Consider the following 57,671-nt stretch of genomic DNA (forward strand, 5'->3'; position numbering starts at 1 on the left):
TTTTCATTAGTTTAAGGCTGTTTTAGAGGAAAACAGTAGCCCCAATGCGGGCTACGGGGATTCGATAGCATTTCTTAATTAACTCTCAATTTACATCAATTCAATGGAAGTAACTTTATATCCCAGTTTCTCCACAGCCTCGCGCAGTTCGTCTTCGGGGATGTCTGCGCCGAGCTTTACGATTGCTTCGCCCTTCTTAAAGCTTACCTTGGCATTGACCTGGGCCATGCCGTTGAGGGCATTCTCAATGCGGTTCTGGCAGTTCACACAGGACATTCCTTCGATCTGAAGCTTTTTCGTTGCTACGATGGTGTCTAAGTGCTTCGGCTTGATCTTCACATCTCCGCCTCCACCACAGCATCCGCCTTCTCCCTTGAAGTGCTTTCTGGATCCCAGTAATGCTGCCACGATCACTATGATCAATATTCCGCATATCATATAAGTTCCCATATGTTTCGCTCTCCTTGTTGTTTTCTTTCAAAAAATAACTATTCAGAACCCCATTCGCAAAATCGCCTCTACGAGGCTTCCTTTTTGCTGCAATATCTGTCAAAATTTCATGCAGATTAGTATATCCTGCCACCCATATAAATAAAACCGGTGTAGAAAACAGCTCTGTCCATCCAGACCTCCTGCCCCCACACCGGTTTTTCTACTTATTTCTAATTTCTGACATATTTCTAATTTCTAGTATAACGATTTCTAAATAACTATACCATTCACGTAGAATATTTTTCTGAGAGTGTAGGATAAAAAATGTAGGCGTAGCGGGCTACGCTGAGGATTTTTATCCTGTGCTATCGGGAAAATAGGCAAATGATATGGGGTAGTTAATTTAAAACTGTTATACTAGCATACCTGCTCCGCACACTCGCAGGGTCTGATCGTCACGTTACTCACCCTCTGGTCTACGAGGTATCCGCAGGACTTGAGTCCCGCCCGGATCACAGAATTCCATTTTTTTGCTGAAAGATGATGTATCGAACCATCATCCAGCTCAATGGTACAGGCATTTTCCATCATACAATTTTCAGAGTAAGCTACCTTATACATGTTCTTACGGCTGATGGCACCGATCTCTTCTAACAGGTTGACCATGCGGTATACGGTTGCGACTCCCAGCTTGTCATCCTCTTCCAATGCCCGGTAGAAGATCTCCTTACAGCTGGAGCATTCATTCTGGAGGATAATATCAATCAGCCGAAGACGCTGTTTTGTAATGCGGCAGCCTTTTTCTTTCAGCTTGGTCAATATGATCTCTCTCTGCATTTTCGTGGTCTGATAGCTTACCTGTTCCTTAGTGTCCACAATGACCTCCACAGTGGCTGCAATCGCCACCGCACTGAATGGATTTCCCATTCTTTTTATCTTTTATCATTTTGCGGACAATCAATGCAACTACACCGGCCAGTATCGCCAATACAACTACGGTTCCCATAGACTGCCTCCTTACTCTTACTTTGAAATCCTGCGGATCCCCTTGTCGAAGACCCGCAAGTAATGTTACGTTCCTATCTGTTTACTCCCCTCACAGGTATCGGTCTTTGCCTGCAAGCAGTCACGCCGGACACCTGCGAGTGAGCTTAATTATTTATTTTACTTATGCAGCCTTCCTGCTGTCAACCTTCAGAGTAGTGCTCTCCTTATAAGGACGGAAGAGCAGATAAATGAAGCCGATTACCAGAAGGAATGCTACAACAGTTCCAATACCGAAAGAGCCGTTAAGGATCAGCTTGCCGATCTGGTTTACACACAAGGATACCACGTATGCCAGACCACACTGATAACCAACTGCGATCCAGAACCATCTGGTGTTATTCATCTCACGCTTGATCGCACCCATAGCTGCGAAGCAAGGTGCACACAGCAGGTTGAATGCCAGGAATGCATAACCACTTGCTGCGGTGAAGTGAGATGCCATGTTAGCATATACGGAGCCGTCGCCTGCGCTGTAGAGGATACCCATCGTACCTACGATATTCTCCTTAGCTACCAGACCGGTGATGGATGCAACAGTTGCCTGCCAGTTACCGAAGCCCTGAGGGATGAAGATCCATGCCAGGCACTGACCGATCTTGCCCAGGATACTCATATCGATCTCATCCTCAGCCAGCATACGGAAGCCGTCCTCGGTGAATCCGAAGTAAGTAGTAAACCATACAACGATGGTGGACAGAAGGATGATGGTACCTGCCTTCTTGATGAAGGACCAGCCACGCTCCCACATGCTGCGCAGTACCGTACCTACGGTAGGCCAGTGGTAAGCGGGAAGCTCCATAACGAAAGGAGCAGGATCGCCCTCGAAGATCTTGGTCTTCTTCAGGATAATACCGGAACAAATGATTGCTGCAATTCCCAGGAAGTATGCGGAAGGAGCAACCCATGCTGCACCGCCGAAGATAGCACCTGCTACCATGGCGATGAAAGGAAGCTTAGCACCACAAGGAATAAATGTGGTAGTCATAATCGTCATCTTACGGTCTCTGTCGTTCTCGATGGTACGGGAAGCCATGATACCGGGAACACCACATCCGGAACCGATCAGCATAGGAATGAAGGATTTACCGGACAGACCGAACTTACGGAAGATACGGTCCATGATGAATGCGATACGTGCCATGTAACCACAGGACTCCAGAAATGCCAGGAAGATGAACAGTACCAGCATCTGAGGTACGAAACCAAGCACTGCACCGACACCGGCTACAATACCGTCAAGGATCAGACCCTTCAGCCAGTCGGCACATCCGATCGCATCCAGACCGCTCTCTAACAGTGCGGGTACGCCGGGTACCCAGATACCGTAGTCTGCGGGATCGGGAGCTTCTCCGCCGTCTGCTGCGTATACATCAACTGCCTCTGCCAGATCAGCACCGGTGTAAGTAACATCCTCTGTTGCCAGAGTCTCTTCATCTTCCAGGGTGTAATCTGCGGTAGCGGATGCATCGATGCCTGCTGCGAACTCCTGAACAGCTGCTACTGCTGCTGAGGGATCATAGTCTTCAGACTCGCTGTCGATGACTGCTGCCAGAGCTTCATCACCGTCAGCTTCTACAAATGCGTTGATCACATTCATTGCATCATCATAAGGTTCGGCTGCTTCTTCATAAGCACCGGTTCCGATGGTGAACAGATGCCAGCCATCGCCGAATACGCCATCATTTGCCCAGTCGGTAGCCCAGGTACCTACGGTAGTTACGGATACATAATATACGATGAACATAACAACTGCGAAGATCGGCAGTGCCAGCCATCTGTTGGTCACGATTTTATCAATCTTATCGGAAGTCGTTAACTTCTGGCCTTCCTTCTTGGTGTAACATTCTTTGATGATAGAGGAGATGTATGTGTATCTCTCGTTGGTGATGATACTCTCTGTGTCATCATCCATAGCCGTTTCCAACTGCTTGATCTCTGCGGATACATCGGGAACACTCTTCATCTGTGCCTGGATCTTGTCATCCTTCTCTAACAGCTTGATAGCGAAGAATCTCTTCTGTTCCTCGGGAACATCAGTCAGCTTCTTCTCTACGGTCTCGATCACGCTCTCAACCTCAGGTGCGAATTTATGTACCGCAACTGCTGCACTCTTCTTCTGTGCCAGTTCGATTGCTTTTTTGGTAGCGTTCTCGATACCGGTCAGTTTCAGAGCGGAGATCTCAACAACGGGGCAGCCCAACTTCTCAGCAAGCTTTGCTACGTTGATCTTGTCGCCATTCTTGTTCACGATATCGATCATGTTGACAGCCATGACAACGGGGATACCCAGTTCCATCAGCTGTGTGCTCAGATATAAGTTTCTCTCAATGTTGGTACCGTCTACCAGGTTCAGGATCGCATCGGGTCTCTCGCCGATCAGGTAGTTACGTGCTACCACTTCCTCCAGAGTATACGGAGACAGGGAATAAATACCGGGTAAGTCCATGATGATCACGTCATCACCGTTACCACCGTACTGCTTCTTTAATTTACCTTCCTTTTTCTCAACGGTTACGCCGGGCCAGTTACCTACGAACTGGTTGGAACCGGTCAGAGCATTGAAAAGTGTCGTTTTACCGCAGTTAGGGTTACCTGCAAGTGCAATCTTAATTGCCATTTTTCTACCTCTTTCCTCTAAAATCATTTAATAACTATTCAGACCCCATTCGCAAAACGCTCTTTCAGAGCTTCCTTTTTGCTCATGTGATTAGCTTTCACTAATTAGTTCTGGCTAACCTTCCTGCTAAAAAAAAGATCATTTACTCAACGCAAATCATCTCAGCGTCTGCCTTACGAAGAGACAGCTCATAGCCTCTGACAGTTACTTCCACGGGATCTCCCAAAGGAGCAACCTTTCTCACATAGATCTCAACACCTTTGGTAATGCCCATATCCATGATACGTCTCTTGACAGGACCTTCACCATTCAGTTTGGTTACCTTTACGGTCTGTCCGCAGGGAACTTCCTTCAATGTCTTCATTTTCTCCTCCTATTAGCATCTTTTGGTACAGCTGCCTGCTACACCATGATTTTATTGGCCATATCCTTGCCGATGGCTACTCTTGATTCCTTGATATTCACAATCAGGTTGCCTTCGGTCTGGGACACAACTGTCACTTTACCACCTACTACAAATCCGAGGGTCTCCAAAAACTTCCTCGTCTCCTCTTTGCCGCCGATCCTCTGGATCGTGTTCTCTTCACCGGCACCTACCATACTCAGGGGCATCATACGCACTTCCTTCCCTTCAATAGTATTGAACTGCTTGTGGTTTCTCATTAGCTCTTAATGAGATTCATTCTCAATTCACGTGGTTAGTATATACTAACCTTTTTTTACTGTCAATATATTTTTTGATTTTTTTCATAGAAATCTCATAGGAATTGCTTATTGATATTTTTTCTCATTAAGTTGAAATCTTGCATTTCCTACCCTTTTCTGCTATTCTTATTGTAATGCCTGCGGATGGTTAAGTTTCCATATGTAGAGCAGGTATTTCGGTTCAAAATGCTATGTATGGGAAGGGTATGGTCATTACATGAAAATACAGGAATCTGCTGAGAATTATCTGGAAACGATCTTAGTGCTGAAGAAAAAGAACGGCGTTGTCCGTTCCATTGATATTGCCAACGATCTGGGTGTGTCCAAACCCAGCGTCAGCGTCGCTATGAAGAATCTCCGCAATGGGGAATATATTGAAATGGACAAGGAAGGCTACATCACCCTGTTGGATAAGGGGCGGGAAATCGCAGAGAAAATCTATGAACGTCACACATTTCTTACGGACTGGCTGACTTCCATCGGCGTGGATCCCACCGTTGCTGCTGAGGATGCCTGCCGGATCGAGCATGTGATCAGTGCAGAGACTTTCACTGCTATGAAAAAGACATTGAAGACGAAATAGAACTCACAGTAACTCATTGCATATTATTTGAACGCAAGAACTCCCGGTGCGATATTGCTCCGGGAGTTTTGTTATTATCATAAGCTCATTACCTGCGCTCATTAAATCTTAATTGTCACCCATTTTCCCTGTCGGAACCGAATCGACGCGAACAGGAATCTGGATACCTGATCTGCCAGAATACCCATCCAGATACCGGTCATTCCCAGTCCCAGAGTAAATCCGAAAATGTAGGATGCCGCAGATATTCACCAGATTGGAGATCAGATTCGTCCTAAGGGCGATCATCGTATTGCCCGCGCCGCGCTGTGCCGCATTGATTTCCATGGACAATACGTTGAAGATCATGCCACCCATGATGATCCGGTAGTATCTCGCCGCCATGGCATGCGTGTCCTCGTTAGAACCGCAGAATTCAATGATCTGATCCGCGAAACCGACCGTCAGCAAACTGATGACGACCGCCGGCCACGCCAGCCGGATCGCTTCTTTTGTCAGGGAACCCTGTGTGTGTTCTGTGCTCATAGCTATGTTACCTATTACCTTTTCTTGGATATTTCCTGTTTCTGATAGTCATAATGCTTTATTACACTCTTAATCATACACCAAAACCTACGTTTGCCGATAGTCCCAAATTTTTGTCCTCATTTTATAGCTAGACACATAATTTTTATCTCATTTTCATACAATACTAATCAGAAATACACGGATATTGACACATGCAAAATCGTATTTTCAAAGGAGGCTCCCATGCAATTCTCCGACAAATTTCACAATATTCACTGGAAAAATCTCATCACTGCCGTTGCCATCCCTCTAGCGGCAGGCGGACTCTCCGCCTGGATCACCATGGACGGCATGAAAGCCTTTGAAGCAGTGAATCAGCCTCCCCTGACGCCGCCCATGTGGCTCTTCCCGGTGGTGTGGAGCATCCTGTTCGTCCTCATGGGAATCGCCTCTTATCTCGTTGTCATGCAAAAAGGTGAGGACACAAAAGCCCTCACCCTGTATGCTGTACAGCTTATCTTTAATTTTTTCTGGTCCATCTGGTTCTTCAACCTGGGATGGTATCTTTTCGCCTTTTTGTGGCTGGTCGCTCTGTGGATCATGATCATCGCCACTACCGTTGCCTTTTACCGCATCTCGAAGCCTGCCGCATGGCTGATGCTGCCTTATCTGGTGTGGGTGGCGTTCGCGGGGTATCTGAATCTGGGGGTGTGGTGGCTGAACCGGTGAAAGAGTTTTCAAAAAAACGAAACACTGTTTCACTTATTTAATTGCAAAAAGGCTATCTTATATATCTGTGACATTTTTCTTCGCCTGTTCTGTTGATATCTCATAGTATGGCACTGCCTCTATTGGCAAATAAAAGTTTGCCTCCGAAATATTTATCCCCTCCTGGGTGCGCGCTTTCTTACAGGCAAATCAAGATCCTGTAATTTCCGTCCCAATTCATCATCTTTAGCAACAAGCAGTAAATCCTTATCCATATAATTCAATGCATGAAGCACAGCCGCATAGCACCCCATTGCCACAGAAGGTGAGCCTTTTTCTATGGATACTAAAGTAGCTCTGCTGATTCCTGCTCTTTCCGCAACCAATTCCGACGTCAATTTTCTGCGCAGCCTTGCATACTTTATCTGTAGTCCCATTTGCTCAAGTATTTTTTCTGTTTCAGGCAACAACACTATTGTTTTTTTCGGCATAATCCCATCTCCTTATGTAAATATTATTAGACATTTATATCTACTTTGTCAAATTTTATTTACACTATTGAAAAATATCTCTGTCACGGATCCGACAGAGATATTATATAGTATGCCTATTACTCCGTTATCCTATAACGAATAACATACTGTCAAATATTACGCACAGCAATCTGTTAGCTACTCCCCATTATTTTGTAGAAATTAATTAGATTCAACTTCCTGTGCTACATCCGCTGCCTGAGTCTCCGGCTCGGTATCGGCGATTTCAATCTGATCTGCCAAGTCCATGCAGTCTATATAATGATCTCCTATCCGGAACGCATAGAAACTTCTGTAATCCGAGGTCATAGGGTCTGTATCCTGATGCTTTCCGGCATTATTATCCTGAAAATATTTCGGAAGGTAGTCAGACTGCATATGTATGTCCTTTGCGTCCATGTTCTGCAGATAAACATAAATAATGGTATTACTGTCGTCTAACGTGATGGCATATTCATATCGGTCGATCCAATTTGCCATTGCCACATACGCAACGCTGCAATAATTTTCTTCATCCTGATAGAGCATATTCGTCTGATCCTGATAAGAAAATTCCAAATTACGCAGACGTTCTATTTCTGCCTCATACTGTTCCCTGGTATATTGATTTTCCAAATAGATCTGGCAGGTTGCTGCAAATATTTCATCACGGGTCTGATAATAAAAATCCTGTGAAACGGTGTCCATATCTGCGGAAGGAAACACCGCTAACGGGCTGTAGACTCCCTTTCCCTCTAATTTGTGGTATGCTTCTCCCTCCCGGGAAGTGATTCTTGTCCCATAAATAAAATGATAGCATACGTAAAACAAAATTATCCCCAGTACAATCACTGCTGCCACAACCGCAAATACTACTTTCTGCTTTTTGGTCATTTTTTGCTTCTCCCCCAATTATCTTCTATTTTCTTCTCTCACAATATTTTCTTCCGTAAATGAAAAATACGGAATCTCCAGCTCTTTAGCATTACCTTCGTTTGCATTCAGCTATTCCATATAGTCCGTCTCATCGCCTTACATATTTTCAAAAAATTTCTAATCCTCTACAATCTCTTCTCCATAATCATAGATAGGCATCTGACCGGAAACATAAACATCAACATTATAGATTTCACCGGTCGCTTCCCCCGGTATGCCGAATTCATGGAAACATTCTCCTAAAGCATAACGATAAATGGTATATCTCTCTTTGCCCATATAAGTATGTTTTTCATAAGAATCTCCATATTGGTCGACCATTTGAGAATAACTATTTCCGGAATATATGCCTCTCGAGGTATGTGCGAATGTTTCATTACTACTGATTCTTATTCTGACACATTCTTTTTCAAGAAAATAAACTTGTATAAATTGAGTTTCCCCATCACCTACGTTATAATAATAATAATTATATTTTTTGTTATCCGAATCCTCAACCTTTTCATACAACAGCCCCATCTCATCCAGCTTCCCCAATATTTCTTGCTCACCTTCATATAAGGAAACTGAAAAATCCCCTATATTGATAATGACATCCATATCTGGCTGTGCATTTTTTGCATTCGGCATTTCATCAATTTTATTCCTTATAGCCGCTGCTGTTTCTTCTATACTTTTTTCTCCGTTAAAATAATACAAAGCCTCTGCCTGCGTAATCCCTATTAAAGGAAGGTCACTGCGCTGCATTACCTTCGTATTATTTATCATCTCCCTTACATCCTGTATATCCTCATCTTGTGCCGCATAAACATTTTCATAGGTACTGCCAATTTCGTATGTCAGAATAGGAAGTTTCTCTCTTTTTCCATCCGATGTCTGATAATATTCCTGCTTTCTGCTATCACTAAGCTGTTGATCCAGCACATCTTGCAATATTGAAAAATTCCAATTGGGAGCAATCGTTTTCTGTCCTTCCTCAGTAAAATAGCTTTCCACAAACTTCCATGCTTCTTCTTTGTGCGTGCTTTGACTGTTAATGGCGAAACAGTTGTCAAAAATAAATATTCTTCCCTTTCCCTCTGCTCCCGGAAATCCTGTATAGACTGCATCCTCACCCCATACGGATTTTTTATATAAATATTGTTGCATGTCACCTATGCACTCAAGATTGAATGGAATTTTTCCTTCCCGCATCAAAAGGTCATTCGTTTGAAACATCGCCTGTTGCGGTAATTGTTCTGCAATTTTTATATATTGTTCCAATCTGTTATCTTCCGTTTCCCCGGAATATCCTCCGCAGATTGCCCCTTCCTGTAAAAATAAATCCCGTGAAATCATAGGATCCTCTTCACATTCCCGAACGGCCCGCAAGGCTTCCTCGAAGGTAAAATTTTCTTTGTTACTGCACCATTTTTCTTTTGTTATCAATGTATATAACACAAAATTCGTTGGCAACATATACAAGCCACCATCCGCTGTCAAAACCTGATACGCGGAATCAACGATGTCCTCTTCCCCAATCACATCACTTTTCTCCAGATAGGGAATAAGATTCTCTATTGCGCCCTTTTCTGTAAGCACTTCCACATCCATCTCATCTGTCGAAAAACTAATGATATCAGGTCCTTTTCCTGTCAAAATATCATCATACAAACGGCTAATTCCGTCGCTTATATTTTCTTCGTAATAATCATGTATTGTGATTGTTATTCCGTCATTTTTACCATTAAAATCAGCTACTGCTTCATGTAATGTCGACGCTCCCCCGATATCTCCAAGTATAATCTCCGTTTCAGGTTCTTCCGGCACAATTGTAGCAGTCTCTTTCTCCCACGCAGATGTTTCCGTCCCGGTGTCTATTTCTCCGCATCCCATTAACATCAAAGATGATACTGTACCTACAAGCAATAATGCTATTGTTTTAAAAGTATTCATTCGTAATCCCCTCGCACGTCATCCCAATATCATTCTTTTTCCAACAGGTAAAAAGCACAATCCATCGTAAGAATAACAAACTGCTTATCGCTGGAAAGCATTATGTCTACTGCCGGAGACTTCCCCTTTATTCCATCTCTTGTGCCCCTTATTTTTAAATCCTGTAATTCATCATAATTCAGAATCCAATCATATAGTTCCGGATCGTCTTTTATAGCTTCCTTTACATAATAGATTAAATTACGCTCTTTTATCGGAGATACCTCATAAGAAGGTTCTAAAATCTCGCATTGATAACGTTCATATTTTTCAAGCCCTTCACTGGAAAATACATCTTCATTTATCACAATATGATTGCCTATGATATCATGTCCTTCCGGATAATTCGTATAATCGTTTTGTACGTGTGTAAAGCCAAGCAATTTCGTAACTTTCCACTCACCAAAAAGCAATTCTTTGATCTCATCCATGGATAATTCGTCCACACTGCCATCTGCCGTTTCCGAATCTGGCTCTATCGTTTCTTCCGCATTCAGGTTTTCCGATTCTGTCTCGAGCATATTATTAATTCCGATAATTGATAGTTTCCAAGGTCCTGTTCCTTTATAAACATTGTCAAACCAGATTTGTCCATCCCCCATCATCACCCCTTGCCAATTACAAAACATTTTTCGGCATGTTTCAGCACGAATAGCCTCTACAAATTCTTGATTCAGCTTTCCATCAATATCTAGTTTTAAAAAATCTTCACGATTAGTAACCGTAGTTCCATTTATTACAATAGGATATGAAATCTTCTCAGATAGCGCATCCCAATCATGCTTTAAAATATCATTTTTAATCTCTTCAGCAAATTGCTCCTCTGCTGTTACTCCTGTAGATGTCATATAATAATCTTCTTCTGTTTCGCTGCTTTGAATGCTTTCATCACTTTCACGTACTTCATAGTCTTCTGTATCACTCATGGCAGGCATCTTTTTTTCTTCAGGTATACTGTCTATATGCTGATTTTTCATCAAAAATATGTAAGACATAATTATCCCCAGCACAATCACTGCTGCCACAACCGCAAATACTACTTTCTGCTTTTTTGTCATCTTTTCGTTCATTTTCCTTACCTGAATTCTCCTCCCACAAGCATTCACACAAACGATATTTTAAATTTGTAACTCTTTTTATGTTACAAATTTAAAATACCATATTATTATCACAATTTCATTAACTGATGCTAAGTCTTTTGATATTTTCAATTATTGTGTTGCAATCATCTCTTTCTCAATATATGAAAAAGCACCCTAACATGTTTTGGCTAAAGTTCTCATCTTTACATTCCCATTTCTTCTATCTCTTTAAGCATAAATTCTTCTAATTTCTTCTTATCTGGCAAATGCAGCATGTAAGTTGAAACAAATAATTGATTATCCATACCTGATAATGCATATTCTACCATTTGCGACCCTTTATCTGTGCAAAGAAGTATTCCTACAGGCGGATTATCACCTTCATTCATTTCATTTTTCTTATAATAACCTACATAAGCATTGAGCTGTCCTAAATCTTCATGCTTAAATTCATCATTTTTAAGTTCAATAATGACATTACAATGTAAAATACGATTATAAAAAACAAGATCAATAAAATAATACTTATCATCTATTACAATTCGCTTTTGCCTAGCTTCAAAACAAAATCCTTCACCAAGTTCAAGCATAAACTCCTGCAAATGATCCATAAGTGCTTGTTCCAAATCCGATTCAGACACTGCATCTTTCGCAGCCAGCCCTAAAAATTCAAATGTAAATGGATCTTTTATCGAAAGCATTGTTCCATTTCCATTGCCTTCAAACTTTTTTAATAATAGTTCCGGTTTTTTACTTATGCCAGCCCTTACATAAAGATTTGTCTTTATCTGTCTACGAAGTTCTCTCACATTCCAGTTGCACTTCATGCATTCTGTTTCGTAAAAAAATCTTTCAAAAGCATCTGTCAGTCCCATAATCTCACGTATATGTGAAAACGATAAATTATTGACCAAAACATCTGGATCTGTAACAAATTGGTTCGACGCTGTCGAACTTTTTCCAAAATCTAGTAATTCAAATTTGCTCGACACTGTCGAACCAATTTGAGGATATACTTTATAAAATTGTCTACAAGCCTTAAAAAGAGTTGCGTTCATTCCTTTTTGATTAATTTGATTTTCCAAATTTTTCAAAAGATGTGAACCATATTCGGCTCTGTCGCTACCATCTTGTTCATATTCGACTATATAATATCCAATTACCCAATTTCTCAACGTCATAAGCTGATTCACGGCGCTTTTCGCCGCCGAACTTGCTTTATCATTTATCTGTATAATGCTGTCTGCCAGCAGTTGAAATTCCATTGACTAACCTCCGATACCTTGTCTTACAGCTATTATAGATTTTCATAGACACAGTATAACATAGGTTCTGTGTCCACGCGATTCTTTTCACCTCACGATTACTAAACTATCTGCATATATCATCAGGCAGTTCACTATTTATGGATATTAATTTTGTTCGGCGCCATATTAATCATTATCCCATTATCTTTTCGTATCTTTGACTGTTCAAGATAGGAATCTTTCTTAATTTCCGCAGCGTCGCTCCTTATTTTTGTGCATTGCACGGTTTTTGGTAATGATATTTTACCCAATCATTACTTTAACTTAAAGTATGCCAATTAAGCTCAAATAAATCACTCTCAAATAGCTTTTCTTTCCAATCATTATACTCTCCTTCATCTAAACGAAGAGAGTCTTCATAAAATCGCACAAAGTATATTTTTTTATCACCATCTTTATCATCTTTAAACGGAAAATTATCCTTGTATTCCGGGCATGCGTTTAAATCTAACTCTTCAACACTGGCAATACATTCGTACATATTTTCCATTTCATTATACCGATATACTTCATACGGCCAAAAGTCATCATTATATGTATATCCCGAATGTGATGCCGGAGCATATATCAATCCATTTTCATAAAATCTACATCCATAATAGTAATCAAATAATAATTCTAACTCTTCTTTTTTCTCAGAAAATCGGTAAATATATTGTGCACTGTCCGAATTGCACGTTCCTTCAATTCCTATCAATAGTTCATCTATACCATCATCATTTATGTCATATATCACGAATTCATTGGGATATGCCAGCTCTTTTTGTTTTTCAAAACCAGTACCATTATCAACATAACAATAATCTCCGTTTGGCAAATATCCCGTATTTTCCAGTTCTTCGACCGCGTTTAAATAAATTTGATTTATTTCAGTATGATTCCCTATCTCAATCACATAATCATAACTATAGGTGTGCACATACAACCGGTCATCCTTCTCTGCCATGAGGTCCGGCATCTTTTTCAGAGGCAGGCGGTCGATCACCTCTCCGGTATTTTTATCCAGCTGATAGAGATAATCGTCCTCTGCGGTAAAGCCATAGCCGCAGAAGATCACGTCCCCTTTCACGAGAAAATTCATGCTGTTATAAGTCTGGTCTGCACTTCGCCACAGCAGTTTCTCATTTTCCAGATCATAGGCAAACATAAAGCAGCTGTCCGGCTGCGCATAACCGTTCATTACTGAAGCCCCGTAAAAAATTCCGTTCTCAAGGCAGGCATTATTACCGTTGACGTACCATTTGTCTGTCGGATATTCCAGTACATACAGGCAGTTCTCACCATCGAAAATGCTGAGTTTTCCATCCTCCCACTGATAGGTATACTCCCACTGATAGGTATAATTTTCATCATAGAAGCAGTCCCAGTTTTCTCCGATCATGGGAAGGGAAATGTCTTCCGATGCATTGTACCATTCGTCTGCAAAAGTAATATTGTTATACGTCTCGGAAAGGATTTCCAGGGAATAGGGCTGCGCCGCAGTTCCTTCCGGGTGAAATTCCGAGATTCCAGTGAAATCTATGAGGATCTCTTTCGGTGCAATGGGTGTTTCCCGGGATTCGGACTCTGTGAGAGCTCCGGAGGTCTCTGCCTCATCTATTTTAGTGTCTATATTGGAAATATTTTCGGTTTGTTTCTCCGCTTCGTTGTTCTCCGGTGCATTGGTCTCCCGGGCGCCACATGCCATTAACAGGCAGGCGGACAGTGCAAATGTTGCTAATCTGTATTGTTTTTTCATGATAATCTCCCTTACTGCTTAAAATTCTCGTAACTATTCAGAACCCCATTCGCGAAACCGCTACTTCGTAGCTTCTTCATTGATCATCTGTTCCTCTTCTATAACAGTAACAATACCTTCATATACGGTAAAGTAATATCGAATCTGCTCCTGCATGTCCTCATACTGCCAACGTTCCCAGGAATCTTCCTCAACAGACTTCACCTGCGTCAATGTGTCATCGGCATCCGCGATGTTTCGCTGTAATTCCTCCAGCGTTGTCTTATCGACAAGGAATCTCCCATCCCGGCTGCTGCCGGCCTGAATCTGTATCCTGTCTAATCCACCATTTTCATCAAAATAACAATAGTATTTGCTGTTCTCTATATAGAGACTTGCATTCTCACTGGCGACATCGCATTGCAATCCGGCATCGGTACACAATGCCCGTACTTCTTCCCTTTGCATTCCCCATTGCATCCTTGACAGGACCTCTCGATTATACTCCAGGGAATAGACCACTGCCTTCACCGGCACAAAGGAGAAGGAGCAGCGGTGCGATCCTGCCTCATCCAGATTCCCCTCCATCACTGTGGTCACAGAGTCCTTGCCAAGTTTGTCTCCCGCTCCCAACAACATACCATCTTCCAATAAGGCAAAATTATTATATCCATATCGAATAGCAGAGATATCTGCATCAAAGGTGCGGGCATCATCGCTGTGCCGGATTCCACCCAACCATACCATACTGACCTTATCCAGTACCTTTTGGGGTTCTCTGACAAAGTCATGAACATTCTCACTCTTAGAAACGCCGCACTGTCCAAAGATATTTAATCCCCAAAGATATAATTCTCCGTCTTCCGTGATTGCCGCTCCATTCCACGCATTGATGTCCACATAGATACAATGATCCAGAACTTTATGTGGTTCCAGATACATCATTTTTACCAGATTCAACGGATTCTCTGTTACTGACCAGTATTCATCATATCCCCCAACGGTCGTGCTGCTTGTCGTCCGAAGCTGTCCCCACCAATATACGGCTCCATCTTCCTTGAGTACGATAATGGCTTCCCTGCCGGCTCTGGCATATCTGACATTTTTCATTAACAGTGTGGGGGTACATACCCTGTCGTTATCCATGTCGCTATATACCTGCTTCACAGTGTCTTTTCCCAACAAAAGTCCTGCCATATTTAATCCCAGTCCGTAGAGGTTTCCATCCTCCGTCAGATAAATGCAGAAATTATTATTCCAATCGGCATCTACGGAAACCACATGATCTGCAATCCTCACATCATCAAACTGCCCCTTGTCAAAATCCGTCTCGTAACTGCCTGTTCCCAACTGACCATTCTCATTATAACCGTTCCCCCAGAGAATACCATCATTATCAATATAATAATGATTATAGACAGTGACCCGCTCAGTGATATAATAGTTTTCAATACGAAAAGGACTGGGAGCTTGCAGTTCCTCTTCCTGCTGTATGTAAATTGTTGGCAGATTCTGTTCCTGTACTTGTCCTGTTTCTTCCGTTGTCACCATTTCTGTGAAGTCTTCCTCTGTTTTCTGAGAAGAAACCGCACTTTTCTGTGTGAGCAGTACCAGTGCTGCAATGATACACAGTTCCACTGCCAGCGCCGCAAGCTTCCCTGCGGTCTTACGGCATTTTAAAATATGCCGGATCCTGCCCCGGATGTCACCTTCATCAAAACACACCGGTGCTGCAAATATCCTGCGTGCGGTCGTATCGGTTGCCATGGATAGCAGTACGGCGGCATATTCCTGTCGGTCCTCCGGCTCCAGATGTTCCGTCACTGCTTCATCACAGGCTTTTTCTATATCACAGCACAGCAGATAATATGCCAACCAGACCACCGGATTCATCCAATGCACAATACTGATCAGATAGGTCAGTATTTTCCACAGATAGTCCCGGCGGTGCAGATGGATCCGCTCATGCTGCAATACACAGTCATAAAATTCCGGCTTCATCTCCATCGGCAGATAGATCTGCGGCCGCAGAATCCCGAATACCATCGGTGTGCGGATGCCGTCCACGTAACGGACTCCCTCCTCCCCGGGAAGGCATTCTGCCAGACGGTGCTTCATTCTTACATAAGAAAAGATAAAATACGCGAGAAAACAAGGGATTCCTGCCAGCCACAGATATCTGACTGCAAATATCACCTGTGTAAAGGCGGTCGATAGGAAAGGCATGACTGCTGTGCCGTTGGACTGTGCAGCCGTCACAGGGAGCTCGTTCGATCCCGCTTCGAAATTCGTACCCTGCACGGTCGTCGCATCTGTTCCGTTCACCTGTTCAGGCAAGGTACTCTGTCCAGGTGTAACATTTTGCTCCGGCACAGCACTTTGCCCCAACACAATGCCCGTCCCAAGTCCCGTCACCACTGTCGGTCCATCCGCGCTCACCGCCACTACCATCGACTCCGACTGTGCCCGCCAGAATCCGTGCTCATTCTCGATCTTCCAGGGAAATATAAGATAGAAAAAAACGATTCCCCACAATAGCACACAGTAGCGGTAGGAAATCCGCAGTCCTCTAAATACCATTCTGAGGATCCATACGATTCCTACGATGATGCTTCCCTGAATGCTCATTCTCATCAGTATCTGCATCATTGCCATCCCTGTCATTCCTTTTCTCCCCCGTTATTTTCTATGATCTTCTTCAGTTCTTTGATCTCTTTCGTAGACAGCTTTTTCCGGGAGGTAAACGCCGCCACAAAAGCAGGCAGGGATCCCGCAAAGGACTCCTCGATGATCACCTCACTCTGTCTCGCCTGAAACATCTGCCTCGACATCAGTGAGGTGACAGTCCCGTTCTCACTGGTAAAAATCCCCTTCTGACAGAGGCGCCGCAGGACCGTATAGGTCGTAGATTTCTTCCAGTTCAATTCCTTTTCACATAATTTCACCAGTTCCCCCGAAGCGACCGGCTCATGCTCCCAGATGATTTCCGCAAAACGCATCTCCACAGCTCCCATGGTATATTCCGACATTACAATTCCTCACTTTCTGCCCTCTGTGGCATCCGTTAAGTCTTATTATACAAAATGGTTTACAAGTTGTAACATTTTAATGTTACATCCTGTAAACCATTTTTGTCAATGTCTATTTTTTCCCTACAAAAGTAAAAGTTTCTCTTATACCGGAAACTTTTTTCATTTTTTTCAAGTGTATCCAGTATAAATTGTTCTCATCCCCCATTCGGTATCAGATCATTGAAAGTGGCCCACGCTTCTTCCGCCGTGTAATCCGCCAGCTTAAGCCATCCGGTGACACCATTCTCGGTCTCCACGCAGAGCCACTGTCTGCCGGCATCCAGATAAAGGAAATAGACTCCGTGATCTGCGTTGATGGTAAAGCGTTCGCTGCCGGCATCTGGAGTCCGGCAGACTTCCAGATCCTTATTGAGTCCGTGCAGGACCGCCTGCTCCGGCAGATCATAGCGGTCTGTGGGAATCTCCGCCAGTCTTCCGTCACTTCCGATCCGGTACACAATCCGCAGTTTTTCCTTCTGTAACGTATAATCATAGGGCTGGTTGGTGATGATCTGGCCGTTTTCCACCCAGATCTCCCGGATATCCTGCGCGAAGCTTCCTACCTCCTGTAATTCCCCGTTCTCATAGCTGAACAGGAAACTCTCGCACTGTCCGAACTCGTCCCTGCGCATCAGTGTCAGCAATATCTGTCTGCCATCAGGAGTGAAGGCGTAAATGCTGTTTCCCAGATTCTGTGCCGTCCGCGTCTCGCCTCGCATGGTATTCACCGCAAATATATATTGATCCAGCGGCGAATGATCCACTTCGTTTACTGCCTGTGCCATTCTCGAACGCAGCAGAATTTTCTCTGCGGTTCCGTCTCCGTCCAGATCCAACAGGGCATAAGTCTCCTGCTCCGCTCGCTCAGACAGATCGAATACGACTCCCACATTCGTCAGAATGTCCCGTCTCTGTGCTGCTGCATAAGCATCCGCTTCCTCTGTCGTCAGATCTGCCGCCACCTTCCCGTTCCAGACCGGCTGGCTGGACAGAAGCGGAAGTTTCATCTGGGCGGTTCCGCTGCTCTGACTCAGGATCCAATAACCGTCTTCCACTGTAAGCATGTCTGCGGAGAAATCCTGCGCCTTCGACGGCAGCTTCCAGTCCGTGACCCCGTTTTCTCCGGTCTGTCCCGAAGTATCATATTCCCGGATTGTGTCGATCCAGATGTCCAGATCTCCCTCCTGATAATCAGAAGCTGCAAAATAGTACAATCGGACACTATCCTGTTGCTTCAGATAAGCCATCTCCTGTCTATAACTGTCAGACGTATAATAATTTCCCATATTTTGGTAAACCGTGGAACGTCCCTCTGCCGCACATCCCGGCACTATATATCCAGAAACCATACAATTCAGTCCGGTGTCATCCCCGGTGGCCGCATAAATACCGTAGCTGGAGACCTGATAAGTAGCAGCAACATCCGCAAAAGATCCGGGGGATACCTTTACATACACCCATTTTTTCGACAGTTCTGCCACGGTAGCCCAATCTTCATCCCTGGGTCCGTATTCCGCATAGACCACTCTGGCCTGATTTTCTCCGTCCAGAGGACCGGTAGAATGCCTGCCTTTACTGTCGATGTCTCCCAGTGACAGCAGCCAGATCTGACTGCTCTCCTCCGCAAATACCATCGGAATATCGATACCGGATCCATCAGCGAAAATATAATGTACGTTTGCCACAGAGCCTTCGCCGGGTCTTGTGGAATCCTTTTGGAAAAATAAATACTGCCTCCCGGCTTCATAGAGCAGTTCCGTCATTTCCCCGCTGCCACCCTGCAGATTCAGCAGAGCTTCCGCAGCCTTCACCGGATCCTTGTAGGTCTCATGGGCAGCGGCATCTCCGTCTAAAATCCGCTGATGCAGTTTCCGCGCCGCGACACCATCGTAGCCAAGATACTGGATGCCGTCCTGTCCGGCAAAAGACCGGGTATCCTCCAAGGCAGCCACATCAAACAGGGCACTGAACTCTTCCCTGCTGTGGATACCCTGCTCAAATACCGTCAGCCATTCCGTTTTGGCAGCCTCATAGTCCACTTCACCCGCCGTTAAATCCCCTTCCGCTGTTTCATCCGACGTTCCTGTCATGTCTGTCGCTTCTGTCGCATCCGCCCCAGTCTCCGTATCATTATCCGCACTTACTGCATCTGTTCCACCGCCAGGGTTGCTACACAGGCATACCACCAATATCACAAGCACCGCCACCGCACCAACCAGCATCCAGAACGGCGGCTTGCGGTAGTCCAGCACGTGCCGGATACGATTCTTCACATGATCTTCTCCAAAAGAAAGCAGTGCGCAGATGGAGCCGCCCCGATAGCGTTTCCATTCGCCGCCGGAAGCCTCTTCCAACAATGTATAGGAATAAATTTTCTTGCTCTCTTCACCAAGAAGCTTCACAACTTTTTCATCACAGGACATCTCGCAGTCCATATTCATCAGATAAAATGCCAGCCACACCAGCGGATTGAACCAGTGGACGCAGCAGATCACCAACGCCGCAGGCTTAAACAGATAGTCCCTGCGCTGTAAGTGCACCCGTTCATGACACAGAACAACTTTTCTGCTCTCAGGATCTAAGCCCGAAGACAGATAGATTACCGGATGGATCAGCCCCATGACGAAGGACAGATGTCCTCCATCGATCTCGCAGATCCCCGGTTCCACCTGTCTGACACCGCTGTCAGGTCTGCGGATACGGTGACGCATACGCAGGTAGGAAAAAGCATGATACCCCATAAATCCTGCCATTCCAAGTAACCATGCGATCGACAGGACACGGAAAGTTTGCAAAGATCCGTCCACATTATCCCGGTTATCCACCGGGTAACCATCATCCAAGGCATTCGTAACATTACCCGGTGCCTGAATTCCGCCGACACCGTCATCTCCAATTTCATTCATGCCTTCTACGTTTCCATCCTGTCCCAGTGCCGGTGCAGAACCGTCCCTATTTCCGGTGGCTTCTAAAGTCCCGGAATTCGGATTTTCCGTGTTATCCGCCCCGGACAGCACGGCATCCACAGTATTGTCTCCAAGAAGGCTGTCATTATAAACTCCCTCATTGTCAACTGATCCGGCACTGTTCCCGGCAGCCAACTGTGCAGAGGTTGTCGCCGTCCCTACGGTCAACAGGCGCTCCGGAATCAGACTGATCCTGGTCCCCGGCAGCACCGGACAACATAACCGCACAAATACGATTCCCCACAGCAGATAGGAACACCATTTCGGGGCTTTTTTCAGTAAAAATCTGGCCAGTATCACCAACAAAATACAATAGCTTCCCACCAGACTGAGACGCCATATACTGTCAAACAAACGATAGATGCCTTCCATCATAAAGTCCCTCCTGTGCTCTCTGCTTCCCTATCTGCGGAAGCTCCGCTCTCTGTCATCCCTGTTCTGTAACGCTCCGAAGCTTATTAATTTTCCACCCCGGTAGCAGAGGCGTCCGCTGTCACCTTCCTGCAATTCTCTGTAAATTCTGTTAGAGACTTCCAGCGTGATCCGTTCTCCCGGTTTCTCCAGATTTTCAAAAATAACACTCTTGACATTTTCTGTCTCCGTCATCCCGGAATTTACCATACCATCCGCCAGGTATACCGGCTGCCCCACCGCTGTGGACTGCTCTTTGCTGACGAATGTTGCCCTGCCCACGGTGTGTTTGCCTCTCTGTTTATTCTGAAGGCTCCGATCAAGCAGATACAATAAATATCCTAGGATTACTACTACGAATAACACGGCCAGTACATTTTCCACCAGACTGAATTTCAACTGCTGTATCACATGAACCCTCCCTTTTTAATCGGCGTGATTTAATCCGCCAAAATAATCATCATAGTTGATACCGGCTTCCAGATGGAACCACCCCTGCGTATTGTCTTCCGTCTGCAGGCAGATCCAGTTCTGCGTTGCATCCAGCTTCGTCATGCGTACCTTGCTTCCTGCCGGCAGTATGAAGGTCCCACCATTCGGTGTACGGTACAGAGTCATATCCTGCAGAAGTTCCACCTCTGCATAGCCACTCAACCAGTACTCCTCCTGCGGCACTTCCTGAAGATGTCCGTTTTTCGTCATATAATAGATTCTCTCGATAGAATCTATCGTCATTACATTATAGGGTTCGTGGACCTGCATCTGCCCGTGCGAGATTTGAATGCGTCGAATATCCTGTTTTATTTGTCCAGTCTCCACCAGTTTCCCATTTTCATAATGATAGAGCCTGGTCAATGGATCCGCACTGGGACCATCTTCATACAATGCGATCAGAATCTGTTCCCCATCCGGGCTGAATGCGAAGATAGAATTGCTCATATTCTCCGTATAAATCTCCGTCGTCTGACCGTTTACTTCCAGTACTGCATCTCTCAGGTCATAGCAATTCATTTCACTTAATCCCATATTCACATATTTCGTATATTCCTCCAGAGAATATCCCGTTACCTGCTCCGCAGGATGTATCGAGATTTTCTCCGATATCCCGTCGCCATCCAGGTCCAGCAGGGCAAAGGTCTCATCCTCCGTTCGATTCGACACATCAAATACTACTCCCGGATAAGCCAGAGTATCGGCTCCCCGTGCGGCTGCATAGCTTCCATACAAGCTGCCAACCCCTGTCAACGGCAGTCGGATTGTGATCGCCGGATTGCTGCTATTTTCTATATAGTAGTAGCCTTCACCTACCCACAATCCATTCCCAATCTGCAAATTCTCCGGAAGTGCCCTGTCGGTTATAGTACCTGTGTCCAAGTCGTATTCCCGTAACACCGTAGGCATCCAGGCATCCGATCCAAAATGCGACTCATCGGGATCTGTCAGGTAATAGACCTTAATATCGCTATTATCCGTCAGTCCCCGGTCCGCCCGATACCCATTATAGACTCCTGATTCTGAAGTCCGGTATGCTATCGGCACACAAGTCACATCCGCGGGAACCTTCGCCGGAATCCGCTCTGCATGAATACAGCCAAATGAATTATCTTGCTCATCCATCAGATAGATTCCATAGGAAGACACCTGAATATGCTGTCTTTCTCCGATGTTGTCTTCTCCGATATAACTGCCTTCCGGGAATGGATACTGCCCGGCGTCGCTAAGTTCATATTCCGCATACACATTCCGTGTACAGATATCTCCCTCTAACGGTCCGTAGGTTTTGTCCGGATCACCACTGCTGCTCAGATCCCCGAAGGATAAAAACCATAACCGCTGTGTCTCCTCTGCCATTACCATGGGAATATCTATGAAAGAAGCGTCTGCCGCAAACGTATACCGTACATTGACCACAGAACCTTCTCCCGGAGTATTACTGAAATTAAACTGCTGTTTTGCCTTATAAAGTGTCTCCGTCACACTCCCGCTTCCTTCCCCCAGATGCAGAAGCGCTACCGCAGAGGTCACCGGATCAGTGTATTTCTTGTATTCCTGTGAAGTATTTCCATCTAATAAAGCCTTGAATATCCCATACACATAATCTCCGTTATTCTCTGCCCACACCAAATCATATGCTGTGTTATCCCATTGAAAAGTCCTCTGTGTTTCTATGGTTTTCAGAGAAAAAATGTTGCCGAATTCTTCTCTGTTGTGAATCGTTATGCTGGAAAACTCTTCCGGGGTCACCACGCTGCCCACACCGTTTTCCTCCGGTTCTGTCTCTGCACCGGAGTCTGCCATCTCTGTCGTGGTGTCGGGATCTGAGCCATCTGTCATATCTGCCTTGCCCCCCGGATTGCTGCCGAGGCTTACGATCAGTACCACGATCACCACCACCGCACCAACCAGCATCCAGAACGGCGGCTTGCGGTAGTCCAGCACGTGCCGGATACGATTCTTCACATGATCTTCTCCAAAAGAAAGCAGTGCGCAGATGGAGCCGCCCCGATAGCGTTTCCATTCGCCGCCGGAAGCCTCTTCCAACAATGTATAGGAATAAATTTTCTTGCTCTCTTCACCAAGAAGCTTCACAACTTTTTCATCACAGGACATCTCGCAGTCCATATTCATCAGATAAAATGCCAGCCACACCAGCGGATTGAACCAGTGGACGCAGCAGATCACCAACGCCGCAGGCTTAAACAGATAGTCCCTGCGCTGTAAGTGCACCCGTTCATGACACAGAACAACTTTTCTGCTCTCAGGATCTAAGCCCGAAGAGAGATAGATCACCGGATGGACCAGCCCCATGACAAAGGACAGATGCCCACCATCGATCTCGCAGATCCCCGGTTCCACCTGTCTGACACCGCTGTCAGGTCTACGAATCCGTTTACGCATACGCAGATAAGAATAAGCATGATATCCTAGGAAGCCAAGCATTCCTGCCAACCATACCATGGATAATACACGGAACCACACCGGGTATGTCCATGCGCGGGCGTCAGTACCCGTTCCGGCAGATGTTTCCGAAATCACTGCATCTGTTCCACTGGCTGCTACCTCTGCAACCGTAGCTCCACTTTCTGTTCTCGCAGTTCCCAGGGAAAAATCCTGCGTGCCGTCAGCATTCATGACAGTATTGTCATTTCCCACAGCCATCGTTTTTTCTGCCGTCTGGCTGTCCGGTACTTCCTCTGCATCGTACTCCCGCCGCAGGACATCTCCGATGTCCTTCGTATCGTTGGCCTCTGCATAACCATGACTGCCCGGACCGACTGTCTGCTGCCCGGACGTCATCTCTGTCCCCACAGACAGCAATTTCTCCGGAATCAGGCTAATTCCTGTCTCCGGTAGTATCGGGCAGCACAACCGCACAAACACGATTCCCCATAACAGATAGGAACACCATTTTGGTGCTTTTTGCAACAAAAGTCTGGCGAGGATCACCAGCAGCACACAGTATCCTCCCACCAGACTTAAGTTCCAAACACCGTCAAATATTCTGTAGATATTCTCACCCATAAGCCCCTCCTGTCCTACCCCCCGCAAGGCATAGTCGATGTTTCATAGACTCTTTGTAATTATAGTCTACATTCTACCGACCCATCTGTCAAGTAAGAAATCTGATTCTGTTGTCCCTCTTCTTCCGGATTCCAGTCACTTACTGTCAGCTCCGGCTCTTCTTCCGAGCGCAATACCTCCGCATGCATTTCAAAATCCAGCACGCAGTCTCTATGGATTTCCTCTGTCTCCCCGGTAGTCATGGAAGTGCCGGTCCCCCGGAACAAGATCACTGTCTTTCCATCTCCTATGGTCACATCCGAAGTGACATATAACGGTTTCCGATACTGTTCACTGATCCACACAAAAACCTCATTGGTTGCTTCCCAATACTGCCGCAGTTCCTCACCATACTGCTTCGCATACCCCTGTCCGATGTGGGATCTGCTGCGAATGGAACAGATGGGATAGGACCGGTAGAGATCTTCACTACGATCATGGCTGAATCTGATCTGTATCTCCGGATGCTCATACAGCCATAACTCACGTCCGCCCAGAATCCCTGCCGCCAGCATCACCACTGCCAACACGATCAAAATAACATGCCTTTTCTTTTTACCGTTCATTTCCGCCCCTCTCTTTCCCATGCTTACTTCTGCACCGCTTCCATCAGACGCTCCTGCCAGTCATAGAAAGCCTGGCCGTCCACCAGGCAGCGTTCGTCCTCATCTATCCATAATCCCTGTTCTTCCGACGCGTAGCGAAAGATCCTTGTCTCACCGTCTGCATAGACAAACTGAAAATATCCCACACCTTCCACCATCTCTTCCGGCGGGATCGGATCTGACGTCACTCTTCCGGAAAGTTGTATAAATTCCTGCCACAGCTGCTCTACGGTATCGACATCTTCCACATAATCGTAATCCTCCGCACAGAAGCTGCAGCCAATCTTCTGAGGACATTCCTCCGGCAAAAAAGCCGCGCAGAATGCTGTCTTTGCTTCATTCTCCAGCATTCCCGGATACCATATATCCGCTATGGCATAGGCTTCTTCCGGTGTTGCCGCCGGATATAAAACATAGCTGGCGGGATCCTCTACGGAGATCATCCCTTTTCCCACGTTCTGCACCGCTTCATAAATCGCAACGGTAGTCTGGGCATCCGGGGTTCCGATCCAGCCAGCCCCTCTTCCCTCCTTCAGAAATCCTCTGCTTGCTCCATAGGTAAAGAAATAATTCTGCGGTTCCTCTCCCTCTCCGGCAAAAGATATCTGCCCATGGAAAGTGCTGCCGTGGATCCAGGGCAGTACCCGGTAATAATAGGTTCCGTTGACGCTCACTTGTACCTCTTCCTGCTTTCCGAAAGCGTTCTCCTTCGGCATCTGTATCCCCGGCACCGTGAAATCCACCGTTTTGCGGAATTCGATGAGATTCAGCAGAAGTACCACTACCACCAATACGATTGCACTGAGAAAAATGGTTGCTTTTACGTTAATCTTCTTCATAAGCCCCTCCTTTGTTTCCCTTCTATCTATATTGACGACTTTTATATTCCGTTTGTTACAAACAGCATAACAAAATTTCACCCCTGAATCTACTTTTTTCACCCAAGCGACCACTTTCTGTTATTTCTGGTCTTTTTATAACATAACCACTGTAAATGCACAATTGAGCAGATGGAAACTTAACAGTCTGGAACTATAAAACTGGCGGCATCGGCTTCCCGGTGTCGCCAGTTTATTGTCACTCTATTTTACGAGTGGCTCATAATAGAGCACTGTCTTCACAGGATCTTTTCCGCTGATCTCCACGCCGTCCGCCGTCGTTCCCTGGAAGCCGTCGGATACGCCGATATAGAGAATGCGACCGTCCGGTACGAGGACCTCGCTGTTTTGCAGAATCGAATACGCCAGTCGGTATATGGGAAGCGTGTCACTCTTCGCATGTAGCACAAACTCTTCTTTTGTCATGACTGCCAAGGTACCACCTCCTTCTTATCGCCGGCTTCATTATATATGAGTCGCGAGTGGGTGAAAAGGTTCCCTTAAAAATAAGGCACTGGACGGATCCAGTGCCTTTTGATGTCAAATTCGTAAAAAAACTATTCTGCCCGCAGTCCGTGCAGCATCACGGTATTCTGCCATCCGCCCGCTCCACAGGTTCCGGTATGCAGAACTCCGACACTGCCGCCCGCAGCAGCTGTTCTCGTGTCCACGGTGATTTCCGACGGATATTCCACAGACGCCGGAAGCTCCTTTTCCGTCCACAGATGCGCCCGCAGCCGTCCGTCACGAATTTCTGCCTCGATATGACACCCTGTCACGAACCCTGCCGTGTAGCAGCGTTCTCCGATTGGTGCCGCAATCCCATCCTCATAATACACTGGGAATACCGCTACGGCATTGGAGGCTTCCGGAGAGCGCAGGATCCGGAGTGCTGGTCCGGTCATCGTCCGCGCATCGAATCCGACGCACACATCCATATATTGTCCGGCACTGCCGAAGCCCTGTCCGGATGTCTTTGCCGGATCCAGATACACTTCCGCCCGCATTTCGCGCGCTTCCTCTGCAAAGGTGTAAAACAGTTTCACGCCTTGTATGGTGGGCATCAGTCCTGCACCCACACAGCCGTTTCCGGCAGTCCGGTAGCTCCAGGGGGTCTCGGGCAGCGTCTGCTCCCATTTTCTCCACTCGGCAAGTGCCTCCCAGGGCGTATAGAAATCCCTCGTCCACCACCCGGGGCGAATCACCGGCTGAAGTTCCGTAGGGAAATCCTTAAAATCGGTCTGTACCCGTCTGGCTTCCTCGATCTTTTCCGGTTCCAGTTTACTGCAGGCACACAGTTCTATCGTCTCTCCATAGGTGCTGCAGTTCGTCCGAGGGGTGACCCGCACGTACACCGCCGCTCCACTTGCTTCATTTCCCGGATGATACGCACGGTTCTCCCCTCCGGTGCGGCTGACGGATACGGTCCTGCGTTCGCCGTCCTGCTCCAGTTCCCAGCAGATCAGGGAAGCATCCTGTGCTCCTTCCAGCTCCAGTTCATAGTGCAGGATAAACATCCCCTTCTGCCATGTAACACAGGGATCCTGCTGCCATTTCGGTGCCGGGCGGGTCGTCGGAGGGACTATAATCTCTGCCATTGCCGCCAGTCCGGTCTCTGTATGTACGAGCAGTCGGTTCTTCCCGGTACGGGCACCGTTATTTTCTCCATACAACGTCAGTTCCTGCCCCTGCCTCTGCAGACGGATCCTGCTCCCATCTTCCGTGATTTCACAAGCCAGTTCCGGGTGCTCCTGCGTCTCGCCGCTGAAATATTTTACCTGGGCGGACAGGGTCTGGCTTCGATGTTCTTCGGTTAATTCTACGCTCCCCCGGCTCAACACCAGCTGTACCGGCAGATGCTCTGTCTCTGCTTCCGGCAGGTACTCCCGCTGTCCTAGCGGATCCCAGTCGTCCGTTCCCCGTAACAGATTCCGGACGTTGTATTGCGCCCCACTTTTCGCCTCTACCAGAAAAGCCCGCAGCCCCTTTTTTCCGGTGAGATCCACGGTATGTTCCGCAGGTCCTATAGGCGTATCGTTTCCATATGCATAGCACATGGTCTCCGGCTGGGGATAGCGCGTCCACTGCACCTGCAATGCCCGGGAGGTTCCCATACTTTCCTTACGCAGATCCTCGAACCGACAGCCGATCACGTACACACACCCCTGCCCTTTCATAAAATACTGGTCTGCGCCGCTTCTGTCCCTGTGTCCGCAGATCCGGAACAGACAGTCCAGAAACGCACTTCCCGTAGCATCCGTTGCAAAGATCGGGCATCCCCCATAGAAATCAAAATCACAATGCAGATATACCGCATTGCCGTTCAGAGCATCATCGGTGGATTCAAAATGGCAGTTCTCGTACAGGCTCCGTTTCGCACCGCAGATGGGATAGAGATTCAGTCTGCTGACGAAGCGACAGTTTTTCGCATGGAACCGGTCTCCCACCACATCACCCAGCTGTGCCTGTGTGACTGCCTTGCAGCGCTTCGGTCTGTTTTTCGACGGATCTAACGGATACTCCAGATCCACGTTGCAATAGTTCCCGATGGTCAGATTCTCCAGGTACAATCCGTCCCCCTCAAAGTGCAGCATGGTATAATTGCCGATACAGCCGTGGGACTGCCCCTTGTTCGCCGCGATCACCACATTCTCCGGGTGCTCCGACAGACCGATCAACGACAGATAGCTGCATTTTATTTTCTGCTGATAGGGCAGGAACTCTCCCTCTGTCCCCCGGAAGGTTTCCCCATCCTCCGGATCATGCAGCCAGTAAACATCCGGCGCCAGATATACCGTCATCGGGGCTTCCGGCGTTCCGTCCTGCAGTGCCCCGGAGGCAAATAGCTCCTGTAATGAGCGGAAGCACCATGCCGTTCCCGGGGCGGCACTGCTGTCCAACAGCAGATGACGCGCATCCAGTTTTTCCATCATCGCACTTTTATCTGTCATAATTTATCCTCCTCTGTTAAAATATCTCAGTGTCTCATTATACGGGCAATGCAGGTCAGAAGTAAAGTGACAGTTTCCTTCCGGGAAGTGACAAAAGGTTCCAAAAAAACAAGGCACCGGACGAATCCAGTGCCTTTTGATTTAAAATCTGCTTTAAAAATAAAAGTTAATTTCTGTTCTTCCTTTTTTAATTCGGAAACAGACATCTTTTTATATTTCTTCGGGATTATCAATACATCATTTTCATACGCAGTCATCCTCTGTTACCTCCCATAATGATCTTTGTTTTTCTCTTGTTAACTCGCTTTTTCTCACATTTTCATTTCTTCATAGAGATATTTTCTAAGTCTATGTCATTCCCCTTGGCCATGAATCATGGATATACAGATGTTTAGGGTACACAAAACAAGACGTCGTCTTATTCTGTTATGATCGGCCTTTCTTCCCCCAACTCCTTACGGCAGCCTAACCTCCCATGTCATACAGGATCTCCTTTTCTTCAGGGCCCTTAATTCCTTCGTTCTGCTTATCCATAAAGGGGCGTCATGATACTCCATTACTGAGTCTCTGCTCTGATGGTAAGAAATCTGACTTGGCTCTCTATGTTTATGAATTTCTTCTGTTCCTTTCAGCGCCTTGCGGCGGACGTCTCCTGAATCTCACAGTCGATCTTCTTATGCTGCCTGCGGCTGCCTGTGAATATCTGTTTTTAATCTGAGTCATCTCCCTGATGAGTCTCTTTCGATTGGTCACCATAATTCTTAAATCAGCATACACACCATCCGGTGTATACGGTGCAGAATACCGGCCCTCGGTAACCAGCTTTGCGATCACCTTCGGATCCTTCCTGTCATTCTTGCTTTGGCTGTTGTCATCCAGTTCCTTGGTCTGCTTTACCGCATAAGGGTTAACCATAACCAGGAGGATGCCCTCATCCTCAAGATAAGCACCAAGGTCAAACCAGTAATGACCTGTCGGCTCGATACCTACGATTACATCTGACTTTCTGTACTTGTCCTGCAAATGCTGCATCCATGCTTTAAAGGCTTCAAAACCTTCTCTGCTGTTGCTGAACGTAAAGACTTTTCCGAGTTCAATGCCTCTCCAGCTTTCATGCATTCACCTCGCGCACACACTTTCTTTTATTTTACCACTTCTGTCAAGAAAAGAATAGCAGGCGAATATTTGCTTTTCAAATAATCGCCTGCCATCGAAAGGGGGTGGTTGTTAGCACATTATAATTTAAACTGGTTCACAATACTGTTTAACTCTTTTACATACTCAACCATATCATTGGATAATGCATCCGTCTTTCCAACCATCTCAAAGATTTCGGAAGACTGGTTCTCAATATCTCCAATTCCGTCTACCGAAGTATTAATAATACCGGAAATGCTGTTGATATTATTCTTAATTTCAACCATTTCTTCATTCAGTTTGTTAACGGAACTACTGATTTCACCCATGATATTTTCAATGTCTGCAGAACTGTTATAATAATTCACTCCTGCTTCCATAAATCCATGATAATCTGCCATTACCGTAGTGTCCATATAATCCATTGCCTTGTTCAGACACTCTACCATGCCTTTGGCAGCATCTTCAATTACTTCTACGACCTGTTTAATATCTCCGGTTGTCTGCTCGGTCTGGGTTGCGAGTTGTCTGATTTCTTCTGCAACAACTGCAAATCCTCTTCCTGCATCTCCCGCTCTTGCTGCTTCAATTGAAGCATTCAGTGACAAAAGATTTGTTTGGGAGGCAATCGCCGAAATCTGTTGTGCCAGCTTGCTGATTTCGCTGATTTTCTGTGCCTTCTCAACTGCAGACTCTGTTTCTCTGCTCAGCTCTTCATACATGTACTTTGTCTTCTCGTTCGCTGCCTTGGAAGATTCCTGCATTTCTCCGGATTGCAGATGAACGGAAGTCGCTTTTTCTTTTCCGCTTTGCAGCCGCACATTCACTTCTGCCAAATCTGCAGTAATTTCCGTGATGTTATTCTCAATCATCGCTACCGAAGGCAATACATTCTGCTTCATCTCATTCGACAACTGGTCCGTGGTACTAAGATTTCGATTCGAATTCTTCTCCAAAACCCCAACCATGTTCTCCAATGCATCCGAGCCGTCATGTATCTTGTTGGAAACCTGCGAAATTCGCTTAACAACACTTTGAATGTTATCTTTGAAATTTGTTATGGCACGGGCCATCGCACCGGTTTCATCGTTATTGCTTTCATACTTGCCTGTAACGGTGTTGGAAGAAAAGTTCAATTCGCCGCTTTCCTTTAATACATCGGTCATCACCCGAACCGGTCTTGCAATTGTCTTTGCAAGGAGCCAGGAAACAATCAGCATGGCAACAATACATATTGCAGCACCAAGTATTCCAATAATTACAATGGGGCGAACCACGCTTAATGCCTCCGATTTATCTGCCATAATCAGCAGCATCGGGTTGGACCCATCGCATACATAATACGCAACGAGCATGGTTCTTCCACCAACCACAGTTTCCGTCACAGACGCTTCCGGAATATCCGACTTTGCAATTCTGCTCATCAATTCCGGGACAACCGTTTCCTCCGGAAACTGGTCCAGATAATTCGTAGAGTTATAACTTGTGTCCGGGTAATAGCAAATCAACCCCGAACTGTTTACAAACACCGGATAACAGCTTTCTACACTTTCAATCTGTACGTTTTCAAAAAGTGCGTCCAGTTCCTCCTGCAACAGCATGGAATAACCATTTTTTTCCAGACGATACTCCACCAGAGAACCATACGCTTTCACAAGGTTCTTCATATTATCGCAGATACTGTCCCGATACAGAGAAGTTACCTTTGGTAGAATACTCAATTCGCTTACAACGACTGTAATCATGGAACTGATAAATACCAGCAGCATAATCTTCTGCGCAATGGAAATCTTAATTTTACCAACATCTAATTTTTTTGCTCCGGTTTCCATTTTTCCGTCTCCATTCATCCCTAAAGTATTCTGTAATCAGCGTCTCTATCCGGTTTTTCATGTAGATAATTATTTTCCTGTCTTACGTGTACGAACATCAAATGCAACTGCAATGATGAAAATAATACCCTTTACAACGTACTGATAGGAAATATCTACGCCCATCAGGTTCATACCATTTGTCAGGGACACAATAACAAGTGCACCAATAATCGTATTTGTAACACGTCCGATACCACCACTTACAGCAACACCGCCAATGTAAGAAGATGCAATGGCATCCATTTCAAATGCATTACCTGCAGTAGGTGTTGCAGACTGCAATCTGGATGTATAAAGAATACCTGCCAGAGCTGCCAGAACACTCATGGAGCAGAATGCGAACATCGTTACCTGACGAACGTTTACACCGGAAAGTTCCGCTGCCTGGTCATTACCACCAATACCATAAATGTAACGACCAAGTCTTGTCTTGTTCAACATATAATTATACGCTAAAAGAATCACTCCGACAATAACTGCGGTCCATGGAATTCCCTGATATTTTGCAAGTACATAAATAATTACCATAATAATTGCAGAAACGAATACCAGTGTACCAATAAAGATTGGCATGGAAACTACTTCAAAGTTGTATTTCTGCTTATTCTTTCTTGCCTTAATCTGGGACATAATTACCAGTACAACTGCCACAATACCAATCAGCAGGGTAAGGAAATGAATTTTATTTCCAAACAATACAATATGTAATGGTAAATCCGGAATAAAGCCATTGGACAATGCGTTAAATCCTGCATTTGGTACAATGATGGTACCGGTTTTCTGCAAGGATAAGTTCAGCAATCCACGGAAAATGAACATACCAGCCAATGTTGTTACGAATGCGGGTACACCAACTCTTGTTACGAGAACACCCTGGTATACACCAATGGCAAGACCAATTACCAATACAATCGGTATTGCAACCCATTCACTCATGCCCTTCTGGGTCATCAGAATTGCTGCGATTGCGCCACTAAAACCTGCCACATAACCTACAGACAAATCAATATGCTTAATAATCAAAATCAAGGTCATACCAATTGCCAGAACAGCTACATATCCTGCCTGATTAAATAAGTTTGAAATATTTCTTGCTGTGACAAATCCACCATTGGTCTTTACTGCAAAGAATGCAATAATTGCAACCAACACGATGTACATCATGTAATCTCTGATATTCTTTTTTACTAAACTGCCAAGTTCCTTTCCAATAGAAACTTTTGCTTGACTATTTTCTCCCATCTTGCACCTCCTATGATTGAATAGCCATTGCCATGACTTTTTCTTCTGTTGCTTCTTCTGCTGAAAGTTCACCCGTAATGGTTCCTTCGGACATAACGTATAAACGGTCACTCATTCCTAATACTTCTGATAATTCGGAAGAAATCATGATTATACTCATTCCTTCTTCTACCAGCTTATTCATCAAGGAATAAATTTCGTATTTTGCACCTACGTCAATACCTCTTGTAGGTTCATCCAGTATCAGAATATTTGGTTTTGCAAACAACCATTTTGCAATCTGTACCTTCTGCTGGTTACCACCACTTAAGTTTCCTACCTTCTGTAATATGGAAGGTGCTTTGATATTGATGGATTCACGATATGAATTTGCCATGATAATTTCTTCATTTTCATTAATTGCCAAACCATTCTGTAATGCTTCCAGGTTTGTAATGGAGTTGTTATATTTAATATCCTGAATCAATACAAGACCATTTCCTTTTCGGTCTTCGGTTACATATGCAAGTCCGGACTGAATCGCTGCCTTCGGACTATGGAAATGTTTCTTCTCGCCATTGATGTATAATTCTCCGGATGTAATCTTATATCCTGGTGTATTACCGAAAATACTAAGGGCAAGCTCGGTTCTTCCGGCTCCCATAAGACCCTGGAGTCCTACGATTTCACCTTCATGTACTTTCATATTTATATGGTGCAGTATTTCTCTTCCCTTTACCGGGTCATCTACTGTCCAATCCTTTATTTCAAAGCATACATCTCCGATATTTACTTTTTCCCGCTTCGGATAAATGTTATCAATTTCTCTACCAACCATGTTTTTAATAATCATTGCTTCTGTAATATGTTCAGAAGCTGCATCCATGGAGCAGATTGTTGCACCATCTCGTAAAACTGTGATGGTATCTGCAATTGCCAAAATTTCTTTCAGCTTATGGGAAATCATGATACAGGTAACCCCCTGCTCCTTCAATTCCTTAATCAGCTTTAATAGGTTCTGGCTGTCATCTTCATTCAATGAAGCTGTCGGCTCATCCAAAATCAACAGCTTAACATTTTTGCTTAATGCTTTTGCAATTTCAACTAACTGCTGGTTACCAACACCAAGTTCTTTTACTTTCATGGAAGGGTCAATGTGCAACCGTACTTTTTCCAAAACTTCTTTGGATTTTACAATTGTTTCATTCCAGTCAATGGATTTTCCCTTCATAATTTCATGTCCGAAATAAATGTTTTCATATACACTTAATTCCGGAATCAATGCCAATTCCTGATAAATAATTGCAATTCCTTTTTCTTCACTGTCTGCAATAGACTTGAATTTCTGTACTTCGCCATTATATACGATATCACCCGTATAAGTCCCGAAGCTGTGCACTCCGGAGAGTACCTTCATCAACGTGGACTTTCCGGCTCCATTTTCTCCAACCAGGCAATGGATTTCACCACGTTTTACTTTAAAGTTTACATCACTTAACGCCTTAACTCCCGGGAAGGTTTTCGTGATGTCCTTCATTTCCAATATATAATCTTCCACCGCTGGACCTCCTTTAAAACAGAGCCGGCCTTATACCTCTCTAAGGTGAATAAAGCCGGCCCGTCTATCTCATTATCTCACATTAAGATTCTATGTTGTTGTTAATTATTCTAATCCTGTGAAGTCACCAGCTTCATAGTATCCAGAATCAATTAATGCTGACTTAACATTGTCTTTTGTTACAACTACTACGTCTGTCTGCTTAGCAGGAACATCCTTAGCTTCGTTGTTGTAAGTAGTATCTGTTGCAGGTGTTTCGCCGTTTAATACGGAAACTGCCATTGCTACAGAGTCAGCTGCCAATGTACGAGTATCTTTGAATACTGTCATGGACTGCTTGCCATCGATGATGTACTGGATAGAAGCCTTTTCAGCATCCTGACCAGAAATAACATAGCTTGTTACGTCCTTATCGGTAGAGAATACATCTGCGATTGCACGGGATGTACCATCGTTAGGAGCAAGTACACAAACATCGCCCTTAGCATCTGCGCCGTTTGCTGTTAAGTTAGCTTCTGCTTTAGACTTAGCAACGTTGAAATCCCAGTCTGTTGTAATCTGTCCAATGATTGTACTTAATTCTTCACGAGTAAGGTCTGCCTTATCCTGAAGTGCTACAGCTTCATCAGAGTTTACAATCTTGAATGTTCCGTCAGCAATCTTTGGCTGAAGAACGCTCCAAGCGCCCTGGAAGAAGATGAATGCGTTGTTATCAGTAGCTGCACCAGCGTAAAGGTAAAGCGGAATACCACTTCCTGCAGGAGCATTGTCAATTAAGAACTGTCCCTGAGCTGCACCTACTGCAAAGCTATCAAACGTTACATAATAGTCAACTGCATCTGTACCGGTAATCAATCTGTCGTATGCGATAACGGTAACGCCTTCTGCCTTAGCTGTTTCTGCTGCTGCAGCAGCTGCTGCTCCATCCTGTGCACAAATGATTAATACGTCGATACCCTGAGAAATCAATGTTTCAACATTTGTTTTCTCTGTTGCTGAGGAACCCTGGCTGAATAATACCTGATTTGTGAAACCAGCATCGCTGAGAATCTTTTCGAACTGTGCCTGGTCCTGTAACCATCTTGGTTCATCCTTTGTAGGAAGAACGATACCAACCTGAACGCTTCCGTCTGCAGAAGCTGCATCTTCAGCAGGAGCTGCATCCTCAGCAGGAGCTGCATCCTCTGTTTTGGTTTCTGCCGGAGCAGATGTTGTAGAAGAACATCCTGTGAGTAATCCAACTACCATTGTTGCTGCAAGTAACATGCTGAGTAATTTTTTTCTCATTTTTAAATAACCTCCCTTTGTTTGTTAACTGCTTGTTACAGTAGTTACTTTAACACAGGGAGGCATGACTTTAGTTGTTATGATTCTTCACATTTTTATGTTTTTTATAATAATGCAGAGCATGTATTAGTATTTTTTTGTCTGCACTTTTTTTCAAATGCAATTTTGTCCTATTGTACTTTGGGACGTTCAATATATACATCTTCCCGCAAATGAAATCCGCTGTCGATGATGGTGGCGTCTATATTTCCTTTCGTTACTGCCAGCGGCTGCAGCTTTATGTAGGGCACATCTGTAGTTCCATCGTTCAATGTTTCTTCTGTTACTACCGTCTCCCCCTTTGCCATTGCCACCGCACATTCTGCAGCAGATTTTGCAAGCTTTTCAATCGGTTTATACACCGTCATATATTGTGTTCCCGCAACAATTCTCTGGCACGCCTCCAAATCTGCATCCTGTCCGACCACACAGATTTCTCCTGCCAGCCGGTTTTCGGAAAGTACCCGGACCACCTCTCTTGCCAGGTCATCATTTCCGCACATAATCCCCTGTACTTCCCTGATTTCTTCCAGATGTTCCGCAACATACTGTCCTGCCAAATCCGCCTTCCAGTTGTCAATGTATGTCATATCTGCAACAACAATACCTTTTTCCGAAATAGCCTCCCGGAATCCCCGTTCTACATAGGAAACGTTATTATCCTCTGACGGACCGCAAATCATAATAATTTTGTCTCCCTTTTTCAGCACCTTTGCCATTTCCGTCCCCATGAGCTTTCCAACCATCTCATTATCAAACGATATATACAGGTCCGGGGCAGCCTCCAGTGCAAGGCGGTCGTAGGAAATCACCTTAATTCCTGCGTTTTTTGCTTTTTTAATCACTTCGGTAAGAGAATAGGAGTCAATCGGAACCACCACAAGCACATCAACCTTTTTGTCAATAAAATATTCAATCTGCTTTATCTGTTCCTGCGCATCTCCGTTTCCATTCTGCACATTCACTTCTGCCCCAAGCTCCTGCGCCGTAGAAACAAAGACATCACGGTCACGCTGCCAGCGCTCTACCACAAAATTGTCAAAGCAGCAGGCAATCTGTATTTTATCTTCCTCCCGTGGCTCTTCCACTGTTATTTTGCTTTCTTTCCTGCCGCAGCCTGCAAGCAAAAATGAAATTATCAGTATTCCCATATATAAGAAATTTCGATATCTCATGCGTTTTCTTCCCTTTTCTCTTTAAACTCCGTAGGTGTAAATCCTACATTCTTCTTAAAGGTTCTGCTAAAATAATTCGGATCTGCATACCCAATCTCATTACAGATTTCCTTCATGCTTTTATCCGTCTTGGAGAGCAGCTCTTTTGCCTTCTCCATCCGGATGCCTGTAACATATTCAATAAAACTTTGTCCCATCTCTTCTTTAAACAGCTTGCTGAAATAGTAAGGACTGATATTTATCTGTCTGCTCGTCTCATCCAGAGATACTTCATTCTGGTAATTGTGGTCAATATAATCCTTTGCAATTGCAATCAGATTCGTGGCCTGTTCTTCCTTTTTGTTTACAATATTACGACAGACATCCTGTATCTTCGTAATGAACCAGGTCCTGATTTCTTCATAGTTGCTCATATCGTTGATGCTTTTCAGGTAATCATGTCTGGAGCTGAAACGGTAGACCATCCCCCCGCTTTCGTATCCGATTTTCTCTGCCCAAAGCACAAATTCCAGTACCTTCAGCTTAATATCCATCACATTTTCTGCATTGCTTTCCAGCATCCAGTTAAAAAAGCTGGTGGCTTGTGCAGTTGCTCCCTCCAGATTTCCCTCTTCTACAAAGGAAAACAGTTTTTTCTCTGTCTGAACCGGATAATTCTCCTCATAATCGCATCCAATCGGAAGGTCTTTCACATGTGCCACACTTCCACTGGATATCCGGAAAGAATTAATCGCCTCCGAATAGGAAACACCTGCCTTTTCAAGAAGCATCACCGAACCAATCCCGACCCGGAATTTTGCATCAATTCTACCCGAAAGCTTGCGTACCATCTTTCTTGCGTTTTCGATTACTTCAATACGGCTGTCATACTCCTCGGAGCTTTCCTCTATTCCTACCGGAACATAAACAATAATCATGTTTGCCATCATCGGTCCCACAATTCCGGTAAAAAACTCCTTGATAATCTCCCGGATTTCCTGATAGCTCGACTGAACACGCACACTTGTACCAACCGTATTGGTAAGATGACCATTTTCCTGGTCATCGCCACACTTGATAACCATCATGTATCCCTGTTCCTCTTCTACCCCAAGGAGCTGCTTATACCGCTCCGTATCCTCGGCGTAATTGTCCTGAAACAACACCGAATATATCAAACCGCTCTCAATAATCGGAATGACCGTCTCCAGTTTTTCCCGAATCAAAAGGTCATTGCTCCGTTTTTCCCTGGAAACATCCACCTCTTTCATTGCCTTGCGGAGAATATCAATGATTACATTTTTTTCGATAGGCTTGTTAATATAGTCCAGAGCCCCCATTCCCAATGCCTGTTTGGCATAATCAAAGCGGTCATATGCACTCAGAATAATAAATACCGTATTATGGCAGGTCTGTTTGATTTCTTTCATCGCCTCAATGCCATTGATTCCTGGCATCTGAATGTCCATAAAAGCAATATCCGGACGAAAACGTTCCGCAAGCTCAATTACGCTTCTTCCTGTCTTTGCCGACTCAATCATGCAGCTATCGCCGAAATTCTTCTGAATGATGAAGCTTAATGCATCAATTACAATTCCCTCATCATCTGCAAGCATAATCTTGTACATCCGTTTTTCCTCCTCGTTTCATGACCTATTGCATGGGAATCCGAATGATGAATTCTGTTCCCTGGTTGATTCCATCGCTTTGAATCTTTAAAATATCCTCTTTTCCGTAGAAAAGGGCAAGCCGTTTTATTACATTATCCAGGCCGATTCCATTAGAATCCTTATTGTCTGCAGAAACCTGTACGCTTCCGCTGAGAATCTGATGAATTTTGTCCTGGCTCATCCCAATTCCATTGTCCTTCACGCTTACACAAATATCATTGTTATCCCGGTATACGGATAACAGAATTTTGCCTTCCCGGTCAATCCCCCGAATTCCATGGTTTACACAGTTTTCTACGATTGGCTGTAATACCATTGCCGGAATGGATGCATTTACCAGCCGTTTATCAATTTGCTTACTATAATGCACCTCTCCGGAAAAACGCACGTTAATAATATAAATATAATTATCTACCAGTTCAATTTCTTCATATAAGGAAACACTTCCGTAATCCTTTTTTACACTATATCGAAAGAAATCCGCCACATTCTGAACATATTCATAGGTTCTCTCCGCATCCTCCATCATTGCAAGCTGAGCACCCGCATTTAACGTATTGAACAGAAAGTGCGGATTAATCTGTGCCTGCAGGTATTTCAGCTGTGCATCCTTCAGATGTGCTTCCATTCGAAGCTCCTTTTCCTGCATCTGACGTTCTGTTTCCATGCTCTGGCGGAGCCGCTTGATGTATTCCTGAATACTGAGCACCATTTTATTGAATGCTTTCGTTACAACGCCCACTTCATCATTTGCATAAACTTCAATTCTGGCTACCTCCAGGTTTCCTCCCGCTACTTCATTCGCAGTTTCTGCAAGCTTGCGCAATGGCTGTATAATCCCCTGTGTCATCCAGATAATCAATACAATCGTCAGCATTCCCGTTAAAACAAACATCATCTGATTCAACGTTTCCACACGGTGCATGGTATTCATCAGTACGTGATAATTCTGCGAATTATGATAAAATTGTTTGTTATTCAGGCAATAGATGTAGTCCCGGATATACGTGCACAATTCCGTTGCTTCTTCATAATTCTCTTTATATTTCTCAACATCATAACCACGCCGGTACTTGATTGCCAGCTCGCTCACCTTCCGGTAACGCTCGGAAAGATTCCGAATGTTTTTCTCAAGTAAAAGCAATTCATCATCGGTAATCTGATTATTCAACCCTTCTACCAGTTTATCATATTCTGTAACATCCCGGTAAAAGTTCTCCATAGAATCCGTCTGCCGCAAGTTCAGATATTCCGTCATATCATCCTGTACCAGCGTCAGAATATTCTGCAGCTCATTCAGCTCTGTGTTACTCGCATACACCTGTTCAATCTGAAGCATCATTTCATCCAGATTGGAATAAATGTATACATTCACTCCAAACAAAACCACCGTCATAATCAGGAATACCGCTATCAGCTTCATCTGGATGGATATTTCAATTTTATGAAGTTTATTCTTCAGTCTTCGAAGCATCCTCAAGGTACTCCTTTACGTTCGTTTCCGTAACCGCATTGCCTTCCATCAGGAAAAAGCCGTTTACATATCCGGTATCCAGATATTCATTCAATGCATCCACGCATCGTCTCCCCATGTCCCGATAATCCACCGCTATGGTTGCCGAAATGATATTTTTATTTACTGCCTGTAAAATCGTATCTGAAGTATAATAGCCAAGCACATATACCTGACCGACAATATTGTAATCAACCATTGCCTGATATACACTGACGGTATTTTTCTCATTCAGACATATGATAAAGTCCGGCAGTTCCTCCATATCAATCAGCATTTCGCGAATGGATTCATCTGCATTAAAGGCACTTCTTCCATCCACCGACTTGATTTCCAAATCAAGCTGCAAATGATTTCCCTCATTCGTAAGTGTTTCCTTAATTCCGTTGCAGATAATGTTTTGTGTGCTGTCATCCGTAGATGCGTCCAGAAGAATCAACACTTCCCGATTCTTCTTGGTCGCAAGCTTAATAATCTGACGTCCGTACTCTCTGCCTAAACTGTATCCACCTACCCCTACATAACTTTTTCTTTGACTGTCCACACAGTCATTCACAACGGTAACTACCGGAATTCCCTCCTGCTGTGCCTCTCGAATGACATTCTGATATTCTTCGGTCTCCTCTGCTTCAAGAATAATTCCATCCACCTGTGCAGCAATTGCAATACGGGCAAGCTCTATTCTGGAGTAATCTCCATCCAGTCCCTCTCCCATAAGCTCTACATAAGCACCTGTTTCCTTGCCTTCTTCCAGACACCCTTCAAATATTTCTTCCCTTGACTGCTCCTCCGGCTGCTCCATAATCAATGCATAATGCCTGCGGTAGCTGCTTGTTTCGCTGTTCTTGTCATGCTGTCCCACCACCATATCCATCTGCTGTCTGGACAACACAATTTCCCCGACGATAAACCCTATCATTACACACTGGAAAAGCACCAGCAGTGCTCCAAGTCCCTTGCTCCATTTTCGATTCCATCCTGATGTTGCTGCCATATCTCTTTCCTCGTTTTTGTCTGCTACTGGCATTCTAACACAAAACGGGCAGAATTATCAATTCTGCCCGGGATTTTTCTTTCGTAAACAGCCAGAAGTTCCTTTATTTACCGACCCCAAAAAGTTAGACCAATAATCTAACGATTGGAGGTCGGTATTTTTATGGCTAAGTATAGCTACGAATTCAAAAAAATGATTGTTGATGCTTATTTAAATGGAGAGGGTGGATATAAACATCTTTCATCTGTCTATGGTCCAACTAGAAGAGATATACAAAAATGGGTTCACAATTATCAAACTTTAGGAGATGAAGGTTTACTACGTTCTCGGAAAAATGATATATATTCTTTCGAAAAAAACTTTCTGTTGTAGAATTATATTTATCAAGTGAAATCTCATATCAAGATTTAGCATTGCAAGAAGGTATTACCAACCCCTGTATGATTACCAACTGGGTTAACCGGAAAGAAAATATTGGATAAATCATGTAAGAATCCGAAAATAGTACCGTCAGAAGAGCCTTCCGTTGACACAAGCGCAGAGTATGTAAAAGAACTGGAAGATGAACTTCTGAAGTTAAGAATAGAGAATGCCTTTTTAAAAGAACTGAGGAGACTGCGTTTAGAGGACGAAGCAAAAGGATCTGATGTCACTTTTCCGGAAAGCTGTATAAATTCCTGCCACAGCTGCTCTACGGCAGCAGCATCTTCCACGTAATCGTAATCCTCCGTGCAGAATCTACAACCGATTTTCTGCGGACATTCCTCCGGCAAAAAAGCCGCGCAGGATGCCGTCTTTGCTTCATTCTCCAACATTCCCGGATACAATACATTCGCTATGGCTATGGCTTCTTCCGGTGTTGTCGCCGGATATAAAACATAGCTGGCGGGATCCTCTACGGAGATCATCCCTTTTCCCACGTTCTGCACCGCTTCATAAATCGCAACGGTAGTCTGGGCATCCGGGGTTCCGATCCAGCCAGCCCCTCTTCCCTCCTTCAGAAATCCTCTGCTTGCTCCATAGGTAAAGAAATAATTCTGCGGTTCCTCTCCCTCTCCGGCAAAAGATATCTGCCCATGGAAAGTGCTGCCGTGGATCCAGGGCAGTACCCGGTAATAATAGGTTCCGTTGACGCTCACTTGTACCTCTTCCTGCTTTCCGAAAGCGTTCTCCTTCGGCATCTGTATCCCCGGCACCGTGAAATCCACCGTTTTGCGGAATTCGATGAGATTCAGCAGAAGTACCACTACCACCAATACGATTGCACTGAGAAAAATGGTTGCTTTTACGTTAATCTTCTTCATAAGCCCCTCCTTTGTTTCCCTTCTATCTATATTGACGACTTTTATATTCCGTTTGTTACAAACAGCATAACAAAATTTCACCCCTGAATCTACTTTTTTCACCCAAGCGACCACTTTCTGTTATTTCTGGTCTTTTTATAACATAACCACTGTAAATGCACAATTGAGCAGATGGAAACTTAACAGTCTGGAACTATAAAACTGGCGGCATCGGCTTCCCGGTGTCGCCAGTTTATTGTCACTCTATTTTACGAGTGGCTCATAATAGAGCACTGTCTTCGCAGGATCTTTTCCGCTGATCTCAACGCCGTCCGCCGTCGTTCCCTGGAAGCCGTCGGATGCGCCGATATAGAGAATGCGACCGTCCGGTACGAGGACCGCACAGGTACCTTCCGTACCGCAGGGCATCTCCCAGTTCTCCTGCACTCTGGTGAATTCCGTCTCACCCAGACAATAGGTGTCCACGCCGTTGTATCCCCATAGGATAAAATCTGCCGTCTCACTCACACCTGCTGCCACCATTTTCCACGGATAGATTGTATCAGCACTGCAAATAACATTCTCACCTCCAGCCACCGGAACAAACCTGAGGCTTTCCGGGTCTACTGACACTAATGTCATAGCTGTATTTCCTGCTGTTGTATTGCCAACTGTCTGTGCCGCCACATAGACTTTGCCATCCTTGCCCTGTCCTAATGCTCCGACACCTTGTACGACATAGCTGTTGTCATCCGCCACGGTTCCGATCAGCTCACCTTCCGCAGAATAGATCCGCACATAACTGCCGTCCTCCTGCATCCGCATCCGCACATATAATCTGCCCTGGGCATCTGTTGCCATACTATCGACTATATTCCATTCCCTCTCCCCAACAGTAAAACTGTTCAGAAGCGTTCCTTCCGGGCTGATATGATAGATTGCAGGCAGCCAGCCGTGCTCCGCTCCCGCTGCTGCCAGTCCCTTCAGTCCTGCGTAAATACTGCCATCCGGTGCCAGGCACAGACTGTAGACCTCTCCGTTTTCCGCAAAATCTTCAAAAATCGTCTCCGGCGTTCCGCTACCATAAGGCAGATATTCCACTCTCGCCTGTCCGTCCGTAGTGAATCCGCCCACATACAGACCGTTCTCTGCCACTGCCGCACAACGGATACTTACGTCTCCCTCATAAGCAATCTGCCATTCCTGCGTTGCCGTGTCGGCGCCGAGAACCGTACCACTCGTTCCCTGCTGTGCTGTATGTCCCTGTTGCGCAGCATCCTTTTCCGGCTCTGTCTTCACATATTCATAAGAACCTGCTTCAATCTCCTCGCTGATCTTCGCCAGGCTGTATTCTCTCTTTTCCTTAAAATCGATCAGCTCCAGCAGTTGCTCATCCGTAAGCTCCTTCTCCGGCAGAAAAAAGGTACTCCGCTCCGCATAAAAAGCCACGCCTTTCTTGTATTTCTCGGGGCTGTCAATCAGCGTAAGCTCCTTTTTCGGGAAATATCCCTGCTCCAGGTATGCCTGCCTAAGTTCTTCCAGTCTCGCCGTCTCGCTCTCTGTCATCGGTCTGCTGTAAGAGTCTGCAGAGGCATTTGCGTCCTGCAACTGGGCAAAATACTCCTCCAGTTTTTCGTGATTCATGCTTTCCATCCGTGCCTGATACATTCCGGATGCCGTCACCGTCGCCGACGCCAGTACCAGACAAGCTGCCGCCAGGATCGCCGCCCGCCGGAAGCTGTAATGGTGTCTGCTGCCTCTGCCGTTTTTCTCCAGATGCTGTAAAATATCATCCACCCTCGCATCCAGATCTTCCGATACCGCCATCTGTTCCTGTTCTGCCATTTTATATAATTTTCTATCTAAAAAATCGCTTTGCATCTCCTGCTCCTTTCCGCTGCTACAACATTGCCCGCAGCTGCTCCTTCGCCCGATGCAGACGGGATTTCACTGTGCCCTGCCTACATTCCAGGATCCTGCTGATCTCCGGGATCGTGCACCTCTCATAGTAAAACAGAACGATCACATCCCGATACCCGCCGTCCAACCGCATTACCGCATCCCACAACTCATGATGTTCATCGTAGAATTCCGGGGACAGGTTCTCCTCCCATGCCACCGGACTGGTGCGCTTATTGTGCCTGTAGATCTTTTTCGCCTCGTTGGCGGTAATCTGCAGGATCCAGTTACGAAAACTGTCTGCTTTTTTCAACGTCTCTAATTTCTCATAAGCATGCACGATAGCCTCACTGACCGCATCCTCCGCGTCCGCACTGTTTTGCAGAATCGAATATGCCAGTCGGTACATGGGAAGCGTGTCGCTCTTCACATGCTGTGCAAACTCTTCTTTTGTCATGACTGCCAAGGTATCACCTCCTTCTTATCGCCGGCTTCACTATATATGAGTCGCGAATGGATAAAAAGGTTCCCTAAAAATAAGGCACCGGATGAATCCAGTGCCTTGCGATTTCATATTAGTAGAAAAATTCTATTCTGCCCGCAGTCCGTGCAGCATCACGGTATTCTGCCATCCGTCCCCCCCACAGGTTCCTGTATGCAGAACTCCGACACTGCCGCCCGCAGCAACTGCCTTCGTGTCCACGATGATCTCCGACGGATATTCCACAGACGGCGGAAGCTCCCTTTCCGTCCACAGATGCGCCCGCAGCCGTCCATCACGAATCTGCACTTCGATATGGCAACCCGTCACAAATCCCGCCGTGTAACAGTGTTCCCCGATGGGGGATGCAAGCCCCTCCTCATAGTACACCGGGAATACCGCCACCGCATTGGAGGCTTCCGGGGATCGCAGGATCCGAAGTGCCGGTCCTGTCATCGTCTGTGCATCAAATCCGACACACACATCCATGTATTGCCCGGCGCTGCCGAAGCCCTGTCCGGATGTCTTCGCAGGATCCAGATACACTTCCGCCCGCATTTCGCGCGATTCCTCTGCAAAGGTATAGAATAGCTTCACACCCTGTATGGTAGGCATCAGTCCGGCGCCCACGCAGCCGTTTCCAGCAGTACGATAGCTCCAGGGAGTCTCCGGCAACTTCTGCTCCCATTTTCTCCACTCCGCAAGCGCCTCTCTGGGCGTATAGAAATCCCTCGTCCACCACTGCGGACGGATCCTGGGCTGAAGTTCCGTAGGGAAATCCGTAAAATCGGTCTGCACCCGTCCGGCATCCTCGATTCCTTCCGGTTCCAGCCTCTCGCGGGCACACAGTTCTATCGTCTCTCCACAGGCGCTGCAGTTCGTCCGTGGAGTGATCCGCACGTAGACCGCCGCTCCAATTGCTTCATTTCCCGGATGATACGCACGATTCCCCACTCCGGGGCGGCTGACGGATACGGTTCTGCGCTCACCGTCCTGCTCCAGTTCCCAGCAGATCAGGGAAGCGTCCTGTGCCCCTTCCAGCTCCAGTTCATAATGCAGGGTAAACGTTCCCTTCCGACAAGTAACATAAGGAGACTGTTTCCATTTCGGTGCCGGGCGGGTCGTCGGTGGGACTATAATCTCTGCCATTGCCGCCAGTCCGGTCTCTGTGCGCACGGACAGTCTGTTCTTCCCGGTACGGACATCGTTATTTTCTCCATACAGCGTCAGTTCCTGCCCCTGTCTCTGCAGACGGATCCGGCTTCCATCTTCCGTAATTTCACAGGCTAATTCCGGATGCTCCTGCATCTCGCCACTGAAATATTTTACCTGGGCGGCCAGGGTCTGGCTTCGATGTTCTTCGGTTAGTTCTACGTTTCCCCGGCTTAACACCAGCTGTACCGGCAGATGCTCTGTCTCTGCTTCCGGCAGGTACTCCCGTTGTCCTAGCGGATCCCAGTCGTCCGTTCCCCGTAACAGGTTCCGGACGTTGTATTGCACCCCGCTTTTCGTCTCTATCAAAAAAGCCCGTAGCCCCTTTTTTCCGGTGAGATCCACGGTATGTTCCGCAGGTCCTATAGGCGTATCGTTTCCATATGCATAGCACATGGTCTCCGGCTGGGGATAGCGCGTCCACTGCACCTGCAGTGCCCGGGAGGTTCCCATACTTTCCTTACGCAGATCCTCGAACCGGCAGCCGATCACATACACGCATCCCTGCCCCTTCATAAAATACTGGTCTGCGCCGCTTCTGTCCCGGTGTCCGCAGATCCGGAACAGACAGTCCAGGAACGCACTTCCCGTAGCATCCGTTGCAGAGATCGGGCATCCCCCGTAGAAATCAAAATCGCAATGCAGATATACTGCATTGCCATTCAGGGCATCATCGGTGGATTCAAAATGGCAGTTCTCGTACAAGCTTCGCTTCGCACCGCAGATGGGATAGAGATTCAGTCTGCTGATGAAACGACTGTTTTTCGCATGGAACCGGTCTCCCACCACATCACCCAGCTGTGCCTGTGTGACTGCCTTGCAGCGCTTCGGTCTGTTTTTCGACGGATCTAACGGATACTCCAGATCCACGTTGCAATAGTTCCCGATGGTCAGATTCTCCAGGTACAATCCGTCCCCCTCAAAGTGCAGCATGGTATAATTGCCGATACAGCCGTGGGACTGCCCCTTGTTCGCCGCGATCACCACATCCTCCGGGTGCTCCGACAAACCGATCAGGGACAAATAACTGCATTTTATTTTCTGCTGATAAGGCAGGAAATCTCCCTCTGTCCCCCGGAAGATTTCCCTATCCTCCGGATCATGCAGCCAGTAGACATCCGGCGCCAGATATACCGTCATCGGGGTTTCCGGCGTTCCGTTCTGCAGTGCCCCGGAGGCAAACAGCTCCTGTAATGAGCGGAAGCACCATGCCGCTCCCGGAGCGGCACTGCCGTCTAACAGCAGATGATGTGCATCCAGTTTTTTCATAATCGCACTTTTATCTGTCATAATTTATCCTCCTCTGTCAGCCCTTGACGGAGCCAACCATCATTCCCTTGACGAAATACTTCTGTAAAAACGGATACAGCACCAGGATCGGCACCGTCGCTACTACGATCGTAGCGTATTTGATGGATTCGGCGATCAGCTCAGTGTCCGAATCTCCCATTCCCGACAATCCGCTGCTTAAGATCAATATCTGACGGATGACTAACTGCAGCGGCTCCTTGTTGTGATCATCGAGATAAATCATGGCGCTGAACCAGGAATTCCAGTGTCCGACGCCGTAATACAGCACCAGCACTGCCATGGTCGGCTTGGTCAGCGGTACCATGATCCTGCTGAGGATCGTAAAATGGTTGGCACCGTCCAGTCTCGCGGATTCCTCCAGGCTGATATCGATGGATGCCATCGCCGTACGCATGATGATCAGATTGAATGTGCTGACCGCTCCCGGCAGCAGAATCGCCAGTCTTGTATCATACAGTCCCAGCTGCTGGATGTTCAGGAACTGGGGGATCAATCCGCCCGAAAAATACATGGTGAACATGATCAGCACCGTGATAACCTTTTGTCCCGGAACGTCCTTCCTGGACAGAAAATAAGCGCCCAGTACTGTCATAACAAGGTTAATCAGCGTTCCCGCCACCACATAAAATATGGTATTGGCATAACCGATCCAGATTCTGGAATCGGAAAACACTTTCTTATAAGCCTCTGTCGTAAATCCCAGCGGTTTGAATAATATCCCCGGATGTCCCATCAACAGGGATGCCTTGCTGAAAGATGCACATATCACATACCAGAATGGATAAATACATATTATCATCAGCAGGATCATAAAACAAATGTTAAATACATCAAAGATTTTCTCTCCGGCGCTGCGCCTGATTGTTCTGTGTATAGTCTTTGTCTTCATCTGCTCCTCCTTGCCCGATACCATTTACCACAGACTTGTATCGCTGACCTTCTTGCTGAAACGGTTCGCCAGGATGACCAGCAGGAAGTTCACCACCGAGTTAAATAGTCCCACCGCCGCGGAGAAGGAATATTGCCTGTCTACCAGACCCATGCGGTATACATAGGTAGAGATCACGTCTGCAGTCTCATAAATGCCTTCGTTGTACAGCAGAATAATCTTCTCATAACCGACACTCATCACCTGTCCCAGCCGCATAATCAGCATAATGATGATCGTTGGCATAATCCCCGGCAGCGTGATATGCAACATCTGCTTCCATCTGCCGGCTCCGTCGATCTGCGCTGCTTCGTACAATTCTGTGTCTACTGCGGTTAACGCCGCTAAATAGACGATAGAGCCCCAGCCTACGCCCTGCCAGATATCACTGATGACATAGATCGGCAGGAAATTTTCCGGCTGGCTGAGCAGATTTTTCCCTCCGTAGTCGAAAAATTTTACCAGAATCTGTGTGATGAAACCCTCCGGCTTCACGAATTCCCTGATCATGGAACAGATGACTACCGTAGAGATAAAATGCGGCATATATGTGATCGTCTGGGTTACACGTGCGAACTTTTTGCTCCGCAGCTCATTCATCAAAAGTGCCAGTATGATGGGTGCCGGGAAACCGAACACGATAGTTGCCAGGCTGATTTTCAGAGTGTTGCCCAATAATCTCTTAAAATAAATACTCTGGAAAAAGTTCATAAAATGCTGTAAACCAACCCAGGTACTGCCGGAGATTCCTCTCCGCGGGCTGTAATCCATAAACGCGATAATCAGTCCGTACATCGGCTTGTAATGGAACAGCAGATAATACAGCAGTACCGGGAGTACGATCAGATACAGCTCTTTCTGCTTCCACATCTTTTTCAATGTCTTCATGGCATTTTCTCCTTATCTCCTTATCTCCTGATTTGTGTCTGATTTATGCCGGATAAGACAGACGGTCGAGCTGGAAGACTCCAGTTCGACCGTCCGGGATATTATCTTTCGTTATATCGATCCAGCGCGGACTGATATATTCCGATCATATCGTTCATGCCCGTATCATTCAGCTGCTTGATATAGTTGTCCCATTCTGTATCTACATCCAGAACCTGTGTATAGAACTTCGCACTATATTCAGAGATAAAGGTATTCATCTGTGTGCTCAGTACGCTGTACTGCTTACTTTCGTCTTCTTTTAAGGTGATGGGCGGAATCAGCGTGCGCTGACTCTCATTACCGTCTGCCCAGTCGTGAAGCGCCTGTTTCTGCTCATCGGTCTCATAATACTGGAAAATATAATTTGCATCCTGTACGAAGGGTCCGCAGCCATTTGCCAGACCATTGTAAGTCATAGCAGTGGATACGCTCCAACCGTTAGGATTGTGCATAATTTCATCGGTATAGGTGGGAATACCGTCTACCATGGTATATGCCTCGCCCTCTTTGCCGTAGTTGATCATGTAATGTCCGGACTGGCTGTAGCAATAGTTCAGGAATTTCGCTGCCAGTTCAGGGTTCTTACAGTCTGCTGTGATCACTGCGGAACCGTTACTGGTGGTCGCATAATCGTAGGAACCGCCGCCGTATAATACGGTGTCACCGCTGTTCATTACCGGGAAAGATGCGGTTGCCATCTTGAAATCCGGATTATAAGCCTGTGGATCTGCTGCCACACTCTTGATCATACTTCCGAGGAAGCTTCCGCCTGCTCCTACGGTAACTGCTGCTTGGTCATTCATGATATAGCTCATGGCAGTTTTCTTATCACAGGTAAGCAGATCTGCATCCAGCAGTCCCTTCTCTACCCAGTCATTGGCTCTCTTCATAAGTTCCTTATAAGCTTCCTGGGTGTAACCGTTCTTGATCTCTCCGGTCTGATCATCCACATACATTCCTGCACGAATGCCGTAGGCACTGCCCATGAATCTCATCAGATATTCCAGGGACTGCACGACCATAGGCTTCTCAATGCCGTATTCCTTCAGTGCGGTCAGCGCTGCCTCCCAGTCGTCCAGGGTCTCTAACTTGCCTGTATAGCCTGCCTTTTCCAGCAGATCGGCTCGATACATGGGTCCGGTGGTACACTGCAGATAAGTGTTACCGCGGATGAACGGGAAACAGTAGTAATGTCCGTCATCATTTTTTACCTCACGGTCTACCGTAGGATTGTCCTGCAGATACTGCCACAGATCTGCTGCCGCGCCGTAAGGCTGTACATAATCATCCAGGATCGTCAGTACTCCTTCTGCCTCTGCCGCAGCCGGACCGCCGGTGTAATTGTTGGTCCATTCCCATACGATAATATCCGGCAGGGAACCGCTGGCAATCATGGTGGAGAACTCCTCACTGGAGCTTCCCTCTGTGGGCTGGATGAACTCTACTTTAATACCGGTCATCTCCTGCCAGTTTTTCGCCCATAAGGTTTCATTGGCGGATGCTGCTGCATCACTTGCCCAGTACTCCATCCAGACGGTCAGGGTATCACCGGTGTCCTCTACGGGATAGGAGACATAATTACTTCTGGGAATGGTAAGCTCATCGCCTTCTTTTTTATTCAGAGAATCCAGCAGTTCATAGGCAGGTGCTGCAGGCTCCTCGGTTGTTGTCTGTTCTTTTTGTGTCTCATCAGATACACTGTTTTCGGAATTGTCTGTGTTGCCACATCCGGTCAGCGTTGCTGTCATGGTAAGAAGTGCTGCCATTAAAATACTGATTGTCTTCTTTTTCATAGATTGTCCTTCCTGAATTTGATATTCGTTTCCAGTTCAGACTGCGCAGTCTTTTGTGTACGCCTTTATCTTACCTGCCCCGTTTTGCTCCTACAAGTGACAAAAAATTGTGTCCACACAGTTGTCTCAATTTTGGACAAGTGACAAAAATTAATGTCCATCCTTCCACTGGCTGGGTGTCATGCCCTCACTCTGCTTGAAGCTGCGAAGCAGGGTTCTGACACTGCCGAATCCGGACTTCTCCGCCACCTCATTCAATCCGTCATCGGAAGAACTGAGGATCTCCTTTGCCCGCTGAATCCTCTGTTGGGAAATGTAGGTGGGCAGCTTTTGTCCCTTGACGCTTCGGAATGTCTTCGACATCTGCACGGAGGATATCTGAAAATGCTCTGCGATCGATGTCACATTCAGATTGCAGTCCGCAATATTCTGCTGTATGTACAGCACGATCCGGTTACATAATTCCTCTTCCTCCCGGCTGCCCTCCGCCAGTTCCTTCTGCAGATTCTCGCATACCCGGTGCAGCTTTGCGATGAGTTCCTGTTTTCCATGGCATTCCTGTCCATGGAAAAACGAATACTCCTGAAAATCTTCCGTTCCCTCCATGGCTTTCAGCATAGAACACTGCAGGTCATATTCCAGGTAACGGATGGTTTCCGTGCGGTTGCTGATATTTTTATGCTCATTCTGCTGGTACAGATCGCTTATGATCTCCTCCGCCCGCGCAACATTCTGCTGGCGAATCTGCCAGATCAGTTCTCGCTCCGTCTCCAGCGGATAATAATATCCATACTGCGGTTCGACTTTCACATCTTCGTAGAATACCGTATCATCCAGTTCGTAGATCCTCTTCGTCTCCATGGTGTAGATCGCCTGCTGGTAAGCATCCGAGATTCCTTCCCGTCCTCTGCAGATTTCACCTGCCGCTACCGTATAGCGGATATCCATATGCTCATCCATGAACTCCTGCAGCTGGGTCACTGTCTCTAAGGTAATGTCCCGATTCCGTCTGGCATCCTTTTCCGGGAAATTCACGATAATAACCAGCACATCGCTGACGATCATGGGATATACGATGCAGCCGCTGTTCTGAAACAGCTCGTAGCTCACGTTTTCCACGATAAACTGCACGAATTCCAGGTCTTTCTGCTTTTTATGCACCTGGTCCCATTCCTCGCTGCCGTCCCGCTCGATCTCTTCCATATAGAAGAGCAGCGTGGTGAACTGTTCGCCGCACCAACGGATGCCGCACATTTCTTCCACATAATCCGCATTTTCCGGCAGATTTCCCCTAAGCAGCTTCTCCAGGTATTCCTTTTGGAAAATCAGATTCTGACGCTGCAGTCTGCTGCCTGTCTCCTTCAGGTTCTGCTGCATTTTGTGAAAATAGCCGTCGATCAACTGAAATTCATTGTCTGCCCCGTTTTGCGAAGACTTAATATCCAACCGGTCTAACAGCTTCGCCACCTGGCTGTAATTTCTGCGCAGGAAATAGAGCATCAGCAGGATACCGATTGCCGTGAAGCTGACCAGGATGAGGATTACTCTGCCCTGATAACCTCTTAATTCGTTAAAATAATCCTTTTGGCGGCAAATCAGTATCTTGTAATTGTTACCGCCTTCGTAATAGCGCAGCTGTGCGGTCTGATGCTCCTCCGTCAGTCGGATGCTTCCGGCTTCTTCCGTCATCGCTGCCCGCAGCTGTTCTCTGTCTTCGGCACTCAACACCTCTGCATTCTGGTCAGTGCAAAAAACATCTCCTTCCAGCGCCAGGCACACGCTCTCATCCTGGGAAGGGAACAGGATCCGCTGCAGCTGCGACAGTTCATATACGAAGAAAATGTTGATCTGCGTGCGGTCCCATTTATTGTCCTGTATCGTTCCTGCGAAAAAGACATACTGCCCATTGCCGTACTGCATGGTAATGCCGTCATAGTCTCCCGCTAACAGCCGCTCCCAGTCTTCCCGGGAGATTCCGCCGTACTGACTCTGATAGGCTCTCCAGTAATTCTCCGCCGTATTCGCGGAATCGCTTGCCACGATGTAATCGTCATTAGCAAAATAGAGTAAGATCGCCGCATAATTACCGTTGATCTTCTGATATTCTTTCAACAGTTCACACAATGTGTAACGGGAATATTTGATGGCACTGGTCGTGCTTCCCTGCTCGCCGTGATATGAATTTTTCCCCAGGAGAATCGTATCATCCTGTGCCAGCACCGAATAGGCCAAATCCCGCATGGTCTCCTCCATGTCCGTCAGGTTGGTCCGGATCTGTTCCACAATCTTGTCATTCTCCGTTTCCTGATTCTGCACCAGAATCCGCTTTCCCTGCCAGTAGGTGATGCTGTTGCACAATAAAAATACCAGCATAACCACCATATATGATACCATCCATTTCCAGAATACACTGTTTTTACCCATCGTCTGCCCCCTCGTATTAAAATATCTCAGTGTTTCATTATACGGGCAACGCTGGTCAGAAGTAAAGTGACAGTTTCCTTCCTGGAAGCGACAAAAGATTCCAAAAAACAAGACACCGGACAAATCCAGTGCCTTTTGATTTAAAATCTGCATTAGAAATAAAAGTTAATTTCTGTTTTTCCTTTTTTCTTTTGCCGTGATTTAGAACTTTTTATTTTTTTCCAAAGCTTCTGTTCTTCCTTTTTTAATTCGGAAACAGACATCTTTTTATATTTCTTCGGGATTATCAATACATCATTTTCATACGCAGTCATCCTCTGTTACCTCCTTAAAATAAATGGAAAATTTCTTCTGCATTTCCTTCAGCGCCTCTATCTGTGCTGTGTCTTCATTATATCCATTTTTCAAATAGTCTTCAACTGTCAGTTTATAATAAGAAAAATTAATCCGCTGCGGGCGTGAGGAATTCCTGGAAAAGGGTTACGCGAAGGTAAATGAACGGGAGATCATGGAATATATCTGTGCGCACAGGCAGGAATGCGAGCTAGTGCTGGAGAAATGCTCCGGCAGCAAATACGAAGTTTTCCGGGACGAGGTCTTCTCCAACATGCAGACTGCCTTTCAGGGCTATTTATGATATGGATTATCGATTATTCCTGACGAAAACCATCGGCATCCACGCCGATTTGGGAACACAGATTTTAATTGGACTCTATCCGCCGAAATTCCCGCCAGAAAGCGATGGTCTCCTGCAGATCCGCTTCGTCTTCAAACAATTCCAGCTGTTTCGCCACTTCGATTGCAAAATCCACATAACCGTTTGCTCTCGAAGTGGTGATCCGGTCGGAAGTTACCACATCCTTTTCTCCGGAATGCGTCGATTCGATCCCCTCTAACAGTCCTGCATGCTCTACAACATCCACGCCAGCGCAGATGGCGGCGATCCGTCCGCCCAGGTCATGCACGCTTTTCAGGTACTTCCATACCTCCGGAGTATCTATCTTCTCAATATCACCTCCCGGAATAACCAGCAGTTCCACATCCTTCGGATCCGCAGAATCCAGCCGATCCTCCGGCACTATCCGGTATCCTTCCGTGGTCGTAATCTCTTTCCCGTCCAGAGATACAAACTGCATTTCTTTTCCCGTTACTTTCAGAAAATAATTCAGTATCACAATTTCGTAAATACAACTGGTATCATACAACAATACTACTGTTTTCATCCGCTCTCTCCTTTTTCTCCCTTATAAGTTAATTTTCACGTAAATTAAAAATATCCCGATTTTCATGTCTTTTAATGTATGAAAATCGGGATACCCTAAGTTCCTCAGAATACTACTTTATAACGAAATATCGATCACCGGAGCAGGTGCGACCTGAGCACCGACTCCAGCGGCATCGGCAGAAAAAGATGTCCCGGAGTATCCGGCAGATAAGCTCACGCCGCCTCCGGAGGGAATGACGGGATTGTCCTTCATTTTCTCCAGACGGTCAAACACTGCCTTGAGGTATTCAGCATCGGCCTTGACGATGTCTTTCATCTCTTTGTTGCGGTGTTTGATCTTCATCATCTTGAGGTCTGCGGAATCCATCTCCCTATTCACAGAGACCGCATTATCTGATAATCCATCCAGCCCCATCTCTTCCATCAGGTCGCGCAAGCTATCGGACATTTCCTGCATCATCTCCGAGGTAAAATCGCTCATTTCCGACATAAAGTCTCCTGTCTGCGCATAGAATGCATCTATGCCAAGATCAATATAGTCGGATATATCATAGCTATCCCCTGCATACGCCTCACTGCCTGCATATTCATATGCGGAGAGATCCCTTGACATTTCTTCCTCAGAACTTTCCGCAGACATTTCTTCCGCATTCTGCACATTTTCCGCTTCTGCGTCCTGCGCATCCTCCGTTTCTTCTTCGCTGATCCGGTCTCCCTGCCAGATTCCGCCGGCTGCCTTCGCCAGTTCCTCTTCTTCTAAGTGTTTCGCCTTTTTCTTTGCTACACGCTCCATGGCTTTTGCATGGTTGATTGCTGCTTCGATCTCGTCATCATCATAATTGCCGCTCTGCTTCTGCCGTTTCAGGCGCAGGACTTCTCTCCGCGCCTGCCCGGCTGCCTGCTTTGCCGCCTGGGACGTCTTGCTCCGCAGTATCTTGGACGAGATATTTTTGAACTGGTACTTCAATTTTTTCAGCGCCAGCGTCGTGTTCTTCGTCTGCTGCCTCTGATTGCGCAGCGATTCACTGTAACTCAGGGAACTTGTAACGATGGAATCCTGGCTCCAGCTGTTCGCCGCCTGCATCTGGCCGTTCCGGTCATCTCTCGCCAACATCCGCCGGATATCGGTAACAGAACTTTTATTTTTTGCTCCGAAGATACTCTTCTGATTGTTCTGCGTCTTTCTTCCTCCGGAAAATGCCTGCGGCAAACCGGTATTGCCGCTCCCGTAAACACCTCCGGACTTCCCCATAGAAATCATGCAACCTCACCTTACCCTCTGAAGTCAAAATTCTGGCCGACCTGCCGTTCGCCTGCGGTCTGCACACTGTCACTCCGTGTGTTGAAATTGTAGGTTTCTATCTTAGACAACAGTTCTTCTATGGAACCGGCGCTGATCGTTACCGTATCCTCTGTGCCGGCTTCCTCCTTGCTGTCTGCTACCTTATCCGACTTCTTGTCTTTTAGCCGTTCTTCCTTTTCTTTCTTAGCAGCCTTCTTCTCCGCAGCTTTTTTCTCTGCTCTCTTCTGCTCTCCTTTTTTCTCGATTCTTGCCTTCTGATCTGCGCTTGACTTCTTCAGCACTGCAAAAAATGACAATGTACCGCCATCATTTACCTGCATTCCAAAGCCCTTGACCTGCGCACCGGAACTCTGCAGGCTGGTCTTTAACTGCTGTATCTGTGCAGCGGCACCGCTCAGGATTCCCTCATACTGTTTGCGGAATTTCTCATCCGTCGCCATCTGTTCGATCTTGTCTTCATCAATGAGGACGACCGTCTTATATCCATTGGCATATTTTGCAGCATTGGCTTTTGCATTCTCCTTCTGATCTCTGCTGACCAGAATAAAATCATAATTTCCGTACTTCTTCTTCAGCTGCTCATAATATTTCGCAGCCTTCTCCGACAACTCCGGCTGACCGATGGTCCTGCCGTAATTCCCAGTCGTTCCCTTCGTCTGTTTCGCTTCAGAAGTGCCGGCCGTGCCTGCAGCACTCGTCGTATCCTTCGTTGTCTTGTTTTTCGTATTCTTGCTGTAATTACTCTGCGCAGCATATGCACCGATGCTGCTTACCCCTATCTCTGTCATACTTATCTCCTCCTTGAAAATAGATGCCAAATCCGTTTGTTTTCACAGTTATCTTACTATGTATATCGTCTTCTTTTCTGAATACATTGATAGTAATAATGCCAAAAGACCACATTTCCGATCCTTGTCACCGATCGGAAATGCGGTCTTTCTATTATATTTTTTCTTACTGATTCAAATTGTTGATCGTATGAGATAACTGTCCGAGAATCTTCTTGATCGCTTCACTGGAGGCTGCCATATCTCTCGCCAGCTTCTGGACCTCCGTTGCTACCACAGCAAAGCCCTTTCCCTGATCTCCTGCCCTGGCTGCTTCAATGGATGCATTCAGTGCCAGGATCTGCTGTCTCTTGCTATAACCGTCGATTTCCTTCGTTCTGTCTTCCGCTTCTGCGATCTGCTGTGCAGCATCTGCAATACCGCCTTTTAATTCTCCTACCAGATTTGTATTTCTACGATGAGCATAGCTTGATCTCACAAACATGTTGATCACATCTCCCAGCAGATTTGCAGATGCATCTATTTGCTCCTTAGTCTTCACATTTACCTTTTTCAGGGCCTTAATATATTTATCCTCGTCAATACCCAGCTCTCTCGCTGTCTGACGGAACTTCTCCTCATCCGGATTCTCCGGCAGCACCTGTCCTCCGATAATACTGCCCAGCACGGTTCCATCCTCCAGTGTGATTGGAATACCAAAATCCACAAGTCCCGCATGGCAGGGATACACACCATGGCCTTCTCTGTCACACTGCTCGCAGCGCTTTTTCCCCTCTGCGCTTCCTCTCGTCAGATCAATACAGAACTCCGTAAAATTATAACAGTCACTGATGTATTTTCCGTCTGCACCCACAGCCACGGTTGCCAGTCCCGTGCTGTTTGCCCAGTTCTTCATGATCTGCTCGAATTTGTTCATGTCACAAAAATCCTGAATCTTCATACAACTTCCTACTTTCCCGGTTATCTTAACCGCCGAACGCATCAAAGCCGGTAATTTTTGATCCCGGCATCATCTTACATTTACATAAAAATTATACCACAAATTGCAATATTTTTCGCCCTTTTTACCATTTTTTC

Annotated in this window: 48 protein-coding genes; 3 read left to right on the plus strand and 45 right to left on the minus strand. The window is 46.0% G+C overall.

The annotated features are described in order from the left end of the window. Positions 1-90: 90 nt before the first annotated feature. The 6 genes from ACTRDR_RS05980 to ACTRDR_RS06005 all read right to left on the minus strand — a co-directional run bounded on the left by ACTRDR_RS05980 (position 91) and on the right by ACTRDR_RS06005 (position 4,711). Positions 91-450 (minus strand): heavy-metal-associated domain-containing protein, encoded by a 360-nt coding sequence (locus ACTRDR_RS05980; RefSeq protein ID WP_440526494.1) that lies wholly within the window; start codon positions 448-450, stop codon positions 91-93. A gap of 399 nt (positions 451-849) precedes the next feature. Then, entirely contained in the window at positions 850-1,269 is a 420-nt protein-coding gene (locus ACTRDR_RS05985) for a transcriptional repressor (RefSeq protein ID WP_117466661.1), read from the minus strand. Positions 1,270-1,297: 28 nt separating this feature from the next. Beyond that, a complete protein-coding gene (locus ACTRDR_RS05990; RefSeq protein ID WP_022154449.1) occupies positions 1,298-1,438 on the minus strand; it encodes a FeoB-associated Cys-rich membrane protein in 141 nt (46 codons plus the stop codon). 162 nt (positions 1,439-1,600) lie between these two features. Beyond that, positions 1,601-4,096 carry a FeoB small GTPase domain-containing protein gene (locus tag ACTRDR_RS05995; RefSeq protein WP_440526495.1) on the minus strand — a complete coding sequence of 832 codons (2,496 nt, stop codon included), beginning with the start codon at positions 4,094-4,096 and terminating at the stop codon, positions 1,601-1,603. 142 nt (positions 4,097-4,238) lie between these two features. Then, positions 4,239-4,460: a FeoA family protein gene (locus ACTRDR_RS06000; protein WP_022154451.1), complete on the minus strand. Its 222-nt coding sequence runs from the start codon at positions 4,458-4,460 to the stop codon at positions 4,239-4,241. 38 nt (positions 4,461-4,498) lie between these two features. Continuing rightward, positions 4,499-4,711 carry a FeoA family protein gene (locus tag ACTRDR_RS06005; RefSeq protein ID WP_118669447.1) on the minus strand — a complete coding sequence of 71 codons (213 nt, stop codon included), beginning with the start codon at positions 4,709-4,711 and terminating at the stop codon, positions 4,499-4,501. Between the two features lie 307 nt (positions 4,712-5,018). Between ACTRDR_RS06005 and ACTRDR_RS06010 the strand changes: the two genes are divergently transcribed. Next, positions 5,019-5,384 (plus strand): metal-dependent transcriptional regulator, encoded by a 366-nt coding sequence (locus ACTRDR_RS06010; RefSeq protein WP_022154453.1) that lies wholly within the window; start codon positions 5,019-5,021, stop codon positions 5,382-5,384. A gap of 108 nt (positions 5,385-5,492) precedes the next feature. Here the strand turns inward: ACTRDR_RS06010 and ACTRDR_RS06015 are convergent, their stop codons facing one another. Beyond that, positions 5,493-5,909: an MATE family efflux transporter gene (locus ACTRDR_RS06015; RefSeq protein ID WP_440526496.1), complete on the minus strand. Its 417-nt coding sequence runs from the start codon at positions 5,907-5,909 to the stop codon at positions 5,493-5,495. 225 nt (positions 5,910-6,134) lie between these two features. Between ACTRDR_RS06015 and ACTRDR_RS06020 the strand changes: the two genes are divergently transcribed. After that, positions 6,135-6,620: a TspO/MBR family protein gene (locus ACTRDR_RS06020; protein WP_440526497.1), complete on the plus strand. Its 486-nt coding sequence runs from the start codon at positions 6,135-6,137 to the stop codon at positions 6,618-6,620. Between the two features lie 152 nt (positions 6,621-6,772). Here the strand turns inward: ACTRDR_RS06020 and ACTRDR_RS06025 are convergent, their stop codons facing one another. The 25 genes from ACTRDR_RS06025 to ACTRDR_RS06145 all read right to left on the minus strand — a co-directional run bounded on the left by ACTRDR_RS06025 (position 6,773) and on the right by ACTRDR_RS06145 (position 41,017). Then, the gene (locus tag ACTRDR_RS06025; protein WP_022154457.1) at positions 6,773-7,090 is read right to left on the minus strand and encodes a helix-turn-helix domain-containing protein; all 318 of its coding nucleotides are present in this window, start codon (positions 7,088-7,090) and stop codon (positions 6,773-6,775) included. Between the two features lie 204 nt (positions 7,091-7,294). Then, on the minus strand, positions 7,295-8,005 hold the full coding sequence (locus ACTRDR_RS06030) for a hypothetical protein (RefSeq protein ID WP_440526498.1): 711 nt from the start codon (positions 8,003-8,005) through the stop codon (positions 7,295-7,297). Between the two features lie 159 nt (positions 8,006-8,164). Further along, positions 8,165-9,982 (minus strand): ABC transporter substrate-binding protein, encoded by a 1,818-nt coding sequence (locus ACTRDR_RS06035; protein ID WP_440526499.1) that lies wholly within the window; start codon positions 9,980-9,982, stop codon positions 8,165-8,167. Positions 9,983-10,011: 29 nt separating this feature from the next. Next, positions 10,012-11,091 carry a hypothetical protein gene (locus tag ACTRDR_RS06040; protein ID WP_440526500.1) on the minus strand — a complete coding sequence of 360 codons (1,080 nt, stop codon included), beginning with the start codon at positions 11,089-11,091 and terminating at the stop codon, positions 10,012-10,014. Positions 11,092-11,306: 215 nt separating this feature from the next. Continuing rightward, positions 11,307-12,368, minus strand: a complete 1,062-nt coding sequence (locus ACTRDR_RS06045) for a PDDEXK nuclease domain-containing protein (protein ID WP_440526501.1) — start codon at positions 12,366-12,368, stop codon at positions 11,307-11,309. A 301-nt stretch (positions 12,369-12,669) separates the two neighbouring features. Then, positions 12,670-14,148 (minus strand): hypothetical protein, encoded by a 1,479-nt coding sequence (locus ACTRDR_RS06050; protein WP_337769990.1) that lies wholly within the window; start codon positions 14,146-14,148, stop codon positions 12,670-12,672. A gap of 60 nt (positions 14,149-14,208) precedes the next feature. Further along, entirely contained in the window at positions 14,209-16,791 is a 2,583-nt protein-coding gene (locus ACTRDR_RS06055; protein WP_440526502.1) for a M56 family metallopeptidase, read from the minus strand. Then, entirely contained in the window at positions 16,788-17,156 is a 369-nt protein-coding gene (locus ACTRDR_RS06060) for a BlaI/MecI/CopY family transcriptional regulator (protein WP_118504913.1), read from the minus strand. The genes ACTRDR_RS06055 and ACTRDR_RS06060 overlap by 4 nt, the downstream gene beginning before the upstream one ends. Before the next feature lie 197 nt (positions 17,157-17,353). Beyond that, positions 17,354-20,539: a M56 family metallopeptidase gene (locus ACTRDR_RS06065; protein WP_440526503.1), complete on the minus strand. Its 3,186-nt coding sequence runs from the start codon at positions 20,537-20,539 to the stop codon at positions 17,354-17,356. A 27-nt stretch (positions 20,540-20,566) separates the two neighbouring features. Continuing rightward, positions 20,567-20,986 carry a DUF2500 family protein gene (locus ACTRDR_RS06070; RefSeq protein ID WP_440526504.1) on the minus strand — a complete coding sequence of 140 codons (420 nt, stop codon included), beginning with the start codon at positions 20,984-20,986 and terminating at the stop codon, positions 20,567-20,569. Between the two features lie 15 nt (positions 20,987-21,001). Further along, positions 21,002-24,097 carry a M56 family metallopeptidase gene (locus tag ACTRDR_RS06075; RefSeq protein ID WP_440526505.1) on the minus strand — a complete coding sequence of 1,032 codons (3,096 nt, stop codon included), beginning with the start codon at positions 24,095-24,097 and terminating at the stop codon, positions 21,002-21,004. 59 nt (positions 24,098-24,156) lie between these two features. Next, positions 24,157-24,702, minus strand: a complete 546-nt coding sequence (locus tag ACTRDR_RS06080; RefSeq protein WP_440526506.1) for a hypothetical protein — start codon at positions 24,700-24,702, stop codon at positions 24,157-24,159. A gap of 23 nt (positions 24,703-24,725) precedes the next feature. After that, entirely contained in the window at positions 24,726-25,580 is an 855-nt protein-coding gene (locus ACTRDR_RS06085; RefSeq protein ID WP_440526507.1) for a hypothetical protein, read from the minus strand. A gap of 243 nt (positions 25,581-25,823) precedes the next feature. Then, positions 25,824-26,054, minus strand: a complete 231-nt coding sequence (locus ACTRDR_RS06090; RefSeq protein ID WP_440526508.1) for a hypothetical protein — start codon at positions 26,052-26,054, stop codon at positions 25,824-25,826. A 122-nt stretch (positions 26,055-26,176) separates the two neighbouring features. Further along, positions 26,177-28,570 (minus strand): hypothetical protein, encoded by a 2,394-nt coding sequence (locus ACTRDR_RS06095; RefSeq protein ID WP_440526509.1) that lies wholly within the window; start codon positions 28,568-28,570, stop codon positions 26,177-26,179. A 26-nt stretch (positions 28,571-28,596) separates the two neighbouring features. Further along, positions 28,597-28,827 (minus strand): hypothetical protein, encoded by a 231-nt coding sequence (locus ACTRDR_RS06100; protein WP_440526510.1) that lies wholly within the window; start codon positions 28,825-28,827, stop codon positions 28,597-28,599. Positions 28,828-29,176: 349 nt separating this feature from the next. Continuing rightward, on the minus strand, positions 29,177-29,689 hold the full coding sequence (locus ACTRDR_RS06105; RefSeq protein WP_440526511.1) for an IS110 family transposase: 513 nt from the start codon (positions 29,687-29,689) through the stop codon (positions 29,177-29,179). A gap of 116 nt (positions 29,690-29,805) precedes the next feature. Further along, the gene (locus ACTRDR_RS06110) at positions 29,806-31,539 is read right to left on the minus strand and encodes a methyl-accepting chemotaxis protein (RefSeq protein ID WP_440526512.1); all 1,734 of its coding nucleotides are present in this window, start codon (positions 31,537-31,539) and stop codon (positions 29,806-29,808) included. A gap of 69 nt (positions 31,540-31,608) precedes the next feature. Continuing rightward, positions 31,609-32,823: a sugar ABC transporter permease gene (locus ACTRDR_RS06115; protein ID WP_440526513.1), complete on the minus strand. Its 1,215-nt coding sequence runs from the start codon at positions 32,821-32,823 to the stop codon at positions 31,609-31,611. 10 nt (positions 32,824-32,833) lie between these two features. Next, a complete protein-coding gene (locus tag ACTRDR_RS06120; RefSeq protein WP_440526514.1) occupies positions 32,834-34,360 on the minus strand; it encodes an ATP-binding cassette domain-containing protein in 1,527 nt (508 codons plus the stop codon). A 105-nt stretch (positions 34,361-34,465) separates the two neighbouring features. Continuing rightward, the gene (locus tag ACTRDR_RS06125) at positions 34,466-35,647 is read right to left on the minus strand and encodes a sugar ABC transporter substrate-binding protein (protein WP_440526515.1); all 1,182 of its coding nucleotides are present in this window, start codon (positions 35,645-35,647) and stop codon (positions 34,466-34,468) included. Positions 35,648-35,817: 170 nt separating this feature from the next. Beyond that, on the minus strand, positions 35,818-36,861 hold the full coding sequence (locus ACTRDR_RS06130; RefSeq protein ID WP_440526516.1) for a sugar ABC transporter substrate-binding protein: 1,044 nt from the start codon (positions 36,859-36,861) through the stop codon (positions 35,818-35,820). Beyond that, positions 36,858-38,468, minus strand: a complete 1,611-nt coding sequence (locus ACTRDR_RS06135) for a response regulator transcription factor (RefSeq protein WP_440526517.1) — start codon at positions 38,466-38,468, stop codon at positions 36,858-36,860. The genes ACTRDR_RS06130 and ACTRDR_RS06135 overlap by 4 nt, the downstream gene beginning before the upstream one ends. A 25-nt stretch (positions 38,469-38,493) precedes the next feature. Further along, complete coding sequence (locus ACTRDR_RS06140) at positions 38,494-39,984, minus strand: sensor histidine kinase (RefSeq protein ID WP_440526518.1); 1,491 nt, start codon at positions 39,982-39,984, stop codon at positions 38,494-38,496. Beyond that, positions 39,962-41,017, minus strand: coding sequence for a substrate-binding domain-containing protein (locus ACTRDR_RS06145; protein WP_440526519.1), 1,056 nt, complete (start codon positions 41,015-41,017; stop codon positions 39,962-39,964). The genes ACTRDR_RS06140 and ACTRDR_RS06145 overlap by 23 nt, the downstream gene beginning before the upstream one ends. A gap of 162 nt (positions 41,018-41,179) precedes the next feature. On the opposite strand from ACTRDR_RS06145, the gene ACTRDR_RS06150 reads away from it, so the two are divergent. Further along, positions 41,180-41,389 (plus strand): helix-turn-helix domain-containing protein, encoded by a 210-nt coding sequence (locus ACTRDR_RS06150; protein WP_440526520.1) that lies wholly within the window; start codon positions 41,180-41,182, stop codon positions 41,387-41,389. Positions 41,390-41,424: 35 nt separating this feature from the next. On the opposite strand, the gene ACTRDR_RS06155 is transcribed toward ACTRDR_RS06150, so the two are convergent. From ACTRDR_RS06155 to ACTRDR_RS06215, 13 genes are all read right to left on the minus strand, one after another. Then, on the minus strand, positions 41,425-42,321 hold the full coding sequence (locus ACTRDR_RS06155; RefSeq protein WP_440526521.1) for a hypothetical protein: 897 nt from the start codon (positions 42,319-42,321) through the stop codon (positions 41,425-41,427). Positions 42,322-42,564: 243 nt separating this feature from the next. Further along, the gene (locus ACTRDR_RS06160; RefSeq protein ID WP_440526522.1) at positions 42,565-44,145 is read right to left on the minus strand and encodes a hypothetical protein; all 1,581 of its coding nucleotides are present in this window, start codon (positions 44,143-44,145) and stop codon (positions 42,565-42,567) included. 55 nt (positions 44,146-44,200) lie between these two features. Continuing rightward, positions 44,201-44,656: an RNA polymerase sigma factor gene (locus ACTRDR_RS06165; RefSeq protein ID WP_440526541.1), complete on the minus strand. Its 456-nt coding sequence runs from the start codon at positions 44,654-44,656 to the stop codon at positions 44,201-44,203. A gap of 132 nt (positions 44,657-44,788) precedes the next feature. Continuing rightward, on the minus strand, positions 44,789-47,182 hold the full coding sequence (locus ACTRDR_RS06170; protein WP_440526523.1) for a hypothetical protein: 2,394 nt from the start codon (positions 47,180-47,182) through the stop codon (positions 44,789-44,791). A gap of 16 nt (positions 47,183-47,198) precedes the next feature. Further along, positions 47,199-48,092, minus strand: coding sequence for a carbohydrate ABC transporter permease (locus tag ACTRDR_RS06175; RefSeq protein WP_440526524.1), 894 nt, complete (start codon positions 48,090-48,092; stop codon positions 47,199-47,201). A gap of 24 nt (positions 48,093-48,116) precedes the next feature. Then, positions 48,117-49,019: an ABC transporter permease gene (locus tag ACTRDR_RS06180; RefSeq protein ID WP_148447073.1), complete on the minus strand. Its 903-nt coding sequence runs from the start codon at positions 49,017-49,019 to the stop codon at positions 48,117-48,119. A gap of 101 nt (positions 49,020-49,120) precedes the next feature. Then, the gene (locus tag ACTRDR_RS06185) at positions 49,121-50,854 is read right to left on the minus strand and encodes an extracellular solute-binding protein (RefSeq protein WP_440526525.1); all 1,734 of its coding nucleotides are present in this window, start codon (positions 50,852-50,854) and stop codon (positions 49,121-49,123) included. A gap of 150 nt (positions 50,855-51,004) precedes the next feature. Further along, the gene (locus ACTRDR_RS06190; RefSeq protein WP_440526526.1) at positions 51,005-53,278 is read right to left on the minus strand and encodes a helix-turn-helix transcriptional regulator; all 2,274 of its coding nucleotides are present in this window, start codon (positions 53,276-53,278) and stop codon (positions 51,005-51,007) included. A gap of 152 nt (positions 53,279-53,430) precedes the next feature. Then, a complete protein-coding gene (locus tag ACTRDR_RS06195) occupies positions 53,431-53,592 on the minus strand; it encodes a hypothetical protein (protein ID WP_440526527.1) in 162 nt (53 codons plus the stop codon). A 387-nt stretch (positions 53,593-53,979) separates the two neighbouring features. Then, entirely contained in the window at positions 53,980-54,501 is a 522-nt protein-coding gene (locus ACTRDR_RS06200; protein ID WP_440526528.1) for a DJ-1/PfpI family protein, read from the minus strand. A 117-nt stretch (positions 54,502-54,618) separates the two neighbouring features. Then, the gene (locus ACTRDR_RS06205; RefSeq protein WP_440526529.1) at positions 54,619-55,755 is read right to left on the minus strand and encodes a hypothetical protein; all 1,137 of its coding nucleotides are present in this window, start codon (positions 55,753-55,755) and stop codon (positions 54,619-54,621) included. 20 nt (positions 55,756-55,775) lie between these two features. Then, complete coding sequence (locus ACTRDR_RS06210; protein ID WP_440526530.1) at positions 55,776-56,594, minus strand: DUF6033 family protein; 819 nt, start codon at positions 56,592-56,594, stop codon at positions 55,776-55,778. Positions 56,595-56,760: 166 nt separating this feature from the next. Continuing rightward, positions 56,761-57,534 carry a PocR ligand-binding domain-containing protein gene (locus ACTRDR_RS06215; protein WP_148448728.1) on the minus strand — a complete coding sequence of 258 codons (774 nt, stop codon included), beginning with the start codon at positions 57,532-57,534 and terminating at the stop codon, positions 56,761-56,763. Positions 57,535-57,671: the final 137 nt, after the last annotated feature.

The sequence above is a fragment of the Simiaoa sp. genome (assembly GCF_051972595.1).
GTDB classification, from domain to species: Bacteria; Bacillota; Clostridia; order Lachnospirales; family Lachnospiraceae; genus Acetatifactor; species Acetatifactor hominis.

What these genes read in the sequence shown, in the direction of transcription:
- ACTRDR_RS05980 (WP_440526494.1), bottom strand. Translation starts at nt 450, where the DNA reads ATGGGAACTTATATGATATGCGGAATATTGATCATAGTGATCGTGGCA.
- ACTRDR_RS05985 (WP_117466661.1), bottom strand. Translation starts at nt 1,269, where the DNA reads ATGCAGAGAGAGATCATATTGACCAAGCTGAAAGAAAAAGGCTGCCGC.
- ACTRDR_RS05990 (WP_022154449.1), bottom strand. Translation starts at nt 1,438, where the DNA reads ATGGGAACCGTAGTTGTATTGGCGATACTGGCCGGTGTAGTTGCATTG.
- ACTRDR_RS05995 (WP_440526495.1), bottom strand. Translation starts at nt 4,096, where the DNA reads ATGGCAATTAAGATTGCACTTGCAGGTAACCCTAACTGCGGTAAAACG.
- ACTRDR_RS06000 (WP_022154451.1), bottom strand. Translation starts at nt 4,460, where the DNA reads ATGAAGACATTGAAGGAAGTTCCCTGCGGACAGACCGTAAAGGTAACC.
- ACTRDR_RS06005 (WP_118669447.1), bottom strand. Translation starts at nt 4,711, where the DNA reads ATGATGCCCCTGAGTATGGTAGGTGCCGGTGAAGAGAACACGATCCAG.
- ACTRDR_RS06010 (WP_022154453.1), top strand. Translation starts at nt 5,019, where the DNA reads ATGAAAATACAGGAATCTGCTGAGAATTATCTGGAAACGATCTTAGTG.
- ACTRDR_RS06015 (WP_440526496.1), bottom strand. Translation starts at nt 5,909, where the DNA reads ATGAGCACAGAACACACACAGGGTTCCCTGACAAAAGAAGCGATCCGG.
- ACTRDR_RS06020 (WP_440526497.1), top strand. Translation starts at nt 6,135, where the DNA reads ATGCAATTCTCCGACAAATTTCACAATATTCACTGGAAAAATCTCATC.
- ACTRDR_RS06025 (WP_022154457.1), bottom strand. Translation starts at nt 7,090, where the DNA reads ATGCCGAAAAAAACAATAGTGTTGTTGCCTGAAACAGAAAAAATACTT.
- ACTRDR_RS06030 (WP_440526498.1), bottom strand. Translation starts at nt 8,005, where the DNA reads ATGACCAAAAAGCAGAAAGTAGTATTTGCGGTTGTGGCAGCAGTGATT.
- ACTRDR_RS06035 (WP_440526499.1), bottom strand. Translation starts at nt 9,982, where the DNA reads ATGAATACTTTTAAAACAATAGCATTATTGCTTGTAGGTACAGTATCA.
- ACTRDR_RS06040 (WP_440526500.1), bottom strand. Translation starts at nt 11,091, where the DNA reads ATGAACGAAAAGATGACAAAAAAGCAGAAAGTAGTATTTGCGGTTGTG.
- ACTRDR_RS06045 (WP_440526501.1), bottom strand. Translation starts at nt 12,368, where the DNA reads ATGGAATTTCAACTGCTGGCAGACAGCATTATACAGATAAATGATAAA.
- ACTRDR_RS06050 (WP_337769990.1), bottom strand. Translation starts at nt 14,148, where the DNA reads ATGAAAAAACAATACAGATTAGCAACATTTGCACTGTCCGCCTGCCTG.
- ACTRDR_RS06055 (WP_440526502.1), bottom strand. Translation starts at nt 16,791, where the DNA reads ATGACAGGGATGGCAATGATGCAGATACTGATGAGAATGAGCATTCAG.
- ACTRDR_RS06060 (WP_118504913.1), bottom strand. Translation starts at nt 17,156, where the DNA reads ATGTCGGAATATACCATGGGAGCTGTGGAGATGCGTTTTGCGGAAATC.
- ACTRDR_RS06065 (WP_440526503.1), bottom strand. Translation starts at nt 20,539, where the DNA reads ATGATGGAAGGCATCTATCGTTTGTTTGACAGTATATGGCGTCTCAGT.
- ACTRDR_RS06075 (WP_440526505.1), bottom strand. Translation starts at nt 24,097, where the DNA reads ATGGGTGAGAATATCTACAGAATATTTGACGGTGTTTGGAACTTAAGT.
- ACTRDR_RS06080 (WP_440526506.1), bottom strand. Translation starts at nt 24,702, where the DNA reads ATGAACGGTAAAAAGAAAAGGCATGTTATTTTGATCGTGTTGGCAGTG.
- ACTRDR_RS06085 (WP_440526507.1), bottom strand. Translation starts at nt 25,580, where the DNA reads ATGAAGAAGATTAACGTAAAAGCAACCATTTTTCTCAGTGCAATCGTA.
- ACTRDR_RS06095 (WP_440526509.1), bottom strand. Translation starts at nt 28,570, where the DNA reads ATGACAGATAAAAGTGCGATGATGGAAAAACTGGATGCGCGTCATCTG.
- ACTRDR_RS06100 (WP_440526510.1), bottom strand. Translation starts at nt 28,827, where the DNA reads ATGACTGCGTATGAAAATGATGTATTGATAATCCCGAAGAAATATAAA.
- ACTRDR_RS06105 (WP_440526511.1), bottom strand. Translation starts at nt 29,689, where the DNA reads ATGCATGAAAGCTGGAGAGGCATTGAACTCGGAAAAGTCTTTACGTTC.
- ACTRDR_RS06110 (WP_440526512.1), bottom strand. Translation starts at nt 31,539, where the DNA reads ATGGAAACCGGAGCAAAAAAATTAGATGTTGGTAAAATTAAGATTTCC.
- ACTRDR_RS06115 (WP_440526513.1), bottom strand. Translation starts at nt 32,823, where the DNA reads ATGGGAGAAAATAGTCAAGCAAAAGTTTCTATTGGAAAGGAACTTGGC.
- ACTRDR_RS06125 (WP_440526515.1), bottom strand. Translation starts at nt 35,647, where the DNA reads ATGAGAAAAAAATTACTCAGCATGTTACTTGCAGCAACAATGGTAGTT.
- ACTRDR_RS06130 (WP_440526516.1), bottom strand. Translation starts at nt 36,861, where the DNA reads ATGAGATATCGAAATTTCTTATATATGGGAATACTGATAATTTCATTT.
- ACTRDR_RS06135 (WP_440526517.1), bottom strand. Translation starts at nt 38,468, where the DNA reads ATGTACAAGATTATGCTTGCAGATGATGAGGGAATTGTAATTGATGCA.
- ACTRDR_RS06140 (WP_440526518.1), bottom strand. Translation starts at nt 39,984, where the DNA reads ATGCTTCGAAGACTGAAGAATAAACTTCATAAAATTGAAATATCCATC.
- ACTRDR_RS06145 (WP_440526519.1), bottom strand. Translation starts at nt 41,017, where the DNA reads ATGGCAGCAACATCAGGATGGAATCGAAAATGGAGCAAGGGACTTGGA.
- ACTRDR_RS06150 (WP_440526520.1), top strand. Translation starts at nt 41,180, where the DNA reads ATGGCTAAGTATAGCTACGAATTCAAAAAAATGATTGTTGATGCTTAT.
- ACTRDR_RS06155 (WP_440526521.1), bottom strand. Translation starts at nt 42,321, where the DNA reads ATGAAGAAGATTAACGTAAAAGCAACCATTTTTCTCAGTGCAATCGTA.
- ACTRDR_RS06160 (WP_440526522.1), bottom strand. Translation starts at nt 44,145, where the DNA reads ATGGCAGAACAGGAACAGATGGCGGTATCGGAAGATCTGGATGCGAGG.
- ACTRDR_RS06165 (WP_440526541.1), bottom strand. Translation starts at nt 44,656, where the DNA reads ATGACAAAAGAAGAGTTTGCACAGCATGTGAAGAGCGACACGCTTCCC.
- ACTRDR_RS06170 (WP_440526523.1), bottom strand. Translation starts at nt 47,182, where the DNA reads ATGACAGATAAAAGTGCGATTATGAAAAAACTGGATGCACATCATCTG.
- ACTRDR_RS06175 (WP_440526524.1), bottom strand. Translation starts at nt 48,092, where the DNA reads ATGAAGACAAAGACTATACACAGAACAATCAGGCGCAGCGCCGGAGAG.
- ACTRDR_RS06180 (WP_148447073.1), bottom strand. Translation starts at nt 49,019, where the DNA reads ATGAAGACATTGAAAAAGATGTGGAAGCAGAAAGAGCTGTATCTGATC.
- ACTRDR_RS06185 (WP_440526525.1), bottom strand. Translation starts at nt 50,854, where the DNA reads ATGAAAAAGAAGACAATCAGTATTTTAATGGCAGCACTTCTTACCATG.
- ACTRDR_RS06190 (WP_440526526.1), bottom strand. Translation starts at nt 53,278, where the DNA reads ATGGGTAAAAACAGTGTATTCTGGAAATGGATGGTATCATATATGGTG.
- ACTRDR_RS06195 (WP_440526527.1), bottom strand. Translation starts at nt 53,592, where the DNA reads ATGACTGCGTATGAAAATGATGTATTGATAATCCCGAAGAAATATAAA.
- ACTRDR_RS06200 (WP_440526528.1), bottom strand. Translation starts at nt 54,501, where the DNA reads ATGAAAACAGTAGTATTGTTGTATGATACCAGTTGTATTTACGAAATT.
- ACTRDR_RS06205 (WP_440526529.1), bottom strand. Translation starts at nt 55,755, where the DNA reads ATGGGGAAGTCCGGAGGTGTTTACGGGAGCGGCAATACCGGTTTGCCG.
- ACTRDR_RS06210 (WP_440526530.1), bottom strand. Translation starts at nt 56,594, where the DNA reads ATGACAGAGATAGGGGTAAGCAGCATCGGTGCATATGCTGCGCAGAGT.
- ACTRDR_RS06215 (WP_148448728.1), bottom strand. Translation starts at nt 57,534, where the DNA reads ATGAAGATTCAGGATTTTTGTGACATGAACAAATTCGAGCAGATCATG.